Origin of the sequence: Aestuariirhabdus haliotis (assembly GCF_023509475.1) — a bacterium.
In the GTDB taxonomy this organism is placed as follows: domain Bacteria; phylum Pseudomonadota; class Gammaproteobacteria; order Pseudomonadales; family Aestuariirhabdaceae; genus Aestuariirhabdus; species Aestuariirhabdus haliotis.
The window spans coordinates 1-40,626 of sequence record NZ_JAKSDZ010000027.1 but is presented as its reverse complement, the minus strand read 5'-3'; the positions used below and the strand labels follow the sequence as shown (position 1 = coordinate 40,626).

Annotated in this window: 38 protein-coding genes; 24 read left to right on the top strand and 14 right to left on the bottom strand. The window is 54.2% G+C overall.

Features of this window, described 5'->3' with window-relative positions; genetic code table 11:
- The first annotated feature begins 161 nt into the window (after window positions 1-161).
- Window positions 162-1,745, top strand: coding sequence for a cation:proton antiporter family protein (locus MIB40_RS14130; protein WP_249695457.1), 1,584 nt, complete (start codon window positions 162-164; stop codon window positions 1,743-1,745).
- Between the two features lie 39 nt (window positions 1,746-1,784).
- Here the strand turns inward: MIB40_RS14130 and ppa are convergent, their stop codons facing one another.
- Entirely contained in the window at window positions 1,785-2,315 is a 531-nt protein-coding gene (ppa, locus tag MIB40_RS14125) for an inorganic diphosphatase (protein WP_249695455.1), read from the bottom strand.
- A gap of 110 nt (window positions 2,316-2,425) precedes the next feature.
- Window positions 2,426-2,719 carry a hypothetical protein gene (locus MIB40_RS14120; RefSeq protein ID WP_249695452.1) on the bottom strand — a complete coding sequence of 98 codons (294 nt, stop codon included), beginning with the start codon at window positions 2,717-2,719 and terminating at the stop codon, window positions 2,426-2,428.
- A gap of 151 nt (window positions 2,720-2,870) precedes the next feature.
- On the opposite strand from MIB40_RS14120, the gene MIB40_RS14115 reads away from it, so the two are divergent.
- The 4 genes from MIB40_RS14115 to MIB40_RS14100 all read left to right on the top strand — a co-directional run bounded on the left by MIB40_RS14115 (window position 2,871) and on the right by MIB40_RS14100 (window position 9,216).
- On the top strand, window positions 2,871-3,206 hold the full coding sequence (locus tag MIB40_RS14115) for a rhodanese-like domain-containing protein (RefSeq protein ID WP_249695450.1): 336 nt from the start codon (window positions 2,871-2,873) through the stop codon (window positions 3,204-3,206).
- A 356-nt stretch (window positions 3,207-3,562) separates the two neighbouring features.
- On the top strand, window positions 3,563-7,456 hold the full coding sequence (locus tag MIB40_RS14110) for a DUF1631 family protein (protein WP_249695447.1): 3,894 nt from the start codon (window positions 3,563-3,565) through the stop codon (window positions 7,454-7,456).
- A 102-nt stretch (window positions 7,457-7,558) separates the two neighbouring features.
- Window positions 7,559-8,443, top strand: coding sequence for an NAD(P)-dependent oxidoreductase (locus MIB40_RS14105; RefSeq protein ID WP_249695445.1), 885 nt, complete (start codon window positions 7,559-7,561; stop codon window positions 8,441-8,443).
- A gap of 2 nt (window positions 8,444-8,445) precedes the next feature.
- Complete coding sequence (locus MIB40_RS14100) at window positions 8,446-9,216, top strand: hydroxypyruvate isomerase family protein (protein WP_249695442.1); 771 nt, start codon at window positions 8,446-8,448, stop codon at window positions 9,214-9,216.
- 86 nt (window positions 9,217-9,302) lie between these two features.
- Here MIB40_RS14100 and MIB40_RS14095 read toward each other — a convergent pair whose 3' ends face one another.
- Window positions 9,303-10,904, bottom strand: coding sequence for a DUF3369 domain-containing protein (locus MIB40_RS14095; protein WP_249695440.1), 1,602 nt, complete (start codon window positions 10,902-10,904; stop codon window positions 9,303-9,305).
- A 288-nt stretch (window positions 10,905-11,192) separates the two neighbouring features.
- Between MIB40_RS14095 and MIB40_RS14090 the strand changes: the two genes are divergently transcribed.
- Genes MIB40_RS14090 through MIB40_RS14080 form a run of 3 tightly spaced genes read left to right on the top strand, consistent with a single transcriptional unit; the run spans window position 11,193 to window position 13,124 of the window.
- A complete protein-coding gene (locus MIB40_RS14090; RefSeq protein WP_249695438.1) occupies window positions 11,193-11,690 on the top strand; it encodes a DUF523 domain-containing protein in 498 nt (165 codons plus the stop codon).
- A gap of 27 nt (window positions 11,691-11,717) precedes the next feature.
- Window positions 11,718-12,314 (top strand): hypothetical protein, encoded by a 597-nt coding sequence (locus MIB40_RS14085; protein ID WP_249695437.1) that lies wholly within the window; start codon window positions 11,718-11,720, stop codon window positions 12,312-12,314.
- Window positions 12,315-12,350: 36 nt separating this feature from the next.
- On the top strand, window positions 12,351-13,124 hold the full coding sequence (locus MIB40_RS14080; RefSeq protein WP_249695435.1) for an amidohydrolase family protein: 774 nt from the start codon (window positions 12,351-12,353) through the stop codon (window positions 13,122-13,124).
- Window positions 13,125-13,175: 51 nt separating this feature from the next.
- On the opposite strand, the gene MIB40_RS14075 is transcribed toward MIB40_RS14080, so the two are convergent.
- The gene (locus MIB40_RS14075) at window positions 13,176-14,441 is read right to left on the bottom strand and encodes a 6-phosphofructokinase (RefSeq protein ID WP_249695433.1); all 1,266 of its coding nucleotides are present in this window, start codon (window positions 14,439-14,441) and stop codon (window positions 13,176-13,178) included.
- Window positions 14,442-14,642: 201 nt separating this feature from the next.
- Here MIB40_RS14075 and mpl point away from each other — a divergent pair, with 201 nt between their 5' ends.
- Both mpl and MIB40_RS14065 read left to right on the top strand, forming a co-directional pair.
- Window positions 14,643-16,028, top strand: coding sequence for a UDP-N-acetylmuramate:L-alanyl-gamma-D-glutamyl-meso-diaminopimelate ligase (mpl, locus tag MIB40_RS14070; protein WP_249695464.1), 1,386 nt, complete (start codon window positions 14,643-14,645; stop codon window positions 16,026-16,028).
- Entirely contained in the window at window positions 16,018-16,629 is a 612-nt protein-coding gene (locus MIB40_RS14065) for a flavin prenyltransferase UbiX (protein ID WP_264758579.1), read from the top strand. Before mpl ends, MIB40_RS14065 begins: the two co-directional genes overlap by 11 nt.
- A 26-nt stretch (window positions 16,630-16,655) precedes the next feature.
- Here the strand turns inward: MIB40_RS14065 and MIB40_RS14060 are convergent, their stop codons facing one another.
- Entirely contained in the window at window positions 16,656-17,222 is a 567-nt protein-coding gene (locus MIB40_RS14060) for a DedA family protein (protein ID WP_249695431.1), read from the bottom strand.
- Between the two features lie 78 nt (window positions 17,223-17,300).
- Between MIB40_RS14060 and MIB40_RS14055 the strand changes: the two genes are divergently transcribed.
- From MIB40_RS14055 to lipA, 11 genes are all read left to right on the top strand, one after another.
- On the top strand, window positions 17,301-18,557 hold the full coding sequence (locus tag MIB40_RS14055) for a glutamate-5-semialdehyde dehydrogenase (RefSeq protein ID WP_249695429.1): 1,257 nt from the start codon (window positions 17,301-17,303) through the stop codon (window positions 18,555-18,557).
- Window positions 18,558-18,601: 44 nt separating this feature from the next.
- Entirely contained in the window at window positions 18,602-18,955 is a 354-nt protein-coding gene (gene rsfS / locus MIB40_RS14050) for a ribosome silencing factor (protein ID WP_249695426.1), read from the top strand.
- Between the two features lie 6 nt (window positions 18,956-18,961).
- Entirely contained in the window at window positions 18,962-19,429 is a 468-nt protein-coding gene (rlmH, locus tag MIB40_RS14045) for a 23S rRNA (pseudouridine(1915)-N(3))-methyltransferase RlmH (protein ID WP_249695424.1), read from the top strand.
- 10 nt (window positions 19,430-19,439) lie between these two features.
- Entirely contained in the window at window positions 19,440-21,311 is a 1,872-nt protein-coding gene (gene mrdA, locus MIB40_RS14040) for a penicillin-binding protein 2 (protein ID WP_249695422.1), read from the top strand.
- A complete protein-coding gene (gene rodA, locus MIB40_RS14035; protein WP_249695420.1) occupies window positions 21,308-22,450 on the top strand; it encodes a rod shape-determining protein RodA in 1,143 nt (380 codons plus the stop codon). Before mrdA ends, rodA begins: the two co-directional genes overlap by 4 nt.
- Window positions 22,451-22,527: 77 nt before the next feature.
- Complete coding sequence (gene mltB, locus MIB40_RS14030) at window positions 22,528-23,511, top strand: lytic murein transglycosylase B (protein WP_249695418.1); 984 nt, start codon at window positions 22,528-22,530, stop codon at window positions 23,509-23,511.
- On the top strand, window positions 23,492-24,364 hold the full coding sequence (locus tag MIB40_RS14025) for a septal ring lytic transglycosylase RlpA family protein (protein WP_319941676.1): 873 nt from the start codon (window positions 23,492-23,494) through the stop codon (window positions 24,362-24,364). Before mltB ends, MIB40_RS14025 begins: the two co-directional genes overlap by 20 nt.
- Before the next feature lie 149 nt (window positions 24,365-24,513).
- Complete coding sequence (locus tag MIB40_RS14020; protein WP_249695416.1) at window positions 24,514-25,698, top strand: D-alanyl-D-alanine carboxypeptidase family protein; 1,185 nt, start codon at window positions 24,514-24,516, stop codon at window positions 25,696-25,698.
- Between the two features lie 112 nt (window positions 25,699-25,810).
- Complete coding sequence (locus MIB40_RS14015) at window positions 25,811-26,107, top strand: HP0495 family protein (protein WP_249695415.1); 297 nt, start codon at window positions 25,811-25,813, stop codon at window positions 26,105-26,107.
- Window positions 26,108-26,130: 23 nt separating this feature from the next.
- Window positions 26,131-26,796 carry a lipoyl(octanoyl) transferase LipB gene (gene lipB / locus MIB40_RS14010; protein ID WP_249695412.1) on the top strand — a complete coding sequence of 222 codons (666 nt, stop codon included), beginning with the start codon at window positions 26,131-26,133 and terminating at the stop codon, window positions 26,794-26,796.
- Between the two features lie 43 nt (window positions 26,797-26,839).
- Complete coding sequence (gene lipA, locus MIB40_RS14005) at window positions 26,840-27,823, top strand: lipoyl synthase (RefSeq protein ID WP_249695410.1); 984 nt, start codon at window positions 26,840-26,842, stop codon at window positions 27,821-27,823.
- A gap of 108 nt (window positions 27,824-27,931) precedes the next feature.
- On the opposite strand, the gene MIB40_RS14000 is transcribed toward lipA, so the two are convergent.
- From MIB40_RS14000 to leuS, 4 genes are all read right to left on the bottom strand, one after another.
- The gene (locus MIB40_RS14000) at window positions 27,932-28,486 is read right to left on the bottom strand and encodes a hypothetical protein (RefSeq protein WP_249695409.1); all 555 of its coding nucleotides are present in this window, start codon (window positions 28,484-28,486) and stop codon (window positions 27,932-27,934) included.
- Between the two features lie 251 nt (window positions 28,487-28,737).
- On the bottom strand, window positions 28,738-29,763 hold the full coding sequence (gene holA / locus MIB40_RS13995) for a DNA polymerase III subunit delta (protein WP_249695408.1): 1,026 nt from the start codon (window positions 29,761-29,763) through the stop codon (window positions 28,738-28,740).
- The gene (locus MIB40_RS13990; RefSeq protein ID WP_249695407.1) at window positions 29,760-30,335 is read right to left on the bottom strand and encodes an LPS-assembly lipoprotein LptE; all 576 of its coding nucleotides are present in this window, start codon (window positions 30,333-30,335) and stop codon (window positions 29,760-29,762) included. Before MIB40_RS13990 ends, holA begins: the two co-directional genes overlap by 4 nt.
- 3 nt (window positions 30,336-30,338) lie before the next feature.
- Complete coding sequence (leuS, locus tag MIB40_RS13985) at window positions 30,339-32,801, bottom strand: leucine--tRNA ligase (protein WP_249695406.1); 2,463 nt, start codon at window positions 32,799-32,801, stop codon at window positions 30,339-30,341.
- Window positions 32,802-33,056: 255 nt separating this feature from the next.
- Between leuS and MIB40_RS13980 the strand changes: the two genes are divergently transcribed.
- Together MIB40_RS13980 and MIB40_RS13975 are read left to right on the top strand one after the other, a co-directional pair.
- Complete coding sequence (locus MIB40_RS13980) at window positions 33,057-33,578, top strand: hypothetical protein (protein ID WP_249695405.1); 522 nt, start codon at window positions 33,057-33,059, stop codon at window positions 33,576-33,578.
- Window positions 33,579-33,662: 84 nt separating this feature from the next.
- Complete coding sequence (locus tag MIB40_RS13975; RefSeq protein WP_249695404.1) at window positions 33,663-34,436, top strand: YdcF family protein; 774 nt, start codon at window positions 33,663-33,665, stop codon at window positions 34,434-34,436.
- Here the strand turns inward: MIB40_RS13975 and lnt are convergent.
- From lnt to miaB, 5 genes are all read right to left on the bottom strand, one after another.
- Window positions 34,423-35,955 (bottom strand): apolipoprotein N-acyltransferase, encoded by a 1,533-nt coding sequence (gene lnt, locus MIB40_RS13970; protein ID WP_249695403.1) that lies wholly within the window; start codon window positions 35,953-35,955, stop codon window positions 34,423-34,425. The two genes, MIB40_RS13975 and lnt, sit on opposite strands and share 14 nt — an antisense overlap.
- Complete coding sequence (locus MIB40_RS13965; RefSeq protein ID WP_249695402.1) at window positions 35,955-36,797, bottom strand: HlyC/CorC family transporter; 843 nt, start codon at window positions 36,795-36,797, stop codon at window positions 35,955-35,957. The genes lnt and MIB40_RS13965 overlap by 1 nt, the downstream gene beginning before the upstream one ends.
- A 10-nt stretch (window positions 36,798-36,807) precedes the next feature.
- Complete coding sequence (gene ybeY / locus MIB40_RS13960; protein WP_249695401.1) at window positions 36,808-37,269, bottom strand: rRNA maturation RNase YbeY; 462 nt, start codon at window positions 37,267-37,269, stop codon at window positions 36,808-36,810.
- The gene (locus MIB40_RS13955) at window positions 37,266-38,267 is read right to left on the bottom strand and encodes a PhoH family protein (RefSeq protein ID WP_406566467.1); all 1,002 of its coding nucleotides are present in this window, start codon (window positions 38,265-38,267) and stop codon (window positions 37,266-37,268) included. The genes ybeY and MIB40_RS13955 overlap by 4 nt, the downstream gene beginning before the upstream one ends.
- A gap of 132 nt (window positions 38,268-38,399) precedes the next feature.
- The gene (gene miaB, locus MIB40_RS13950) at window positions 38,400-39,743 is read right to left on the bottom strand and encodes a tRNA (N6-isopentenyl adenosine(37)-C2)-methylthiotransferase MiaB (RefSeq protein WP_249695399.1); all 1,344 of its coding nucleotides are present in this window, start codon (window positions 39,741-39,743) and stop codon (window positions 38,400-38,402) included.
- Window positions 39,744-39,988: 245 nt separating this feature from the next.
- Here miaB and MIB40_RS13945 point away from each other — a divergent pair, with 245 nt between their 5' ends.
- A complete protein-coding gene (locus MIB40_RS13945) occupies window positions 39,989-40,315 on the top strand; it encodes a DUF1820 family protein (RefSeq protein WP_249695390.1) in 327 nt (108 codons plus the stop codon).
- Window positions 40,316-40,626: the final 311 nt, after the last annotated feature.

The following is a 40,626-nucleotide window of genomic DNA, read 5'->3' as shown; positions in this document are numbered from 1 at the left end:
GGTAGTGTGGGGTTTCCTCATGTGAGAGTAGGTCATCGTCAGGCTTTTATTGTAAAACCCCGATCTGGATTCAGGTCGGGGTTTTTTTATGCGTGAAAGACAGGGGAGTATGTCTTCCATACTGGTTATACTGTTTTGATAGATCTGTCCAAGGAGCAGATATGGTAGATCCCTTATTAATTCTTTTTGCTTTCGGATTTGGCTTGTTAGCCAAACAGGTTGGTTTGCCACCTCTGGTGGGCTTTCTGGTGGCCGGGTTTGGTCTGAACTTTGCCGGACAACAAACCAGTGATCAGCTCACTCTGTTTGCAGACCTGGGCGTTACACTCTTGCTGTTCACCATAGGTCTCAAACTGAATATTCGTCAGCTTCTCAAGCCACAAATCTGGCTGGGTGCCACGGCTCATATGGGGCTAACAAGTATTCTGTTTTTTGGTTTACTGAAGCTTCTTACCTACAGCAATATTGACCTGTTGAATGGCCTTGGTGGTGGAGCGCTTTTACTGGTTGCTTTCGCTTTAAGCTTTTCCAGTACGGTGTTTGCCGTAAAGGTGCTGGAAGATAAAGGTGAGATGAGGGGACTGTATGGCCAGATTGCCATTGGTATCCTCATCATGCAGGATCTCTTTGCGGTTGTTTTTATGACCATCTATAAAGATGGTTGGCCGTCTCTGTGGGCCTTTGCCCTGCTTGGGCTACCGCTTTTGCGGCCATTCTTGTTCCGTATTCTCGACCGGGTTGGTCATGGGGAAGTTCTGGTATTATGCGGTCTGTTTTTTGCTTTGATTCTGGGCGCGGAGCTATTCTATCTGGTCGGTCTCAAGCCTGATCTGGGCGCTTTAATTGCCGGTATGTTGATTGCCTCGCATACTAAGGCAGAGGAAATGGCTAAGGCACTTTTTAATCTCAAAGAGCTATTTTTGGTGGCCTTTTTCCTGAATATTGGTCTTACGGGTTTGCCGACGCTCGATATGGCATTGGTTGCCGTTCTTATTGTGTTGGCTTTGCCGTTCAAAGTGGCGCTGTACTTCTTTATTATTTCCCTGTTTGGCTTCAGGGCTCGAACCAGTTTACTGAGCTCTTTGACCTTGGCAAATTACAGTGAATTCGGATTGATTGTGGCCGCTATAGGTTGGAAGAGCGGGTTGCTCAGTGGCGACTGGCTGGTTGTGATAGCGCTAGCATTAGCCATAAGCTTTCTGGTTTCTTCACCGCTTAATATTCATATTATTTCTATGTACCGATACTGTGGTGATTTCTTGCAGCGCTTTCAGCGCCGTACTCTGCACCCGGAAGACCAGCCGCTGGAGTTGGGCAACCCCGAAATACTGGTATTTGGTATGGGTAGGGTAGGCTCCGGTTGTTACGACGAGCTACGCTCCCGATTTGGCGATGTGGTTGTCGGCATTGAGCATAATTCCTTTAAGGTTGAGAAGCATGAGCAGTCTGGCAGACGAGTCAAGCTAGGGGACGCTAGCGACAGCGATTTTTGGGAAAAGATACGTACCGGCGACAGGCTTCGATTAATCATGTTGGCGATGCCTAATCATCATAACAATCTCTTTACGGCAAGGCAGTTGCGAGAAAGTAATTACCAGGGGAAAGTTGCCGCGGTTGTACGTTTTACCGATGAGGCAGAAGAGCTAAAAGCTGAAGGTGTGGCTTCTGTGTTCAATATGTACGAAGAGGCGGGGGCAGGTTTTGCGGATCATGTCTGTTCGGAAAATGCCGATTTGGAGCGTTGAATGGACTACCCAGAGTAGTCCATTCGTTGGTCCGGGCGACTACTTGTTGTAGGCTTCGATGGAATCAAGAATGGCTTGCTTGGCCGCTGCCGCATTGTCCCAGCTATCGATCTTGACCCATTTACCCTCTTCGAGATCTTTGTAGTTTTCGAAGAAGTGCTCGATCTGTTTGATCAGCAGTTCGGGCAGATCTGTATATTCCTGGATGTCCTTGTACTGGGTGGTCAGCTTGTCATGGGGAACCGCGATCAGCTTGGCATCCTCGCCGCTCTCGTCACTCATATTAAGCACGCCAACTGGTCGGCAGCGAATTACCGAGCCAACGGCAACGGGATACGGGGTTACGACCAGAACATCAAGCGCGTCACCATCATCAGCCAGGGTATTTGGAATATAGCCGTAGTTAGCCGGGTAAAACATGGGGGTAGCCATAAAACGATCGACGAATACTTCGTTACTGTCTTTGTCGATCTCATATTTGATCGGAGCGCTGCTATTGGCAGGGATTTCGATAGCTACATAGATGTCATTAGGGGCATCTTTTCCGCAGGGGACCTGGTCAAAACTCATATCGTCGCCTTTTTACTGGTGCATTAAGAGGGAATCGGGCGCAAAGTATAAAACCTGTTCCCTGTCGATGCCAGTATCCAGCCTATAATGACGACGCTTTACTCTCGAATTTAGACGTTAGTAGAAGCTATGCGATATGGCCGTAATAGATACCGGAACCAGCTGATCAGCGTTACAAAAGACAGCAGTGGGTAGAAAACCAGCCCCCAGTGCTGGGCGCTAAAAAGCGTTGATCCTATCTCTGCGGTTGGATGCATCCATGCGGCAGCAGCTATGAGCAGTACAAACAGGATGAGACCGTGGAATTGAGCGATACGAAGTATGCCATCAATTTTGAATGCTTGAGGATGCGCCATGAGTAAGGTGCCTGTATTGAGCGGATCGCCATTGTCCAGATTGTTCATGGTGGAGACTATCCGCACAATTACTTAAACTGAATCGGTCTATTGCAGTGGTTATTCATGTCAGTCGTGCGCTTCAAGGTCTAATGTTGCGGATATGCAAAGCGAAACAGGGCAGTTAACCGTTAAGTCTGTTTTTGTCTGGGAGAGTCGAATGAGAAAAATCGTTGAAAGGCTAACAAACACAGTAGGCTTGGCTCTACTGTTGGTCAGTATGTCTAGCTTGGCTGCACAGCCTGAACCCGGTGATCTGGTGATCGATGTTAGAAGTGAGGCGGAGTTCTCAGGCGGGCACTACCCCGGGGCACTTAATATTTCTTATGAGCGTATCGCTGCACAAATATTGAGTATTACCGAAAACCGTGACCAGCCTATTGCCCTCTATTGCCAGAGTGGACGTAGGGCGGGGATCGCTAAGGAGACCCTCCACTCAATGGGATTTACACAAGTGACCAATTACGGTGGCTTGTCTGATATCTCCAAACACTGAATCGTTATCCAGTGTAACGGGGCTAAAAGTGATGATATGCAGGGAGTCATGCGATGATATCCCTAAACCTTTTGACAACTCTGTCGCATTAATCAGCCTGTGAAAGTTAACTCGTTAACATGGGTCACTAAAGCTGTCGTTATTACTTTCTTTTTGCTCACCGTTACTTTGTACTACACGCAGGTTTACGACAGTAGGTTATAGGGTATTCACACACTGGATAATAGTATCGAAGGGAATATCAACTAAGGTTGAATAACCTACTAACGTATAAATAGAGCTATCATGGGAACAAACCTCCGGGTTAGGTTTTATTGGACAACATGCGTTTTCTGATGCGAGATTAAAAAGTCGGGATGAGCGATGAACGCAGAACATCGGTACGGGTAGCGTTTAACTGCCGGGCGCAGTTGATGCTTATGGGGCATGCCGCGCTTAACTGTCGAGTGGCCGATTTTTGTCCCGGCGGTTTTTATCTGACTCAGATAGCGGGTTTGGATGCTTTGGTGGCTGATCCCTTTAATCCAGTTGTGAATGGGTCTACAGCGGATTTGCTGATCTTTCCCGAAGAGCAAGACAACCAGCCTCCCTTACGTTTTCGCACTCAGGTTACACGTATCGAGGCCGATTCCCTGGGGGTTGAACTTCCCCCCCAGAGTGCTGCCGGCATCACAAGCCTGCAGCAAATAGCTGGCGTCAAGGGTCAACAGCAACCACCGGACCCTGCGTCACGCCCAGTACAACCTTCACTTGCGATTCGCACCAAGCTGGTCCAGCGCCTTCGTCCCCAACTGAACCTGAGCCTGGATATGCTGCTGGAAAGCTTCTTTGAGTTGGCGTCCGAGCGCTTACTCGCCGACGCCAGTAAGGCTGCCAATAATACCGAGCAAGCTCTCTATTTTGACCTTATGGGTGAGTTAAAGTCTCGCCGGGAACTATTGAGCCAGAAATTTCAACGTCAAATACTGGATGCCTGGGATGCTTTTTCCAACGCGGAAGTGGAAGTCAGCGATGTAAAGCCTGAGCATAGCGAAAACGATCTATCGGTGGTTGATAAAGAGGAATTCGAAGACTGGTTGACGATCAACGTGATGGTGACCAATGCGGAATCTCAGTACCGTCAGCATATCGAATGGTTACAGGCGCGGTTCAATGTGTTGGCTGGCCAGGATCTGGATACCTCCCATACGCCACTAAGCCCTTATTATATCTATGGCTGTTTGCAAGCCTCTACGGCTATTCTGGGGACTACACCATCACTATTGCAGCAGCTGTATAGAATCTTTGAGACTGCGGCTTTGCCTTGGTTTGGTGAGCTGTACGTGTTGTTCAATACTGAACTCAAGAATGCCGGGATTCTGCCGGACCTGGAAACGCGTAAGAAACAGGTGCGCAGAATGCCCACGGCCTCCAAGTCAGAGAGTACCCGTGTCTCGAATCCGGAAGCAAACAAGCCACAGGTTGTTGATGACCAAGGGCCGGTGGAGCCGAACGGGAACCAGGGGTTGTCGTCATTCGGTGCATCTGCTTCCTTGAGCGCTGTGCAGAACCTGCTGGCCTGGCGACGCTCGGTGAATGAGGCTGGTGACAGATCGGCCGCTAACCATGAAGAGTTTGTGGCGGTAACACCGGCCGGTAATGGCAATCAGTCGGTCCAGGCGCAGGCTCTCTGGTCACAAGGTGAAATGATGGAAGCCCTGAGCGCACTGCAAGTGCAGCTACAGCAGCAGCCGAATGCCTCAACAGACCTGCGAACACAGCTGGCAGAAACACTGAACCCCGTTGACACTAATGCACCCAAACGAGATTTCAGTGGTATTCAGCAAGACTGTCTCGATATCGTTGATTCTCTGTTTGAAGTACTGATGGATCACCATGAAATCCCTGAAACCGTACAACCCTGGTTGAAGGCGCAACAAGTGCCCTTGTTGAAAGTGTTGGTTCAGGATCAGACTTTCTTTTCCAATGCCCAGCATCCAGCGAGGCAGGTACTTAATAAAATGGCTCGGTTGGCGGCGGCGCCCAGTGGTTCGGTTGATAGCATGCAGCGGACGCTTAAAAGCTATTGCGATCGGATTTTGACGGAATATGATCATGATCCTGCGGTTTACGAGAGTGTCCAGCAGGATCTGGAAAAGCTTGAAAATCGGCAATTAAAAGCGATTGATCGTAATACTCAACGGTTGGTTCGCACCTGTGATGGTCAGCAGAAGCTGCAGCAGGCGAAACAGGTGGTAGCCAATGAGATAGGCATTCGCATCGGGGGTAAGAAGGTGCCGCCGATAGTGCTTGAATTACTCGATACCGGACTGCGGGATGCCATGGTGTTGACCTCCGTGCGTGAAGGCAGCAGCAGCGAATCCTGGCATGATATATGGCAGTTATTTGATCAATTACTCGAGTGGCTGGGTGTAAGGCAATATCGTGGAGACAGTATTGAACTGGAAAGAACGCTGGAAACCGATGCGCTACTCGATATGGTTGAGCGTTATCTGGAAATCCCTGCTGTTGAGCCCTATCGACGAGATTATTTGATTGATCGTTTGCGTCAAACTTTGCAGCAAGACCCTGCCGAAATTGGGGCTGCTGATTGGGTAGAGGCTCCGGCGATTAAGGCTGGTAGCCTTGCGGGTTTGGGCTCGCCGGATCGAAACCTGAAAGAGGAAAACGCCCGCTGGAGACAAAGAGCGAAACGGTTACAGGTGGGCGACTGGTTAGGACAAATCGCCAGTGAAGACCGGGGACAAGATGTAAAACTGGCCTGGATTGGTGATGGTTTTTCGGCCTTTGTTTTTGTTAATCGCCAAGGACTCAAAGCGGTTGAATACGATCTGGACGAACTAGCGCAGGCTATGAGTAATGGCTTATTGCCCGTTGAACATCGTAACGATGATTCTCTATTGGATCACGGAATGTTCAATATTGTACAAAATGTCTACAAGGATATGGCGTACCAAACCAGCCACGACCAGTTGACGGGCTTGCTCAGCCGTAAGGCGTTTGAGAAACAGCTTCACAATCATATCTCGTCACTTGGGGAAGATGAAAACCGTTTGACCCTGCTGTTTATCGATGTTGATCTGTTTAAAGCGGTTAACAAAAACTGTGGCACCGAAGCCGGGGATCAATTGCTCCAGGAGATGGCTGCAATCCTGAAAAAGGAGGTGGCATCATCACTGATCACCGGTCGTGTAGGGGGCAATGAGTTTGCTCTGGTGCTCGACGCGATAGAGTTAAACGTTGCAATGGATGTTGCCGAAACATTGCGAAGCGCCGTCGAATCCATGGGGTTTACCTGGGGCAAAAAGAAATTGTTGCAGACGGTGAGTATCGGTGTATCGGCGTTGGATGCATCGGTTAATACGGCGGCCGATTTGATGAACCAGGCCAGCACGGCCTGTGTGCAAGCCAAAGAAGGCGGCCGCAATCGAGTCGTGGCGTACAGTTCTCAGTCCAGTGAACAGCAAGATGAGATGGGTATGCTGGCATTGGTACAAAGAGTGTTGGATGAGGAGTTGCTGGAGCTGCGCTGCCAACGCATTCAGAATCTCGCGAGTCCTAATGCACCGGGCCATTATGAAGTACTTCTGAGTGTGCGCGATGAGGAAGGCGTGGATATTCCGCTGGAAGCCTTTATCTGCGCTGCTGAAAAACACAACCGAATGGCCGCGGTCGACCGTTGGGTTATCCGTACGATGTTTAACTGGATTGAGCAAAACCCACTGCAAGCCGATCTGATGGGAAGCTATGCCATCAATCTCTCGGGTAATTCACTGAACGATAATCGCTTGATGGAGTTTATCCTTGAGCAATTTTCCAAGACCGGTGTGGCACCTGACCGGGTTTGCTTTGAAGTAACGGAAACGGCAACCATAGCTAACATTGCTAAAACAGCGGACCTGATTCGGGAGATGAAAAAGTTTGGTTGCCGCTTCTCGCTGGATGACTTTGGTACCGGCCTTTCTTCCTTCGCTTACCTTAAACAGTTGCCTGTGGATTATTTAAAAATTGATGGGGTTTTTATTCGCGAGATCGCCGAGAGTTCGGTGGATTACGCGATGGTAAAATCGATCAAGGAGGTAGGTCACTTTATGGGAATGAAAGTGATTGCCGAATACGCTGAAAGTGACAATATCTTGCGCTGCTTGCGGGATATCGGTGTCGATTATGCTCAGGGTTATGGTGTCGAGCGTCCGAAACCTTTGGCGTATTACCGCGACTACTACGCTGACCCTGCTTTAATATCCTGATACTTAAGGCTCCTCTGATTCCCGTCTCGGATAGAACCATCGGAGAAAACCCTGCCATAGGCTAACATAGGTCTTTTAACGTTATCCCATGAGGACAAACCAGTGAAGACAGTAGACAGGTTGGGTTTTATAGGCACCGGTTTAATGGGTTCTGAAATGGTTCCGCATCTGCTTCGGAACGGTTTCGATGTTGCGGTCTGGAACCGTACACCCGCTAAACTCGAGCCGTTGCTGTCGCTTGGTGCTCAATCCAAATCCAACCTATCTGAACTGGTTGACTGCTCCGATATTATTCTGATGTGTTTGAGCGATACCGAGGCGGTAGAAACCGTGGTTTTTGGCCCGCAAGGGGTTTCGAGTCGAGGTCGCCCTGATCAACTATTGGTGGACTTTTCCAGTATCGAGCCGGAAAAAACCCAGCATTTTTCGCAGCGTTTGCAACAGGCTTGCGGCATGTCCTGGGTCGATTGTCCCGTATCGGGTGGCGTTGTTGGTGCTCGTGAGGCATCACTGGTGATGATGGTTGGCGGAGCCGATAAGGATATTCAACGAGCGCTGCCCGTTGTCGATTGCCTGAGTGAACGGGTCACTCATATGGGAGGTGTTGGCAGCGGGCAACTGACCAAAGTCTGTAATCAAATGATCGTCGGTTGCAATGCTATGGTGATTGCCGAAATGATCGCGCTGGCTACCAAAGGTGGTGTTGATGCGGAAAAAATCCCCCAGGCATTGGCAGGGGGATTTGCTGATTCCAAACCCCTGCAAATTCTCGGGCCCCAGATGGCGACATCAACCTTTGAGCCGATTGCCTGGCACGTCAGAACACTGCTGAAAGATCTACACATTGCGCAAACCGTGGCCCATGACAATAACAGCCGGGTACCGATGAGTGCAGAGGCTTTTCGGCTGATGCAAGAGCATGCGGATCAGGGGTATTCGGAGCAAGATCCCGCCACGTTGATACGCCTGTACCTTGAAGAGGCCTAGTCATGCCACACTATTGCGCCAATCTCAGTCTGCTGTATACCGAAGTGCCTTTGGAAGCGCGTTTAAGTAAGGCCAGACAGGATGGTTTCGAGGCATTTGAGATACAGTTTCCTTATGAATTGCCCTCTGCCCATTGGCGGCAACTTATGGATAAAGCGAATATCCGATGCGTTCTTTTTAATGTCCCAGCCGGTGATCTGATGCAGGGAGGAGAAGGTTTGGCTGCAGTACCCGAACGGGCCGAAAAGTTTCGCTCGGCAGTGGATAAGGCGCTGGAATACGCCAGAGTTTTACGGCCTTCGGTGATCAATGTATTACCAGGACGATGCCTGAGAGACAGCCAACGTGACGTCTATCTCGAGCAATTGAAGATCAATCTGCAGTATGCGGCTGATCATTTTTCGGCGCTGGGCATCACTACCTGTTTTGAAGCGATCAATACTGAAGATATGCCGGGTTTTCTGGTACATACGAGTAAACAGATGGCAGAGCTGGTAACGGCGGTCGATCATCCTATGATCAAGATGCAGTATGACCTGTATCACATGGCCAAAATGGACCAGCCGATCGTTGATGACCTGCGCGATTATGCGGCCGACATCGGTCATATTCAGTTTGCGGATAATCCCGGGCGTGGCGAGCCAGGGAGCGGTCAGTTAAATCTGGGGGGCCTGTTTCAACAGATCGATCGAAGTTCGTATAAGGGTTGGGTTGGAGCGGAATATCGACCGACCGAGCTTACCTCGAATACTCTGGCTTGGCGCCGTTGGTAGCGACAAAGACTTTTCAGAATCATTTGTGGCCTTCAGGTGTGGCTGGTTGAAATCGTTCTGGCCGATAGTCAGTTTAAAATCTTACATCAGGATGTGGGCGGTGTGGGCACCAGGGTGGGTTGTTGATTATCCTGGTATCGATCTCGAATAAATAGAATATCATCAATATGATCCATCATCAGGTCGACCAGGTTGGGATCAAACTGTTTTCCCCTCTCTTCATGAAACAACGATAAAACATCATCGAGTTTCCAGGCGGGCTTGTAACAACGATCACTGGATAAGGCATCAAACACATCGGCGATCGCGGTGATACGGCCGGCAATGTGTATCTCTTCTTGCTTCAAGCCGTTGGGGTAACCGCCGCCGTCCCAGTGCTCGTGATGCTGTTGGGCGATAATCGCAGCGGTGCGAAGTACCGGACGATTGGAGGTGCGTAACATCTCATAGCCTATACCAACGTGGCGTTGCATCACTTCCCACTCTTTCTCAGTATGGCGTTCCGGTTTATTCAAAATGGCATCGGGTATACCCACTTTACCGAGGTCGTGCAGCGGTGAGGCTAACTTAATGGTGTCCGCCGTCTCGGTGCTGAGTCCCGCCTTTAATGCCAGAAGGTGGGAGATTTCCGCAACCCGTTTGACGTGATTGCCTGTTTCCCTGGAACGAGATTCTATCGCTTCACCCAGCATATATACGGTTTCCTGTTGGGTCTGTTCCAGCTCGTCCTTAAGGTGGGTGTTTTCGAATGCGATGGCTACGTTGGCGCAAAAAATTTCAATCAGCTGGCGGTCCAGGTCATTGAGCCGGCCGGCATTCGAGATAAACAATAAGTGTTCTTGACCGCTGCGAGTCTGGAAATATGCCACCATATGATCATCAAAATATTGATTGCAACGCTCCTGAGTGGCGAGCTCCAGTGCCTGAAACACACCATCCGGTAAATCCGTAGGCTGGCTGTGTGTATCTATCATGGGTTCGTAGTTTCCCGTGCCGGCCAAGACATGGTAACCGTTGCTTTCCCGAGTGACGGCGAAACCACTGGAGACACGGAAATACGCCGCGTTTTCGCTCAGATTGAGGAGTGATGTCAGCTGTAGCAGTACCGCCGAAGCAAAGCGTTGCAAAGAGGTGATTTCAAAAATATGGGCCGAGGAAAGAATTACCTGTTCAAGCCCACGACGACTGGCTTCGAGAGCCGTGATATCCCGAAAGGATCTCAGGGTAGAGTACATCAGGGTTCGTAGTTTGGTCGCGGTAAGTTCGGTTTTGTCCTTATAGTCATTGATGTCGTAGTCGGAGATAACGGTTTCTTCCGGAGCTTGCCCAGGTTGTCCGGTGCGTAATACAACCCGTATGCGGGTGTTGGTCAGCTCTTCCCTGATGCTTTTTACCAGTTCAAGGCCAGCATGATCCGTTTCCATAACCACATCAACCAGGGCGACAGCAGTATCCGGGTGCTGTTTAAGCACCTGGCGGGCTTCCTGAGCGGAATATGCGCTGATGATTTCAAGAGGACGGCCACCGAAATGGTAATCGGATAATACGAGTCGGGTAACACTGTGCACCTCTTCCTCATCGTCCACGACGAGAACTTTCCAGGGTACCTGTTCGAGAAAAGCATCTTTCTCGGTGGATACGGTATCCGGGAGTTCATCAGCAAACAAAAAATCAGAGGTATCATCCATCGGCAGGTTATCCATTCGGTAGAGCTTGGGCCTTCTATCAGTCTAGACGACTATTATCTGTTGAAATGCATACCTTCGGATGGTTTGCGCTAGATCTGAAAGTTCTTATGCCTGTAAATGATAACAAGGCTCGGTCAGGTGACTACGGGCAGTGTCTGGCTCGATGGGGACACACAGCAGTGAGCGTGGTAATCTGAATCCCAGCCGTAAGGCTCGTCTCAACTTGTCTGGCGGGGGCCTTGAGGTGGTCAACGACGCACTTACTTTAATCTCTTGGGTGAGACTTCTATGGAAAAAATATTGGTCAGCGCCTGCTTGTTGGGTCAGAGAGTGCGCTACGACGGGGCCGGGTTTGCCCCCGATAATCTGTTGTCTAGATGGTCGGCACAAGGACGCCTGATTTCGTTGTGTCCGGAAATGGCGGGGGGCTTGCCGGTACCTCGGCCGCCGGCCGAAATTATCGGAGGGCAGGGCGGAAAAGTGTTGAATGCGAAAGCGCGAGTGGTAACCGCGACGGGGGACGATGTCACCCAGCCATTTCTTGATGGCGCCCGCATCGCTCTGGAGCGTTGCCAGCAAGAGCGGGTATCGATAGCGATTTTAAAGTCACGAAGCCCCTCTTGCGGTAATAAGGAAAGCTATGATGGCAGCTTTTCCGGCACGCGAATCGAGGGCCAGGGAGTGACCGCGGCTTTATTGCATCAATCGGGCATTCGCGTATTTAATGAACATGAGCTGGACGCGGCTGCCGCGTATTTGCAGGACCTGGAGACTTCTTCGGGTTAGCCTGATTTGGGTAAAGGGAATGAATCGATGAAATCACGGATACTGTTGTCGATCGCTTGGCTGGTAGCTGCGTCTACGGCTGTTGCGGCCGAACAATCGAACCCACTATGTGCCCTCTACAGCCAGCGGGTGGCCGAGGTTATGTACTCGCCCTCTTCGCTTTGGCAGCGAGCTCATAAGCCCCTGTCCGGGATTCGTTTTGCAGAAGACCTTGAAGCCAGCGACCAACATTGTTCGCCAGAATCTCAATCTTCGGCGCTCTTTTGCGCTGAGCTCGATCGTCTACTGAGCTACCACAGGCGCTTTCTACGAGATCAATGGGCGATTGAAGAGAGCAGTGGTCAACCTCTCAGCCTGTTACGGCTGATGACGCAAAAAAGTGTCCGCTCCTGCACCGGTCCTCGTTCCATAAATCATTCACTGGTGGCCTTTGGGTATCCGCTGTTATCACCCGCTGACAGATTGGTGCATAAAGCTCCGGCTCATGGTTTGTCAGACCGACAAGCGCAATCGAAACCTGATCGATCAATCGATTATTCACCGCCGGAATATGATTCGTCATTGCTCACTCGTTGGCATTATGTCAGTGGTGTGAACCTTTTGTATTTCCCGGCGCCACAGTGAATGCTTCTCTCCCTGCTTCAATAAAGGAATCGTTTGATGAGGTACAGCTTGTTCGATGCTCACCTGCATATCATCGATTCAGAATTTCCTCTGACGGCTAATCAGGGATATCTCCCCGCCCCCTATTCGGTGTCGAACTATCGACAGGAAATAGCCGGAATCGATATAGCGGGAGGGGCGGTTGTCTCGGGATCATTCCAGGGCTTCGATCAGGGTTATCTGGTTGCGGCCCTTAAACATCTGGGTCCCGATTTTGTCGGTGTCACTCAATTACCGATCAGCGTTAAAGATGACGAACTATTGTATCTTGATCGTTGTGGCGTGAGGGCCGTGCGTTTCAATGTGCGCCGGGGTGGTTCTGAAGAGCTGGGTGCACTGGCCCATATGGCGCTGCGGGTTTATGAACTCTGTGGCTGGCACGTGGAGCTTTACATCGATGCGGCAGAGTTATCCCCCCTATTGCCCCTGCTGGCGGACTTGCCATGTTTTTCGATCGACCACCTGGGCTTGAGCCAGCAAGGATTGCCCCAGTTACTGCGAGCGGTTGAGTTGGGGGCAAAGGTTAAAGCGAGTGGTTTTGGTCGTGTCACATTGAATGTCGAAGAGGCGTTACAACAGATCCATCAGCTCGATCCGACGGCTCTGATGTTTGGTAGTGACTTACCTGGTACAAGAGCACCCCGTCGATTCCAGCGCCAGGATCTGGATCGAATAGTCGCCAGTTTGGGAGAAGAGGCTGCCGAGGCGGTATTTAGGACGAATGCAGAGGGCTTTTATCGCACGAGGCCATCACCTGCCGGGGCAGAATAACTGAACCGCAGCATCAGGACACTGCGGCTCATAGGGTGGCCCGTTTTGAATCTAATCGAAGGCGAAGGTGGTTTTCAGTTTCTTCTCGACCAGCTGATTCTTCAGCTTGACGTACTGGGGTAATCCATTCACATAAGGCGGGTAATCTTCGCCCTGAATCAGCGGAGAGAGATATTCGCGGCAGGAATCGGTGATGCTGTAGCCATTATCCTTGATAAAGTGGATTGGCATCTTCTTTTCCTGGTTGGCGACCTGGCTCAACGGCGCTTCACCGACTGACCAGCTATAGGGCACATTGGTGTCACGAACAATGATCGGCATGACCGCATTGCGTCCGGCAACGGCAAAATCGACCGCTGCTTTGCCCATGGCATAGGCTTGCTCGACATCGGTCGCGGAAGCCACATGACGGGCGGATCGCTGCAGGTAATCGGCCACCGCCCAGTGGTATTTATAACCCAGCGAGTGTTTGATCATGGTGGCCAGAGTAGGGGCTACGCCGCCCAGTTGGGTGTGACCAAAGGCATCTTTGTTGCCGGAGTCGGCGAGGAAACGACCGTCTTCGTACTGGGCACCTTCCGAGGCCACCACCACGCAGTAGCCGTAATCGTTGACGCACTGTTCGACGCGAGCCAGGAAGGCTTCGCGGTCAAAGGCGATTTCCGGGAATAGAATGATATGAGGCGCATCACCTTCCTGTTCGGCAGCCAGGCCACCGGCGGCGGCAATCCAGCCGGCATGGCGCCCCATCACTTCCATAATAAACACCTTGGTGGAGGAGTTGCACATGGAGGCGATATCAAGGGCGGCTTCCTTAATGGAAACCGCGACGTATTTGGCGACAGAACCAAAACCCGGGCAGTTATCGGTAAAGGGCAGATCGTTATCGACGGTCTTGGGGATGCCGACACAGGTGATGGGATAGCCCATCTTCTCACTGATTTGGGAAACCTTGTAGGCGGTATCCTGGGAGTCGCCGCCACCGTTGTAGAAGAAGTAACCGATGTCGTGGGCCTTGAAGACTTCGATCAGGCGTTCGTATTCGGCCTTGTTTTCTTCCAGGTTGTGCATCTTGTAGCGACAGGAACCGAATGCCCCGGCAGGGGTGTGTTTTAAGGCTGCGATATCTTCGGCGCTTTCCAGGCTGGTATCGATTAACTCTTCGCTCAACGCACCAACAATACCGTTATGACCGGCATAGACTTTGCCAATCTGATCCGGGTGTTGGCGGGCGGTTTCGATCAGCCCACAGGCTGAGGCGTTAATGACGGCAGTTACACCTCCGGACTGGGCGTAGAAAGCGTTTTTGGGGGACATCAGGATGCTCCTGCAGGATTGGCTTCGATGGGGGCGAATCATACTCGAAAATAACCCGGTTTGCATAAGGGGATTGCCCGCCGGCGTTGGTGAGGCGGGTGGTCGAGGTGAAAGTGAGTGAACGAACGCGAAGTGGTGGATGTGACTCTCAAGGAAGCCATGATAGGCTTCCTTCTTTTTGCAGGCGGTAGCGATTCCAATATGCACATACACATACTCGGCATCTGCGGTACCTTTATGGGCTCTCTGGCGGTATTGGCTAAGGCTCAGGGGCACCGCGTTACCGGCTCCGATCAGCAGGTTTATCCGCCGATGAGTACCCAGCTGCAAGCCCAGGGTATCGAGCTGATTGAAGGCTATGATCCTGCTCAACTGGATCCCGCGCCGGATCTGGTGGTGATCGGTAACGCCATGTCTCGGGGTAATCCGGCGGTGGAGCATGTGCTGGATCAGGGGCTGCCCTATCGTTCCGGACCTCAATGGCTAGCGGAGCATGTATTACAGGGGCGTTGGGTGCTGGCGGTGGCGGGTACCCATGGTAAGACCTCGACCAGTTCCATGCTGGCCTGGATTCTCGAATACGCCGGTATGTCGCCGGGATTTCTGATCGGCGGTGTGCCGGGTAACTTTTCGGTGTCGGCCCGTTTGGGAGAGACCCCTTTCTTTGTGATTGAGGCGGATGAATACGACAGTGCTTTTTTCGACAAGCGCTCCAAATTTGTCCATTACCAGCCGAGAACGGCGGTTTTGAATAATCTTGAATTTGATCACGCCGATATCTTCCCCGATCTGACGGCAATACAACGACAATTCCATCATTTGGTAAGAACCATCCCGTCCAGTGGACTGGTTTTGTCACCCGCTCAGGATGCGGCCTTGGATGAGGTTCTGGGGATGGGTTGCTGGAGTCAGCAGCAGTCCCTGTCGTTGAGCGACTCATCAGCCACCTGGTATGCCGAGTCGATAACCGGGGATGGCGGGCATTTCCGCATCTACCTGCAAGGTGATGCGGTAGCAGAGGTGCAATGGGACCTGTTGGGGGATCATAATCGAGCCAATGGTTTGGCGGCGATAGCGGCTGCACGTCACGTTGGCGTCACCCCGGAGATCGCCGCGCAGGCGCTGGCAGCGTTCGAGGGTATCAAACGTCGAATGGAGCTGGTGGTCGATGCCGGCGGCGTTCGGGTCTACGACGACTTTGCCCACCATCCCACCGCGATTGCCACTACCTTGAAAGGTCTGAGAGCCAAAATTGGCCAGCAGGGGCGCATTCTCGCTGTGATCGAGCCGCGCTCTAATACCATGCGCCTGGGCGTGCATCGACCGATGCTGGCACCCGCCACCCGAGAGGCGGATCGTGTCTATTGGTTCCAGCCACAAGGGGTGGATTGGGCGCTGGAAGAGGTGGTGCAAGAAAGTCCGGTGCCCGCCAGTGTCGAGCATTGTGTCGAACAGCTGGTGGAGCGATTGCTGGTGGAGAGCCGAGCCGGAGATCATATACTGGTGATGAGCAATGGTGGTTTTGGCGGTATTCATGGCCAGCTTAAGAAGGCTTTAGAGGAGCGATATCCAGATCATGGCCAATAAGCGCGTAACACTTGCCTTAACCGGCGCATCGGGTGCCCAGTACGGTCTCTGCCTGTTGGAGCAGCTATTGGCCCAGGGCTGCGAAGTCAGTTTCCTGATCTCGAAAGCAGCACAGGTGGTGGTCGCCACCGAAACCGACCTGCGGATGCCGGGTGCCCCGGAGGCATTAAAGAGCTGGTTCGAGGAGCGTTATGAATCGCTACCGGGGACGGTCAAGGTTTATGGTCGCGAGCAATGGATGGCACCTGTCGCCTCGGGTTCCGGAGCGCCAGCGTCGATGGTGGTCTGTCCCTGCAGTACCGGCACACTTTCAGCGATCGCCTGTGGGGCCAGCAATAACCTGATCGAACGGGCTGCCGATGTGGCGCTGAAAGAGCGTCGACAATTGATTCTGGTGCCCCGTGAAGCCCCTTACTCAGAGCTGCACCTGGAAAACATGCTACGCCTGACGCGCATGGGGGCGATGATCCTGCCCGCCAGCCCGGGCTTTTATCATCGTCCGCAAACGGTGGAGGAAATGGTGCAGTTTGTGGTGGCGCGTATTCTCGATCAATTAGGCCTGGAGCAAAGTTTTGTGCCCCGCTGGGGTGCCGAAAGCTAAACGCTCATCAGTTGGGCGCTGTTGGTTTAAAAATACTCGAACAGTTGATAAAACCATTGCAGGGATTCAATCGTCTGTCCCGAAGCTGCTGCCCCGGCCAAAAAACCCGGGAGCAGATAGACGGGCGCCCAGCCGAGGCCAGATATCAGGCTGACGGTGACAAAGCGATGGGCCGGCATCTCCATCATGCCCGCCACCATGGGAATAATCGGGCGCAAGGGGCCGATAAAGCGACCCACCACCACACTCAAGATGCCGTGCCGATTGAAGAACGCCTCACCCTTGTCGATCCATTGAGGGTTGTCGCGGAACAGCTGGGTACGGCTCAGCGGTCCATGGCAATAGCGTCCCAGAAAGTAGCTCAGGTTGTCACCGGCAATGGCTCCCAGATAACCCCATATCAACACCATCTCCAGTGAAATACCGCCGGTAGCGGCGAGCAAGGCAATGCCGAATAGCATCACTACGCCGGGCAATACGAGCCCTACCAGAGCCAGGGATTCGGCGAAGGCGGTCAGGAACAGAACGAGCTCCAGCCATTGGCTGTGAGCTCGTAGCCATGCCAGCAAGGGTTCAATCGATGTCAGGTCCATGAATGGGGGCGACTCCAGTCAGCGAGCAAGTTATAATCAGGCGAATTTTCCCCGGTATCAACCCAAGCTGGAACCCCTATGGATGTAAAAGATTACATGGCGCAGGTGGGGCGTCGTGCCAGAGCCGCGTCTCGTGAGATCGTCAAGGCGACCACGGCGCAAAAAAATACGGCCTTGTTGGCAACCGCAGAAGCGCTCGACACGTCTCGCGATGAGCTGGCCCAGTGTAACCAGAAAGATCTCGAAGCGGGCCGAGCCAAGGGTCTGGATGCGGCCATGCTGGACCGGTTGGAACTGACGCCGGCCCGTATCGATGCCATGATCGAAGGGCTAAAACAGGTTGCCGCGCTGCCCGATCCCGTGGGTGGTATCAACGATATGCGCTATGTGCCCAGTGGTATTCAGGTCGGCAAGATGCGGGTGCCCCTGGGGGTGGTCGGTATTATTTATGAATCTCGCCCGAACGTGACCGTAGAAGCGGCGAGCCTGTGTCTGAAGTCGGCCAATGCCACCATTTTGCGCGGCGGCTCCGAAGCCATTCATTCCAACCAGGCGATCGCCGCTTGCGTGCGCCAGGGACTGGAGAGCGCCGGCTTGCCTCAGGATACCGTTCAGGTCGTGGAAACCACCGATCGAGCGGCGGTGGGTGAATTGATCACTATGTCCGAGTACGTCGATGTCATTGTGCCACGAGGCGGAAAGGGCCTGATTGAGCGTATTAGCCGGGATGCCCGGGTTGCCGTCATCAAGCATCTCGATGGCATCTGCCATGTCTATATCGATGACCAGTCGGATGCTGGCAAGGCCATGAAAATTGCCGTCAATGCCAAGACCCAACGCTACGGCACCTGCAATACCATGGAAACCCTGCTGGTGGCTGAAGCGGTGGCGGCAGCGATTTTGCCTGAGTTGGCCGCAGCTTATGCAACTCATGGGGTTGAATTGAGGGGCTGCCCTCGTACTTGCGAACTGTTAAGTGCAGCCGTAGCGGCTAGTGAAGATGACTGGTCTACCGAATATCTGGCGCCGGTGCTGGCCGTTAAAGTGGTCAGCGATATGGATGAGGCGATCGAACATATCAATCGATACGGCTCTCACCATACCGATGCCATTGTCAGTGAAGATTTCAGCAAGGCGCGTCGTTTCTTGACCGAAGTGGACTCCGCCTCGGTCATGGTCAACGCCTCGACCCGCTTTGCCGATGGTTTCGAGTACGGTCTGGGAGCTGAAATCGGCATCTCGACCGATAAGATCCATGCTCGCGGCCCGGTTGGTCTGGAAGGGCTGACATCTGAAAAATATGTCGTGTTTGGCGATGGCCACATTCGCCAGTAAGCCAACCACGAACTTTTACCCTAACGGAGAGAATTTTTCCCTACATGCAATCTGAACAACTGAAAGACCTGGTGATTGAATCCCTGGAAAATATGAAAGGCAAAGAGATCAGCTGCCTCGATGTGCGCGAGCTGACCGATATCACTGACTATATGATCATTGTTAGCGGTACCTCGAACCGTCATGTGAAATCCCTGGCCGATGCGGTCGTCGTTGATATGAAACAGCAGGGCATTCAACCCCTGGGCAGCGAAGGCGAAGCTGGTAGCGAATGGGTGCTGGTGGATCTGGACGAGGTCGTCGTGCATGTGATGTTACCGGCAACTCGTCAGTTCTATGATCTGGAGCGGCTGTGGGAAGGCTCGCACCAGCAGCAGATTGACGAACAGGATTCCTAAGCGTTAATGCGCATTCGATTGATCGCCGTTGGTACCCGTATGCCCGATTGGGTACAGGCGGGTTATAAAGAATACGCCAAGCGTTTGCCGGCGGAATGCGCGTTGGAGTGCGTCGAAATTCCTCTGGGCAAACGCACCAAAGGCGCCGACGTGAAGCGAGCCCAACGTAAGGAAGGTGAGCTTATGCTGGCAGCTATTGGCAGCGGCGATCGGGTGATTGCCCTGGAAGTTGGCGGACGCTCCTGGAGTACAGAGCAACTTGCCGAGCAGATGCAGAGCTGGCGTATGGACGGCCGTCACGTCAGTTTACTGGTCGGAGGGCCCGAGGGCCTGGCTCCTGAGTGCGTCGCCAGGGCCGATCAAAAATGGTCATTGTCACCACTGACTTTACCTCATCCCCTGGTCCGTGTGCTGCTTTCCGAGCAGCTTTATCGTGCCTGGAGCATCCTCAGTAACCACCCTTACCACCGCTGACAGGAACTCCATGGCCGGACCGATTGCGATTAAAGATACTCGAGGCGAAGCACGGGTTTTTACCTCGCGCCTATTGCTGTGCCTGTTCGTCGTGCTGGTGTTGGTTAGTGTGCTGGTGGTGCGAATGATCAACCTGCAAGTGGTGCAGCACGCCCAGCTGAGTACCAAGTCTGACGAAAACCGTATTCACCTGCAGTCGCTGCCGCCGACACGAGGGTTGATCTACGACACCAACGGCAAATTGCTGGCGGAAAACAAGCCCAGTTATACCCTGGTGCTGATCAAGGAACGTATTGAGGATCTGGACGCCACGCTTTCCAGTTTGGGCGAGCTGCTGACCATCAACGCTGAACAGGTGGCGAAGTACAGGAAGCTGGCGCGCCAGAGCCGGCCCTTCGAAGCCGTTCCTCTCAAATACCGGTTACAAGAAGACGAGATTGCGCGTATTTCGGTCAATGAACACCGTCTGCCCGGGGTCGAGGTGCAGGCCCAGTTGGTGCGTTACTACCCCAACGGGGAGAACTTTGCTCACTCGGTCGGTTATGTTGGCAGCATTAACGAGCGGGAACTGAGCCGCCTGGATGCGGATGCCTACAGTGGCACACGAACTATCGGCAAAATCGGTATCGAACGTTTTTACGAATCCCAGCTGTTGGGCAAAGCGGGCTTCCAGGAAGTGGAAACCAATGCCCGGGGGCGCGTGCTGCGGGTGCTTAACCAGCGTGATCCCGAGCCCGGCAGCGACATTACCCTGTATCTGGATATCGCCCTGCAGCAAGTCGCGATCGATGCTCTGGGGGAGCGGCGGGGAGCCGTGGTTGCGGTCGATACTCGTACCGGTGGCGTGCTGGTGATGGCCAGTACGCCATCGTACGACCCCAATTTATTTGTTACGGGCATCGCTAGTAAAGATTACAGCCTGTTGCGTGATAATGATGATCGGCCGCTCTATAACCGTGCCTCCTTGGGTGAGTATCCGCCGGCCTCGACGATCAAACCCATGGTTGCTATCGCGGGCTTGGACAGTGGTGTCACCCATACAGGGTTTACCATTTTTGATCCCGGCTGGTACCAGTTGCCGGGTGAAGAACGCCTGTACCGCAACTGGAAGCGGGAAGGCCATGGCAAGGTCAATCTCGAACGCGCCGTTATGTATTCCAATGACACCTATTTTTACGATCTCGCCCTTAAGTTGGGTATCGATAATATGCACGAATATCTGTCAGCTTTCGGGTTAGGCCTGCGGGTAGGCAGGGATATATCGGAGGAGCGTCCTGGTTTGATGCCTTCCCGGGAATGGAAGCGTGGCGCCCGCGGGCGACCCTGGTATCCCGGTGAAACCCTGATCACGGGGATTGGTCAGGGCTATATGCTGGCAACGCCTTTGCAACTGGCGGCTTCGACTTCAGTGATCGCGAATCGGGGTAAATGGATTCGGCCCCAGCTGCTTAAGTCGGCCGATCCCTCCTTCGAGCTGCAGGTGAAACCCCAGCTGATGGATGTCGAGCTGAAAAACGAGAGCTCCTGGGACTTTGCTATCGAGGCGATGCGCAAGGTAGTGCATCATCCTCGAGGCACGGCTCATTATCGAATCGGGCGAGACATCAAGTATCAGATGGCCGGAAAGACCGGTACCGCGCAGTTGGTCGGGATTAAACAGGATGAGGAATACGATGAGGAAAAAGTGGCAGAAAGGAATCGCGATCACGCGCTTTTTGTTGGCTTTGCACCCGTCGAGAACCCGCAAATTGCGGTCGCTGTTGTGATCGAGAATGGTGGCAGTGGCAGTAGTGCGGCGGCGCCGGTAGCGCGAAAAGTAATCGATGCTTATCTGTTGCCGCGCCTGGAAGCCGCAATCGCCAAGAGTGGTAAGAGCCCATGAGTCTGCAGGATTTTGAACGCCAGTTACCCCTTAGCGAAGAAAATATGCAGAGTCGCACCGTGTTTTGGTTGCGCCTGGACCCGATCCTGCTGGGTCTGTTGTTATTGCTGACCGGAACCGGATTGCTGGTGCTCTACAGCGCTGGTGGACAAAACCTTTCCCTGGTGGGGCGGCAGGCGGTTTATATCGCGGTGGGCCTTGCCGGCATGATCGTCATTGCCAATATTCCCCCGCGGATCTTTGAGCGTTGGTCGCCCTGGGTATACTTGCTGGGGGTGGGGCTGTTGGTTGCCGTTCTGTTGTCCGGTACGGGGGCGAAGGGAGCGCAGCGTTGGCTGGCGTTACCCGGGTTTCGTTTTCAGCCGTCGGAGCTGATGAAACTGGTTATGCCGATGGTGGTGGCCTGGTACCTGTCGCGACGAGTCTTGCCTCCCAGCTTTCGACACCTGTTGATCGCCATGGGCTTGATATTTTTGCCGGTGCTGTTAATTGCCAAGCAACCGGACCTCGGCACCTCGTTATTAATTGCTGCATCGGGTTTGTTTGTCCTGTTTCTGGCGGGTTTGCAATGGCGCGTAATTTTTGGAGCCGTACTGGCGGCACTGCCGTTTGCCTGGGGTATGTGGCAGTTCCTGATGCGTGATTATCAAAAGCAGCGGGTGCTGACGTTCCTCAACCCGGAAAGTGATCCCTGGGGAGCTGGCTGGAATATTATTCAGTCAAAGGTGGCGATTGGTTCTGGCGGTATTTACGGTAAAGGCTGGTTTGGTGGCACTCAGTCCCAGCTTGATTTCCTGCCCGAGAGCCATACCGATTTTATTATCGCGGTATTTGCTGAAGAGTTTGGTTTGGTGGGGGTTTTGCTGTTGCTGGCGCTGTACGTGGCGATCATCGGTCGCGGCCTTTTTATTGCCATGAATGCACAAACGCTGTTTGGAAAATTATTGGCGGGGAGTATTACGCTGACTTTCTTTGTCTACGTATTTGTCAATATCGGTATGGTGAGTGGTTTGCTGCCGGTGGTTGGCGTTCCGTTGCCATTAGTCAGTCGTGGAGGAACCTCGGTGGTTACCCTCTTGGCAGGCTTTGGTGTGCTGATGTCGGTGCATTCCCATCGCAGTTGGCTGGGGCGAGGATAAGGTTGCCCTGCCGGTGTTTATCTGACAACGTGTAGCGATAGGATGTTTGTCACCAATCAATGGAGGATTGACCCATAATGAGATTTTGGCCTGTACTGGGGGTAGCATTGAGCCTCATGGCGAATGCTGTGCTTGCCGCTGACTATCAAGATTCAAAGGACGCAGAAAAACTTATCGAGGAGATGGTGCAAGAGCACCAGTATGATCCTGAGGTGCTGAAGCGTGTTTTTAATTCGGCTGCACGCCAGCAATCGATACTCGATGCTATTGCGCGACCTGCCGAGCGGACCAAAACCTGGCATGAGTATCGCCAGATTTTTGTGACACCTCGCCGGACCAAAGCTGGGCTGGCTTTCTGGCAAGAGCATGAAGAAAGCCTGGCGCGTGCGGAACAGGAATACGGCGTTCCGGCTGAAATCATTGTTGCCATTATTGGTGTCGAGACCTTTTACGGTAAACACCGAGGCAAATACCGGGTTGTGGATGCGCTTTCCACACTGGGTTTCGATTATGAACCGCGTAAGAAGTTTTTCCGCAAACAGCTGAAAGAGTTTTTGTTGCTCAGTCGTGAGCAGCAGTTTGATCCCCTGGATTTGACCGGTTCCTATGCGGGAGCCATGGGCTTTCCACAATTTATTCCCAGCAGCTTTCGAGCTTATGCGGTGGATTTTGACCAGGACGGGCAGATTGACATCTGGAACAACCCCGTCGATGCAATCGGTAGCGTGGCGAACTATTTCCGCCGCCACGGCTGGAAGCAGGGAGATCCTGTGGTGACCCGTGCCCGAGTCAGTGGCCAGCAATACGCCGACGGGGTAAGTGATAACCTGAAACCGGGGCAAGCCTTAAGCCAGTTGCAGTCGCTGGGCTGGGAACCCCTCGAGTTGCCGACTTCCGACGATAAGGTTCGAGGTATTAAACTGCAGGGAGAACATGGCAGCGAATTCTGGGTGGGCATGCATAACCTGTATGTTATCACCCGTTATAATCACAGCACCCTCTATGCGATGGCAGTGTTTCAGTTAAGCGAGGAATTAAAAGATGCTATGCCTCGGCAGTAATAATGGAGGGGCGCTCATCCGCGCCGTCGTTCTCCTGGCCAGTGCATTGATGTTAGTCGCCTGTGGTAGTAGCAGTACCCGACCGGGTACCGATGGTGCACCAAGGGGGCATTTCGATGCTTCCTCGGTCCCCGATGCGATTCCTCGCGCCCATAAAGGACCGGTCAAATCGACCCCTTACACCCTGTTCGGGATCAAGTATTATCCGCTCTCGACTGCAGTAGGCTATGACAAAGAGGGCACCGCTTCCTGGTACGGCACCAAATTTCATGGTCATAAAACGGCCAATGGTGAAACCTACAACATGTACGGCATGAGTGCGGCCCATAAGACCTTGCCGCTGCCGTCTTACGCTCGGGTAACCAACCTTGCCAATGGTAAAACCGTGGTGGTTCGAGTGAACGACCGCGGTCCTTTTCATGGTGATCGTCTGATTGATATGTCCTATGCGGCTGCACGCAAACTCGGTTTTTACGGTAAGGGAACCGCCCGGGTTCGAGTCGAAGGTATCGATCCGGACAACTACAACGCTCGTCAGATGCAACAAAGTACGCCTGTTCGTTCACCCGCTGCGAAAGTGACAGCCAAGCCAGTAGCGTCAAAGCCGGAGGCTAAACACCCGCGCATGTTTTTGCAGGTAGCTGCGTTGCAAAATCAGCAATCGGCGCAGAACCTCCAGCAGCGGCTCAGCAGTGTTACCCGGTTTCCGGTATCGGTGATAGAAGGCAGCGAGCGTCCGGCGCCATTGCACCGCGTTCGTATTGGCCCCTTTACCACCCTGCAAGAGGTTGAAGAAGTGAAACAACAGGTTGATAATGCCGCGCTCGGTGCTTCACATCTTGTGTACGAGTAGAGACAGCGGTTCCACGGCGGTTAAGTGATCGACTTCATCTCTTATGATTATTCTGTCGACAGGCAGGGAATTATCAGCGACGCCAAGGGTCACATTAGTGACCCACAACAACTATCCAACTAACTGGTAAAGGACGTTTCCTCCCTCTTATGCGATCTTTTGGCTCCCGACTCTTTCGTTTTGTTTCCCTGACCCTGCTTGTTTCAAGTTCCACTTTAATGGCCGCATCGCCCATTCCATCGGCGCCTAATCTGGCGGCCAGCAGTTATATTCTGATCGATGCTGACAGTGGGCATGTGTTGGTCGAATCCAATGCCAACCAACCTTTACCTCCCGCGAGTCTGACCAAATTAATGACTGCCTTTGTTGCCGAGAATGAATTGGCCGCAGGAAATATTAGTGCTGATGAAGAGGTGTTGGTTAGCGAAAAAGCCTGGAAAATGGGCGGTTCGACCATGTTTATTGAGGTCGGCGAACGAGTTCCTGTAGAGGAACTGCTAAAAGGTATCATCATTGTCAGTGGTAATGATGCCAGCGTGGCAATTGCCGAGCATATTGCTGGCAGTGAAGAGTCCTTCGCCGACGTTATGAACGCGACGGCGCTGGAGCTTGATATGACAAATACTAATTTTGTTAATTCCAGTGGCTGGCCCGCCGAAAACCATTATACGACAGCGGCTGATCTGGCCAAATTGGCCCGGGCCACCATTTATGAGCATCCCGATCGATATGGCATCTATGCCGAAAAATACTATCAATACGGGGTCGATAAAAAGACCGGCAAGCCTTTGCGCAAGCAGCCCAATCGCAACCGACTGTTGTGGAGCAATAGTGCAGTCGATGGCCTTAAAACCGGGCATACCGAAGAGGCTGGTTATTGTCTGGTAACCTCGGCGGCCAAAGATGGGCGACGCCTTATCTCCGTCATTATGGGAGCCAAAACTGAAAAGTCTCGTGCGGTGGAAACCCAGAAGCTATTGACCTATGGTTTTCGCTTTTTTGAAAATGCGCTGGTTAAACGAGGCGCGGAATCCTTGCAAACCCCACGCGTTTGGAAGGGAACTGCCGATCAGGTTGCGGTCGGCGTCAGTGAAGATATTGTTGTGACCATTCCCCGTGGCCAAAGTAAAAACCTGAGCGCTGTCATGGAGCTTAACCCTGACCTGGAAGCGCCGCTCAAGCAAGGGCAAGTACTGGGTGATGTCAAAGTCATGCTGGGTGATGAACTGATCGAAAGCGTTCCCGTGGTTGCCCTGGAGTCGGTGGAAGCCGGAGGTTTCTTCAAGCGCCTGTGGGATTCCATCCTGATGTTTGTGTACGGCTTGTTCAGCTGATCAGCACAGGCTGTGGGCGCTATGTCCTAAAGGCTGAACTCATAGCCGTACTGTATTATAATTAACCAATTGGGAGCCTCGGCTCCCGTTCATTTTTTTGATGGTATTCGTCGTGAGTGATTTAATTGTCAACCAGCAGCAGAACGGGCAGCAGGAAGCACCCAAGATAGAATTTCCCTGTGATTACCCGGTCAAGGTGATGGGGGATGCCGCTGAAGATTTTGTCGAATTTGTACTCGGTGTGGTCTTACGCCACGATCACAGTTTCAACGGTAAGCATGACCTGAAGACCAGCCGCAATGGCCGTTTTCACTCCGTAACGGTTGTGATTACCGCAACCGGCAAGCCTCAACTAAGCGCCCTGCATCAGGAATTGATGGACAGCGGGCGTGTGAAAATGGTGCTCTAGCCCTAGTCAACCAAGGCGGTGTAATGAATCCCGAGCAGAAAGATCTCTCCCTGCTGATTCGCGAGCTGGGGATGGTGGACTACGAGTCCACCTGGCAGTTAATGAAGGAGTATACGGATCGGCGTGACGCGAACAGTCGAGACGAGCTGTGGTTACTGCAACATCCCCCTGTGTTTACTCAGGGGCAGGCGGGTAAAGCGGAACACTTGCTGATGCCTGGAGATATCCCCGTCGTGCAGGTCGATCGCGGTGGTCAGGTGACCTATCATGGCCCCGGCCAGCTGGTGGCTTACCTGCTGATTGATATCAAGCGACGCGGCAAGGGCGTTCGCGATCTGGTAACCAGTATCGAGCAAGCCATCATCGAAACTCTGGCTCAGTGGGGCGTAGAGTCCCGCGCCAAACCAGACGCACCGGGGGTTTATGTCGGAGATGCCAAGATTGCATCGCTCGGTTTGAGGGTGCGCCGGGGTTGTTCCTACCACGGCCTGGCGTTGAATGTGGATATGGCGCTAGAGCCGTTTCAGCGTATCAATCCCTGCGGTTATGCCGGTTTGGCAATGACCCAGCTCAGCGAGTTGGCCGAGCATATACATATTGATGAAGTCAGCGACAGATTGAAACAGAACCTGACCCGGTTACTCGGGTATAATCGCTGCGAAATCACTTCCGATGGTCTACAGCTTTAAGACCATCGAGTTTGTCCACCCATAGCATCTGTGAGCACTTGCCATGAGCAGTAATAAGGATACGGCTAACAAGCCTCAACGCGCGGTTCAGGGCGTTAAACTTCGAGGTGCCGATAAGGTGGCCCGCATTCCGGTGAAGGTGATCCCGACCGCTGCGGAAGATATGCCTCGCAAGCCCGATTGGCTGCGGGTGAAGATGCCGGCCTCCCCGGAAATCAGCCGAATTAAAAATCTGCTGCGCAAGCACAAATTGCATACGGTCTGTGAAGAGGCGGCCTGTCCTAATCTGGGTGAGTGTTTCAGTGGCGGGACGGCAACCTTTATGATCATGGGTGATATCTGCACACGACGGTGCCCTTTCTGCGATGTCGCCCACGGTCGCCCCAATGCGCTCGATGCTGGTGAGCCCAAGCAGTTGGCGGAGGCGATTGCCGACATGAAGCTGCGTTATGTGGTGATCACCTCGGTAGATCGGGATGACCTGCGTGACGGCGGTGCCGGACACTTTGCCGATTGCATCAGGGAAGTGCGTGCGCTCAGTCCGGATATTGAAATAGAAATACTGGTGCCCGACTTCCGTGGTCGTATGGATATCGCGCTGGAGATTCTTAGTCAGACGCCGCCGGACATCTTTAACCACAACCTGGAATCGGTACCGAGCTTGTACCGAAAAATCCGCCCGGGGTCTGATTATCAGTGGTCACTGACCCTGCTCAAGGAGTACAAGCGGATGAACCCCGGGGTGACCACCAAGTCCGGTTTGATGCTGGGTCTGGGGGAAACCATTGAGGAAGTGATCGACGAAATGAAGGATATGCGAGAGCATGACATCGATATGATCACCCTGGGTCAATACTTGCAACCGAGCCGTAACCACTTACCAGTGGATCGTTTTGTGCATCCCGATGAATTTGCCGAGCTGGCGGAAATTGCCCAACAGCTGGGCTTCTCGAAAGTCGCCAGTGGTGCCCTGGTGCGCTCTTCCTATCACGCTGATCAGCAAGCCAAGGGCGACCTGCTTTGCTAGCCAGAGTTGAATAGAGCACAGCCCATGCCAAGCAAAAAGGCCGCCATCAGGCGGCCTTTTTGCTTCAGGGCAAACCATGCGCCCTGAAATGGGTGCTATCGCTAGCGGTTAAAAACCAGAGATGCGCAAAAAAGATTGATGGGGTTGGTACAGGCCTTTGTTGGCGTGCAGAACCGCTGGTGGAACCATATCGACCTGCTGGTTCAGAATATCGAGCGAGAGCAGCGCGGCTTTCAGGGTCTCCGGCCAGATGACCTCGACGCAAGGGCCCTGCATATCGACCAGCAAAGGTTGAACCCCCAGAATCTTGCGCAGTTGATCAAACTGAACAAAGCTTATGGTGTTTTTTCCTAACCGTTTGGCCAGCAACCACTCCAGGTGTACTTGGTTTGTCGCCTTGTCGATAGCGGCGACTTTGTAGCGACGGTAACGGGCATCCTGGGGTTTGCAGGCCAATGCCTCGGCGATGACCGGAATCTCATAGCCGTAGCCTGCCATCAGGCCCTGATCGATCTGGAACTGTCCGGCCGCATCGTAGCGACCAATCACCGCGCTTTTCGATAGCTGCTCGCAATACTCCTCACGCCCCAGATAGCCATAGTCTGGTTGTGACAGAGTAGCGGGTTCCAAATAGGGATAGTCGTGATAGCTGGGAGCAGCCATGGTGTGTCTCCTGAGACAGGTAAATCTGTAGTGTTATTATTATTTACGCTGCCAAATCAGGGCATTAGCGCTTCTACGCATCCTGTATGAATTACCCGAATGGCGAAGCTCTGGCTCGGTGGTAAACCGTAATGGGCTAGTCGCAAACCGAAATAGGGCGAGGCCCCTACTGTCAGGCTGTCAGGGCTACAGAAAATGCTGGAGGAATCTGGGCTGCAGGGTGAGTGAGCCTGCGAGGAAAACCGGGAACGCTAATAGGCGGCGGCGGGGGTTCTAAGGCCTGCGATTCTTAGGCTCAGGGCGGAAAGTTCATCCCATAGGTTGGCCTGCTCCAGGCCTTTAATGCAGCGATCAATACGCGCCGCATGGCTGAGCAGATTGCGCAGGTCTCGCTCGGACAGGCGCTGAAGTGCCCGCCTTACGAAAGGTTTTCGTTTGTCCCAAACCCGCTGGCCCTTGAGCAGTTGTTCCATCGGCTGGCCCTGATGCAGTAGTCGAGCCATGGTGGCCAGGCTGCGCAGTTCCCGGGTCAGGGCCCAGATGATGACGGTTGGTTCGCTGCCCTCTCCGCGCAAGCCTGCCAGCATTCGGGCGCTGTGTACGGCATCGCCCCCCAGACAACTATCGACCAGAGAGAAAATGTCATAGCGGGCACTATCCGAGACAGCGTTATTGACGGTTTCCTCATCAATATGCTGCTCGGTAGCCAATAACTTCAGCTTTTCGATCTCCTGCTGGGCGGCCAGCAGGTTACCCTCGACCCGGTCCGCAAGCATCTGCACGGCGCCGGGAGTACTACTCATTCCGGCGGCGGCAAGTCGTTGTTGTATCCAGCCTGGCAGGGCCGAGCCATCGACCGGCCAGAGCTGAATCCATACGCCGGTTTTTTCGAGGGATTTGAACCACTTGCTGCGCTGCGCCGAGGCATCGAGTTTGGGCAGTACGACCAGCAAGCTGTTGTCGCTGGAGGCCTGTTCGGCATAGGCGACCAGGGCCTTGCTGCCTTTGTCGCCGGGTTTGCCGTTGGGGATTCGCAGCTCAATCAGCTTGCGGTCAGAAAACAGTGACAGGCTGTTGGCGCTCTCGTACAGCTCGCTCCAGTCAAAGCCAGCTTCGGCATGCATCAGTTCCCGTTCGCTAATGCCCTGATCCCGGGCGGCATGGCGAATGGCGTCGCAGCATTCCTGCTGCAGTAAAGGCTCGTCGCCACTCACCAGGTAGAGTGGAGCCAGGCCTTTTTTAAGATGGCTGGCGAGCTGTTCGGCGCGCAATTTCATTGATTGGCTGCAGCGGCTCGCTCTTTTTCCATCTCGCGCTTGCGCGCCTCTTCATGGGCCATGGCAAGCTGCTCGGAAGTGACGGCTTGCAAGCGGCGCATCAATTGTTGGGCGAGGTCATCTTCCAATGCTTTGGTCAGTACCCCACGCTCGGAGATAGACGCGGTTGTATTGTTCTGATCGGCCCGATAAGTGCGCTGGGCTACCAGCGAATAGGGGCCGATCAGGCGTGTACCATTGACGTTTTGCAGCTGGAAATCCAGCCGGCTGGTAACTTCGTACTGAGCGCCTTGTCCAGTACCGGTAAAGGTTACCGGACGCTGATCACTGCTCGATTTCAGAATGGCGACCGTATTGTCGGCGCTATCGCTGATCACAACATTGTTGTAGCTCAGGTTTTGTCGCAGGCTACGGGATAAATTGCTACCGCTCTGCACGCCGCTCAGGTTGATCGTTTGCAATGCCGGAGTGAGATCAATATCGCCACGCAGTTGAAAACCACAACCGCCGGCAAGCATCACCACCAGCGCCATCAAGGGTAGCAGTAGAGGATTTTTGTGAGTTAATGTCATGAATTACCCTACGACAATGTTGATCAGTTTATTGGGAACCACAATGACTTTACGCACTGTCTTATCGGCGGTAAAGCGTTGTACGTTTTCATCGGCCAGGGCCATCGCCTCGATGCCAGCCTTATCCAGGTCCGCATCCACTTCCAGTCGGGCGCGCAGCTTACCGTTGACCTGTACCACATATTCCAGCCGGGAACGGGTCAGGGCAGCCGGGTCGGCTTTAGGCCAGGGCGCGTTGATAACGGCCTGGTCGTGACCGAGCTGCTGCCAGAGTTTGTGACTGATATGTGGTACGACCGGTGCCAGCAACAGGGCAGCGGCTTCCAGCGCTTCACGCACGACCGCATGATCCTGGGCATTATCGGCGTTCAGGCGACCGATTTCGTTGCTCAGTTCCATAACCGCAGCGATAGCGGTGTTGAATGTCTGGCGACGGGCGTAATCGTCGGTCACCTTGGTGATGGTTTCGTGGGTCTTACGACGCAGGTCGCGTTGGGCGTCGTTTAGCTGCTCGACGTTCAGTGCTTCGATATCCCCCGCCTGCAGGTGATCCTGGGTCAATTTCCATAAACGCTTGAGGAATTTGAAGCCGCCTTCAACGCCGCTGTCAGACCACTCCAGAGACTGGGTCGGTGGCGAGGCAAACATGGTGAACAGGCGCACGGTATCGGCACCATAACGTTTGATCAATTCCTGTGGGTCGACGGTATTGCCCTTGGACTTGGACATCTTGCTACCATCTTTCAATACCATGCCCTGACAGAGCAGGCGCTTGAAGGGCTCGTTACTGTCTACCAGGCCGGTATCGCGCAGCAGTTTGTGGAAGAATCGGGCGTACAGCAGGTGCAGGATCGCGTGCTCAATGCCGCCGATGTACTGGTCGACGGGCAGCCAGTAGTTGGCCGCCTGGGGCGACAGCATGGCTTCGTCGTTGCGCGGGCTGGTGAAACGAGCAAAATACCAGGAGGATTCCATAAAGGTATCGAAGGTATCGGTTTCCCGAGTGGCGGGTTGTCCGTTGTGCTCGCACGCGGCCCAGTCAGGATCGCTCTTGATCGGCGACTGAACGCCATCCATCTCGACATCTTCGGGCAATACCACGGGCAGCTCTTCCAGCGGTACCGGAATCTCCTCGCCATTCTGGTATTTCATGGGGATCGGTGAGCCCCAGTAACGCTGGCGTGATACGCCCCAGTCCCGCAAACGATAGTTGACGGTGACTCGGCCCCTGCCCAGCTCTTTAAGCTTGGTAGAAATGGCTGAAAATGCATCCGAGAATTCGAGGCCATCAAACTCGCCGGAGTTGACCAACGCGCCTTTTTCGACAAAGGCCGCCTGGCCAAGGTCGCAGGTCAGGTCGTCGCTGGTTGGGGCGATCACCTGTTCGATGGGCAGCCCGTATTTGGTAGCGAATTCCCAGTCACGCTGGTCGTGGCCCGGCACGGCCATCACCGCGCCGCTGCCATAATCCATCAGGACAAAATTGGCCACCCAGATCGGAATTTCGCGACCACTCAGGGGATGAATAGCCTTCAGACCGGTATCCACGCCACGCTTTTCCATGGTCGCCATATCGGCTTCGGCCACCGAGCTTTGCTTGCATTCGTCGATAAACGCGGCCAGCTCCGGATTGTTCTCGGCGGCGGCCAGAGCAATCGGATGTTCTGCGGCCAAGCCTACGTAGGTGACCCCCATCAGGGTGTCGGGGCGGGTGGTGTAGATGGTGAAGTTATCGGCGACCCGCTCGATGCTCTGGGACAGCTCGAAGGTCATCTCGACCCCTTCGGAGCGACCGATCCAGTTACGCTGCATCGCCTTGACCTGGTCGGGCCAGTCTTCCAGCTCATCGAGGTCGTTCAGCAACTCTTCGGCGTAAGCAGTGATACGCACGAACCACTGGGGGATCTCCTTGCGCTCAACCGGGGTATCGCAGCGCCAGCAGCATCCCTCGATTACCTGCTCATTAGCGAGCACGGTCTGGTCATTGGGGCACCAGTTAACAGCCGAGGTTTTCTTGTACACCAGCCCTTTTTCGTACAGCTGGGTGAAGAACCACTGTTCCCACTTGTAATATTCGGGGCGGCAGGTGGCGATTTCCCGGCTCCAGTCGTAGCCAAAGCCCAGCTGCTTGAGCTGGCCTTTCATATAATCGATGTTTTCGTAGGTCCAGGGCGCTGGCGCGGTATTGTTCTTGATCGCCGCGTTTTCGGCCGGCAACCCGAATGCGTCCCAACCCATGGGTTGCAGAACATTCTTACCCTGCATGCGCTGGAAACGGGAAATTACATCGCCAATGGTGTAATTACGCACATGGCCCATGTGCAGGCGCCCGCTGGGGTAGGGGAACATGGAGAGGCAGTAGTACTTCTCCTTGTTACTATCCTCAATAACCTCAAAGGCCTTGGTCGATTCCCAGTGTTGTTGGGCTTCGGCTTCAATTTCATGGGGCAGGTACTGTTGTTCCATGGTTCTCGCGCTTGGAAGTGATAAAAAAAGGTGGTCAGGGTAATAAGAAAATCTAAACAGCGAAGGATACAGCAGCGTGGTTTTGACGGGTAGTCTTTATCCATGGTCTACCCTTATTTTAAGGTCATGGTAAAGCCTCAGCGCAGTAAGGCGGCTGTTGTTCCTGATCGGGCTCATTCCCGATTCCTGAAGTGCTCCTGTTTAAACACGTTTTAGCGTTCTGTGCCTGAGGGTGATTGGCCCGGAGGTAAATGTATGGCGAAAGTCCCAAAACACAAACGGGGGAGCCACGGGGGAGATATCTGCACACGCTTATTGCAGCGATTGCAGCAGGTGATTAACGACTTTGATCACCCGGACTGGACCGCATTGTCGGCTGACTGTTCGCATGACAAAGGCTTGCAAGAGCTGACGCTGGATACCACAGAGCTGAAAAGTGTCGAGCTGCGGGATATCAGTGGGGAAGAACTCTGCCTGTTAACCGCCTGTATCAGCCGTGATGCCGATTGGTTGCACCAGTGTTTGCAGGGGGGCAGGCTGACCCTGGCTGATCTGGTGATTGCCATGGAACAGCAGCAAACGTTGGGTACGACCCTGGCACCGGTGTCTGTGTTGCATCACTTGCGGGCGGGTAGCATGGCGGCGGCGGGAAGTTATCGCTGCGTTCGTTGCCGACGCCCCCAGATGTTGGCGGTGGCTGATCGCTTGTCGATATGTGGTGACTGTAGCGGGCGCTTTTTCTATTATGTCAGTGAAGCGGTCCCCCCGGCTCCCTGATCCATCGATAGACAGTCTTGCCGGGTGTGAACGAGGTGGCGGTTCGCCAAGGAAACAACAGATTACAAGGATGAAAATACTCGCTTGCTAAGCTGGATGCTGCTAAAGAGCCTGATCCTTCCCCCCGGTATTCAACTCGTGACGGCGCTTGTGGGCGGGCTGTCGCTGCGCCGTTGGCCCTGGTTCGGTTATTCGCTATTGCTGATCTCCCTGCTCAGCCTGTATCTCTTGAGTACCCCCTTTATTGCCACCGGTCTGGCCCGGACGCTGGAAAGCCAGGCGACTGTGGTGTCGACCGAAGCCCTTCAACAGGCGCAATTGATTGTTGTACCGGGTGCCGGACGCCGCCCACCCGCGGCTGAGTATGATGGCCAGGAACGCCCTTCCGGATTAGCCTCAGAGCGACTGTTTTATGCGGCCTATCTTGCTAACCAGACCTCCCTGGATTTGATGGTGACGGGGGGCCGGGTTATCAGTGGTGAGCGGGAGAGTGAAGCGGCCCTGATGGCGCGCCAGCTTCGTCAGGAGTTAGGCGTGCCCGTCAGCTGGCAGGAAGGAAACAGTCGGACAACCCGGGAAAATGCTATCCATTCCCGTCATCTGCTACCCAGATCGATCAATCGAATTGTGCTGGTGACCCATGCCCTGCATATGCCCCGTGCACAGTATGTATTCGAGAAAGCCGGCTTCGAGGTGGTTGCGGCGCCGCTGGGCTACCATCCCCTGAACACTGAGCTGCCCGTGGCGGCGTTATGGCTGCCGAGTGTGCGCTCACTTCTATTAAGTCGGGACGCTCTGCACGAGTGGTTGGGAATGCTCTGGTATCGTTTGCAGGACCGCCTGACTAGCGACGTTTAAGCACCACAACCAGGCCAAGCAATACGCTGATCAGGACGATCAGTGGCCAGGAGCCGGTACGGCCGTAGGGAGTGATGCCTTGCATCGCCTGAACGCTACCTCGCAGGACACCGGTTTCAAACTGGGGTAGCTGGTCCATCAGTCTGCCCATGGGATCGACCAGGGTGGTGATGCCATCGTTGGTCGCGCGTATCAGGTAGCGGCCATTTTCCAGCGCCCGCATACGGGCCATCTGCAGGTGCTGATGGGGACCAATCGAGGCGCCAAACCAGGTGTCATTGCTGATGGTGAGCAGAATGTCAGAGCGGGCTCCCATGCTCGCCACCAGATCCGGATAGACCACTTCGTAGCAGATTAATGGCGCCAGCTGGTAAGGTCCGGCTTGCAGCAAAGGTTGGTCGGCCGGTCCACGGGCAAAGTTAGACATGGGCAGGTCGAAGAACGCGATCAGGCCCCTTAACAGCGATTGCAGTGGCACGTATTCACCAAAGGGAACCAGCTTCTGTTTCAGGTAATCGCCCTCGCCTTCACCCAGGCTGGTGATGCCGTTGTGGAAGGTCGCTTCCCCGGATATTGCCTTGCGGTAGATGGGGATGCCGCTGATCAGGCTGGTATGGGTGGTTTTGGCCTGGGCATCGAGCTGTTGCAAATAGGGTTGCATGCGGTGCTGGAAAGCGGGAATGGCGTTCTCCGGCCAGAGAATAATATCGGCGTCCCAGTGGGGGGCTGTCAGCTGTTCCAGATGTTGCAGGGTTTCTTGCAAAAAGCCCTCGCGCCATTTCATCAGCTGAGGGATTGCCGGTTGCACCAGCGCTACCGTCAGCGCCGGGGATGCAGGCTGGGTCCATTGATGACCCGCTAGCGGGATACTGAGAAGTAAAGCTCCGAGCCAGCCAGCGCTGCCCAATACCAGCGCGCGCCGCGGGCGCCGCGAGATTATCCATTGGGCGATCAGGGCGCCGCCCGCCACCAAAAGCAAGCTCAGGCCAAACACGCCGCTGACCGGCGCCCAGGCACTGAGCGGCGTATCGATCAGGGCATAGCCCCATAGCAGCCAGGGGAAGCCGGTGAGCAGCCAGGTACGGCTCCACTCAAAGAGCACCCACAGGCCAATAAAGGCGATCAGCGATAGCGCGATGCTGCCGGGGAAGTGCCGTCGTAGCTGGCTGTAACTCCAGGCAAAGGGTGCAATAAACAGTATCGACATGCAGGCGCAGAACAGCAGAGTCAAGAAGGCTGCCAGTGGCATGGAGGCGGCACCAAACTGGTGGATGCTGACGTAGACCCAGGAGGTGCCGGCACCAAACAGGCCAAGGCCATAGGCGAAGCCTCGCCATAGGGCCTCGCGAGGTGCGAGTGGGTAGAGCAACAGGTACAGCAGGGCACTGGAGATCAGCGGCAGGGGCCAGAGGTCAAAAGGACTAAAGCCACCAACCGCCAACCCACCGGCTGCCAGCGCCAGTAGCTGTGCACCCCAGCCCTGTCGCCATAAAGAACCTTGCCACAGGGAGCTTGGCATCAGTCGGCGGATACCCGTAGCAACCGAATGCGTCGGTTATCGGCATTGAGCACGCGAAAATTCATGCCCTGCAGGGACAGTTGCTCGTTGCGTTTGGGCAGATGGCCGAAGCCCTGCATGACAATGCCGCCAATGGTGTCAAACTCGCGATCGCTGAACTCGCTACCAAAGGCGTCGTTAAAGTCGTCGATCGGGGTGAGGGCCTTGACGATATAGTCGTTGTCGCCCACTTGCTTGATAAAGCTCTCTTCGTCGACGTCGTGCTCATCCTCGATATCGCCGACGATCTGCTCGAGTACGTCTTCGATGGTGACCAGCCCGGCGACGCCGCCATACTCGTCGATAACCACCGCCATATGGTTGCGGGTGGCACGAAACTCCTTCAGCAGAACATTGAGACGCTTGCTCTCGGGCACGAAGGTTACCTGCCGCAGCAGGTTCTTGATCTCAAAGGGGCCTTCGACCTTATTAAGAATCAGAGGCAACAGGTCCTTGGCCAACAGGATGCCGATCACCTCGTCCATGGAATCACCGATCACCGGGAAGCGCGAGTGCGCCGAGGCGATGATGCTGGCAAGGAACTCTTTGGGTTGCTGGCTGGACTTGACGCAGACCATCTGGGAGCGGGGGATCATAATTTCGCGCACTTGCATGTCTGCAACCTGCATGGCGCCTTCGATGATGCTGAGGGCTTCAGCATCGACAATGTCATTGGTTTCCGCTTCGCGCAGCTGCTCCAGCAACTCGCCGCGGTTTCTGGGGTCGCCGGAGAAGGCCATTGCTAGCCGCTCCAGCCACGTTCGGTGAACGGGCCCGTTACTGCTCGATCGATCTTCGCTCATCAGTTTCTCGTTACTCTTCGTCGGTGGGCTGGTAGGGGTCGTTATACCCCAGCCCGGTTAGTAGCTGGGTTTCCAGCGATTCCATTACCAGGGCATCGTTGTCGTCGATATGGTCATAGCCGAGCAGGTGCAGTGTGCCATGGATTACCATGTGTGCCCAGTGGGCTTCCAGGGGCTTTTGCTGCTGTTGTGCTTCACGCTCAACCACGGGCACGCAGATGACCAGGTCTCCAAGCAGAGGTAGCTCAAGCTCAGCCGGGAAATCGGTTGGGAAGGAGAGCACATTGGTTGGGCCACTCTTGTCGCGATACTGCTGGTTAAGCGCCGCGCTTTCCGTCTCGTCGACCAGCCGTACGCTGAGTTCGGCCTGCTCACGTCGGCCGGTCAACGCACACTCCGCCCAGCGTTGGAACGACTCAGGCGCTGGGGCCTGGCCTTCGCAGGCGAGTTGGAGGTCGAGGTCGAGGGTCATGAGCGGCGGCCTGCATCCAGATCATCGCTCTGTTCGTCGTAGGCTTCGACGATACGTTGTACCAGCGGGTGGCGAACCACATCCTTGGAGGTGAAATGGGTAAAGCCGATGCCTTTGACATCTTTTAATATCCGCGTCGCCTGCACCAGTCCGGAACGAGTACCCCGGGGCAGGTCGATCTGGGTGATGTCGCCGGTGATGACAGCCGAAGATCCGAAACCGATGCGCGTCAGGAACATCTTCATCTGCTCGGTCGTGGTGTTCTGACTCTCATCGAGAATAATAAAGGCGTTGTTCAGAGTGCGTCCGCGCATGTAGGCCAGAGGGGCCAGCTCAATCACATTCTTCTCGATCAGCTTTTCCACTCGCTCGAAGCCCAGCATCTCGTACAGGGCGTCGTACAGCGGGCGCAGGTAGGGGTCGATCTTCTGGCTCAGGTCTCCGGGCAAGAAGCCGAGTTTTTCCCCGGCCTCTACCGCCGGGCGCACCAGCAGTATGCGACGCACCTGCTCCTGCTCCAGCGCTTGCACAGCGCAAGCGACGGCCAGATAGGTTTTACCGGTACCCGCAGGACCAATGCCAAAATTGATATCGTGACCCTGGATGCTGCGCACATAACCCTGCTGGTTGGCGCCGCGGGGTTTGATCAATCCGCGTTTGGTCTGAATGGTGATGGGTTGCAAGGCCGGATCGTCGCTGCCAATCATGTCGGAACCGGTCTCCTGCAGAAACAGGTGCACCAGATTGGGCGTCAGCTCGGTACCGTTGCCGGTTTCCCGGTACAGCTGCTTGAGCAGCTGTTCGGTTACGCGAAGGATACCGGGGTCGCCTATCAGTTCGAAGTGATTGCCACGATTGCGGATGCGCACGTTCAGGCGTTGCTCAATTTGCTTCAGGTGCTCGTTGAACTGCCCGCAAAGGTTGGCGAAGCGCTGCGTGTCGTGGGGAGTAAGGCTGAATTGGTGTTGGTTAGGTTGTGCGTTCAATGTGTTGTTCAGGCCGTAGGTAACGGCAACCTTTGGTGCTTTCAAGAATATACCGGTGAAGGCAGAAAGCAAGGTTGCCGGGGCGGGATGCCCTGATGTTAGTGAGCGTTCGCTTAATGTGTAGGTGCCGTCGTTTGAAGAGTGTTAATGAGGAGGTGTGCTCTCATCAAGGGTGGCGCGCAGGCAGTTGGGCAAGGCCTCTTCAATCTTCACCTTGACGAACTTGCCGATCAGACGAGGGTCGGTGGCGCTGAAGATCACCACCCGGTTATTCTCGGTACGTGCTTGCAGCTGGCCCGGATCACGTTTTGAGTACCCGGTCACCAACACCTCTTCGGTATTGCCCACCATGCGGCGACTGATCGCCATGGTTTGCTGGATAATACGGGTTTGCAGCAGGCTGAGGCGCTGTTTCTTGACCTCCTCCGGCGTGTCGTCGCTCAGGTCGGCGGCCGGTGTGCCCGGGCGGGCGCTGTAAACAAAGCTGAACGAGTGATCGAAACCGATGTCGGCGATCAGCTTCATGGTCTGCTCGAAGTCTTTCTCGGTTTCTCCGGGGAAGCCGATAATAAAGTCGGAGGAGATGCTGATGTCCGGGCGCAATTTGCGCAGGGCACGAATGCGGGACTTATACTCCAGCGCCGTATGGCCCCGCTTCATGGCTGCCAGCACGCGGTCGGAGCCGCTTTGCACTGGCAGGTGCAGATGGTTGACCAGCTCCGGCACTTCGCCGTACACCGCCACCAGGCTGTCGGAAAACTCGATCGGGTGCGAGGTGGTAAAGCGAATGCGGCCAATGCCCTCGATGGCTGCGATCAATGTGATCAGTTCCGCCAGGTCCGCAACGGAGCCGTCTTCGCGCTCGCCGCGGTAAGCATTAACATTTTGTCCCAGCAGGTTGATCTCTCGTACTCCCTGCTCAGCCAGATGGACACATTCGGCAATTACATCGTCGAAGGGGCGACTGACCTCCTCGCCTCGAGTGTAAGGCACCACGCAAAAAGTGCAGTACTTGCTGCAACCTTCCATCACCGAAACGAAGGCGCTGGGGCCTTCGACGCTGGGTTCGGGCAGGCGGTCGAACTTTTCAATTTCCGGGAAGGAAACATCAACCACCGCTTTGCCGGTGTCGCGCATGGCGTCGATCATGTCGGGTACGCGGTGCAGGGTCTGGGGGCCAAAGACCAGATCCACATGGGGCGCGCGCGAGCGAATGGCATCGCCTTCCTGGGAGGCGACGCAACCCCCAACGCCAATCATCAGCTCCGGGTTCTTGTCTTTTAGTGCTTTCCAGCGCCCCAGCTGATGGAACACCTTCTCCTGGGCCTTTTCTCGAATCGAACAGGTATTAAGCAACAGGACATCGGCCTCATCGGCGTTGTCGGTCAGTTCCAGTTCGTGGCTTTCGCCGAGCAGATCAGCCATACGCGCCGAGTCGTACTCGTTCATTTGGCAGCCATGGGTTTTGATAAACAGCTTCTTGGCCATAGGAGGTATTGGTTCTGGTATCCGAAGTAGAAAAAGGGGGTATTGAGGATCGCGCATTATATAGACAGTACCGGCTAAATCCTAGGAATCTCAGCGGGCATTGGTCGGGGTATGGCCAATAGTAATAAAAGCTGAATGCTTGATGAGCAAAAATGTTGGCAAGCGACAGTTCGCAGGGCCTTGAGCCCTGTGGTACCCTTACGCCCCCTCCGAATAGCCCCACCTTTTTTCAGGGTAAACAGGTCATGGCCAAGCAAATTTTTAAAGTAATTTTTCTGAACGACGGGCAGGTGTTTGAGCTCTATGCCAAACAGGTCTACCAAAGCGATCTCTATGGGTTTATCGAGGTCGAGGAGTTTATGTTCGGTGAACGCAGCCAGCTGGTGGTCGATCCCGGTGAGGAGAAGCTCAAAAGTGAGTTTGCCGGGGTTAAACGCAGCTATATACCCATGACAGCCATTGTGCGCATTGACGAAGTCGAAAAAGAGGGGACCATAAAGGTGCATGACGCCAAAGGCAGCAAGGTATCCCAGCTTCCTCTGCCTCCTTTTAAACCCGAAGGAGATTTGTAGTTACCTACAGCCCAATGGCGAATATCCTACAAGCTTCGGGCCAGATCTCTGCTGTGGCGATAGCTGGGATCAAGGCATACTGAGCTTGCCCAGGACGGCAATTACACACGGAAGTGTACCAGGTAACTCATTTGCAGGAGCATTGACCGGAAGGAACCGGAATTACCTGACCCAGAACAACCCGAGCGAAAGCCGGGTTGTTTTTTTTTGCCTACAGGGAAGTAGGCAGATCGCGAGAGCCAGGGAGGGCGGAAGCGATCCCCGGGGGAAGTAGGCAGATCGCGAGAGCCAGGGAGGGCGGAAGCGATCCC

What these genes read in the sequence shown, in the direction of transcription:
- MIB40_RS14025 (WP_319941676.1), top strand. Translation starts at nt 23,492, where the DNA reads ATGCTATGCCTCGGCAGTAATAATGGAGGGGCGCTCATCCGCGCCGTC.
- MIB40_RS14000 (WP_249695409.1), bottom strand. Translation starts at nt 28,486, where the DNA reads ATGGCTGCTCCCAGCTATCACGACTATCCCTATTTGGAACCCGCTACT.
- MIB40_RS14090 (WP_249695438.1), top strand. Translation starts at nt 11,193, where the DNA reads ATGGAAAAAATATTGGTCAGCGCCTGCTTGTTGGGTCAGAGAGTGCGC.
- MIB40_RS14100 (WP_249695442.1), top strand. Translation starts at nt 8,446, where the DNA reads ATGCCACACTATTGCGCCAATCTCAGTCTGCTGTATACCGAAGTGCCT.
- mrdA (WP_249695422.1), top strand. Translation starts at nt 19,440, where the DNA reads ATGGCCGGACCGATTGCGATTAAAGATACTCGAGGCGAAGCACGGGTT.
- MIB40_RS14095 (WP_249695440.1), bottom strand. Translation starts at nt 10,904, where the DNA reads ATGGATGATACCTCTGATTTTTTGTTTGCTGATGAACTCCCGGATACC.
- lipA (WP_249695410.1), top strand. Translation starts at nt 26,840, where the DNA reads ATGAGCAGTAATAAGGATACGGCTAACAAGCCTCAACGCGCGGTTCAG.
- holA (WP_249695408.1), bottom strand. Translation starts at nt 29,763, where the DNA reads ATGAAATTGCGCGCCGAACAGCTCGCCAGCCATCTTAAAAAAGGCCTG.
- lipB (WP_249695412.1), top strand. Translation starts at nt 26,131, where the DNA reads ATGAATCCCGAGCAGAAAGATCTCTCCCTGCTGATTCGCGAGCTGGGG.
- ybeY (WP_249695401.1), bottom strand. Translation starts at nt 37,269, where the DNA reads ATGACCCTCGACCTCGACCTCCAACTCGCCTGCGAAGGCCAGGCCCCA.
- MIB40_RS13945 (WP_249695390.1), top strand. Translation starts at nt 39,989, where the DNA reads ATGGCCAAGCAAATTTTTAAAGTAATTTTTCTGAACGACGGGCAGGTG.
- MIB40_RS14115 (WP_249695450.1), top strand. Translation starts at nt 2,871, where the DNA reads ATGAGAAAAATCGTTGAAAGGCTAACAAACACAGTAGGCTTGGCTCTA.
- MIB40_RS14110 (WP_249695447.1), top strand. Translation starts at nt 3,563, where the DNA reads ATGAGCGATGAACGCAGAACATCGGTACGGGTAGCGTTTAACTGCCGG.
- rlmH (WP_249695424.1), top strand. Translation starts at nt 18,962, where the DNA reads ATGCGCATTCGATTGATCGCCGTTGGTACCCGTATGCCCGATTGGGTA.
- MIB40_RS13965 (WP_249695402.1), bottom strand. Translation starts at nt 36,797, where the DNA reads ATGAGCGAAGATCGATCGAGCAGTAACGGGCCCGTTCACCGAACGTGG.
- MIB40_RS14020 (WP_249695416.1), top strand. Translation starts at nt 24,514, where the DNA reads ATGCGATCTTTTGGCTCCCGACTCTTTCGTTTTGTTTCCCTGACCCTG.
- MIB40_RS14120 (WP_249695452.1), bottom strand. Translation starts at nt 2,719, where the DNA reads ATGAACAATCTGGACAATGGCGATCCGCTCAATACAGGCACCTTACTC.
- leuS (WP_249695406.1), bottom strand. Translation starts at nt 32,801, where the DNA reads ATGGAACAACAGTACCTGCCCCATGAAATTGAAGCCGAAGCCCAACAA.
- MIB40_RS14075 (WP_249695433.1), bottom strand. Translation starts at nt 14,441, where the DNA reads ATGTCCCCCAAAAACGCTTTCTACGCCCAGTCCGGAGGTGTAACTGCC.
- MIB40_RS14055 (WP_249695429.1), top strand. Translation starts at nt 17,301, where the DNA reads ATGGATGTAAAAGATTACATGGCGCAGGTGGGGCGTCGTGCCAGAGCC.
- lnt (WP_249695403.1), bottom strand. Translation starts at nt 35,955, where the DNA reads ATGCCAAGCTCCCTGTGGCAAGGTTCTTTATGGCGACAGGGCTGGGGT.
- miaB (WP_249695399.1), bottom strand. Translation starts at nt 39,743, where the DNA reads ATGGCCAAGAAGCTGTTTATCAAAACCCATGGCTGCCAAATGAACGAG.
- MIB40_RS14080 (WP_249695435.1), top strand. Translation starts at nt 12,351, where the DNA reads ATGAGGTACAGCTTGTTCGATGCTCACCTGCATATCATCGATTCAGAA.
- MIB40_RS14065 (WP_264758579.1), top strand. Translation starts at nt 16,018, where the DNA reads ATGGCCAATAAGCGCGTAACACTTGCCTTAACCGGCGCATCGGGTGCC.
- MIB40_RS14085 (WP_249695437.1), top strand. Translation starts at nt 11,718, where the DNA reads ATGAAATCACGGATACTGTTGTCGATCGCTTGGCTGGTAGCTGCGTCT.
- MIB40_RS14060 (WP_249695431.1), bottom strand. Translation starts at nt 17,222, where the DNA reads ATGGACCTGACATCGATTGAACCCTTGCTGGCATGGCTACGAGCTCAC.
- MIB40_RS13980 (WP_249695405.1), top strand. Translation starts at nt 33,057, where the DNA reads ATGGCGAAAGTCCCAAAACACAAACGGGGGAGCCACGGGGGAGATATC.
- mpl (WP_249695464.1), top strand. Translation starts at nt 14,643, where the DNA reads ATGCACATACACATACTCGGCATCTGCGGTACCTTTATGGGCTCTCTG.
- rsfS (WP_249695426.1), top strand. Translation starts at nt 18,602, where the DNA reads ATGCAATCTGAACAACTGAAAGACCTGGTGATTGAATCCCTGGAAAAT.
- MIB40_RS13990 (WP_249695407.1), bottom strand. Translation starts at nt 30,335, where the DNA reads ATGACATTAACTCACAAAAATCCTCTACTGCTACCCTTGATGGCGCTG.
- MIB40_RS14130 (WP_249695457.1), top strand. Translation starts at nt 162, where the DNA reads ATGGTAGATCCCTTATTAATTCTTTTTGCTTTCGGATTTGGCTTGTTA.
- rodA (WP_249695420.1), top strand. Translation starts at nt 21,308, where the DNA reads ATGAGTCTGCAGGATTTTGAACGCCAGTTACCCCTTAGCGAAGAAAAT.
- ppa (WP_249695455.1), bottom strand. Translation starts at nt 2,315, where the DNA reads ATGAGTTTTGACCAGGTCCCCTGCGGAAAAGATGCCCCTAATGACATC.
- mltB (WP_249695418.1), top strand. Translation starts at nt 22,528, where the DNA reads ATGAGATTTTGGCCTGTACTGGGGGTAGCATTGAGCCTCATGGCGAAT.